This window comes from Erwinia sp. V71, from assembly GCF_965644245.1.
Classification (GTDB): Bacteria; Pseudomonadota; Gammaproteobacteria; order Enterobacterales; family Enterobacteriaceae; genus Erwinia.
Genome location: NZ_CBFFRK010000021.1, coordinates 1 through 53,090, shown reverse-complemented (window position 1 = coordinate 53,090; position 53,090 = coordinate 1). Strand labels below are relative to the sequence as shown.

55 protein-coding genes and 1 pseudogene are annotated in these 53,090 nt (G+C 56.1%); 11 read left to right on the top strand and 45 right to left on the bottom strand.

Going from position 1 to position 53,090, the window contains the following annotated elements:
* Positions 1 to 122: 122 nt before the first annotated feature.
* The 7 genes and pseudogenes from ACSZO1_RS07415 to ACSZO1_RS07385 form a co-directional block, all read right to left on the bottom strand.
* Entirely contained in the window at positions 123 to 671 is a 549-nt protein-coding gene (locus ACSZO1_RS07415) for a hypothetical protein (RefSeq protein ID WP_437611032.1), read from the bottom strand.
* A gap of 183 nt (positions 672 to 854) precedes the next feature.
* Positions 855 to 1,191: pseudogene (locus ACSZO1_RS07410) on the bottom strand (hypothetical protein); the annotation flags it as partial.
* Between the two features lie 445 nt (positions 1,192 to 1,636).
* On the bottom strand, positions 1,637 to 2,020 hold the full coding sequence (locus tag ACSZO1_RS07405; protein WP_437611030.1) for a 5-carboxymethyl-2-hydroxymuconate Delta-isomerase: 384 nt from the start codon (positions 2,018 to 2,020) through the stop codon (positions 1,637 to 1,639).
* A 61-nt stretch (positions 2,021 to 2,081) separates the two neighbouring features.
* Complete coding sequence (locus ACSZO1_RS07400; RefSeq protein ID WP_437611028.1) at positions 2,082 to 2,912, bottom strand: phytanoyl-CoA dioxygenase family protein; 831 nt, start codon at positions 2,910 to 2,912, stop codon at positions 2,082 to 2,084.
* Between the two features lie 39 nt (positions 2,913 to 2,951).
* Positions 2,952 to 4,331 carry an MFS transporter gene (locus tag ACSZO1_RS07395; protein WP_347480372.1) on the bottom strand — a complete coding sequence of 460 codons (1,380 nt, stop codon included), beginning with the start codon at positions 4,329 to 4,331 and terminating at the stop codon, positions 2,952 to 2,954.
* Positions 4,332 to 4,341: 10 nt separating this feature from the next.
* Positions 4,342 to 5,517 (bottom strand): hypothetical protein, encoded by a 1,176-nt coding sequence (locus ACSZO1_RS07390; RefSeq protein WP_437611026.1) that lies wholly within the window; start codon positions 5,515 to 5,517, stop codon positions 4,342 to 4,344.
* A gap of 20 nt (positions 5,518 to 5,537) precedes the next feature.
* On the bottom strand, positions 5,538 to 6,524 hold the full coding sequence (locus ACSZO1_RS07385; protein WP_437611024.1) for an aldo/keto reductase: 987 nt from the start codon (positions 6,522 to 6,524) through the stop codon (positions 5,538 to 5,540).
* 319 nt (positions 6,525 to 6,843) lie between these two features.
* Between ACSZO1_RS07385 and ACSZO1_RS07380 the strand changes: the two genes are divergently transcribed.
* From ACSZO1_RS07380 to ACSZO1_RS07345, 8 genes are all read left to right on the top strand, one after another.
* Positions 6,844 to 8,499 (top strand): GH3 family domain-containing protein, encoded by a 1,656-nt coding sequence (locus tag ACSZO1_RS07380; protein WP_437611022.1) that lies wholly within the window; start codon positions 6,844 to 6,846, stop codon positions 8,497 to 8,499.
* Positions 8,500 to 8,526: 27 nt separating this feature from the next.
* Positions 8,527 to 9,393 carry an alpha/beta hydrolase gene (locus ACSZO1_RS07375; RefSeq protein ID WP_437611019.1) on the top strand — a complete coding sequence of 289 codons (867 nt, stop codon included), beginning with the start codon at positions 8,527 to 8,529 and terminating at the stop codon, positions 9,391 to 9,393.
* On the top strand, positions 9,380 to 10,573 hold the full coding sequence (locus tag ACSZO1_RS07370) for a mandelate racemase/muconate lactonizing enzyme family protein (protein ID WP_437611017.1): 1,194 nt from the start codon (positions 9,380 to 9,382) through the stop codon (positions 10,571 to 10,573). Before ACSZO1_RS07375 ends, ACSZO1_RS07370 begins: the two co-directional genes overlap by 14 nt.
* On the top strand, positions 10,570 to 12,291 hold the full coding sequence (locus tag ACSZO1_RS07365; RefSeq protein ID WP_437611015.1) for a thiamine pyrophosphate-binding protein: 1,722 nt from the start codon (positions 10,570 to 10,572) through the stop codon (positions 12,289 to 12,291). Before ACSZO1_RS07370 ends, ACSZO1_RS07365 begins: the two co-directional genes overlap by 4 nt.
* Before the next feature lie 10 nt (positions 12,292 to 12,301).
* Entirely contained in the window at positions 12,302 to 13,174 is an 873-nt protein-coding gene (locus tag ACSZO1_RS07360; protein ID WP_437611013.1) for a sugar transporter, read from the top strand.
* Positions 13,167 to 13,487: a Dabb family protein gene (locus tag ACSZO1_RS07355; protein ID WP_042934118.1), complete on the top strand. Its 321-nt coding sequence runs from the start codon at positions 13,167 to 13,169 to the stop codon at positions 13,485 to 13,487. Before ACSZO1_RS07360 ends, ACSZO1_RS07355 begins: the two co-directional genes overlap by 8 nt.
* A complete protein-coding gene (locus tag ACSZO1_RS07350; RefSeq protein ID WP_347480378.1) occupies positions 13,474 to 14,184 on the top strand; it encodes an SDR family oxidoreductase in 711 nt (236 codons plus the stop codon). Before ACSZO1_RS07355 ends, ACSZO1_RS07350 begins: the two co-directional genes overlap by 14 nt.
* Before the next feature lie 194 nt (positions 14,185 to 14,378).
* Positions 14,379 to 14,951, top strand: a complete 573-nt coding sequence (locus ACSZO1_RS07345; protein ID WP_437611011.1) for a TetR/AcrR family transcriptional regulator — start codon at positions 14,379 to 14,381, stop codon at positions 14,949 to 14,951.
* A gap of 644 nt (positions 14,952 to 15,595) precedes the next feature.
* On the opposite strand, the gene ACSZO1_RS07340 is transcribed toward ACSZO1_RS07345, so the two are convergent.
* From ACSZO1_RS07340 to ACSZO1_RS07240, 21 genes are all read right to left on the bottom strand, one after another.
* Positions 15,596 to 17,116, bottom strand: a complete 1,521-nt coding sequence (locus ACSZO1_RS07340; RefSeq protein WP_437611009.1) for a conjugal transfer protein TraG N-terminal domain-containing protein — start codon at positions 17,114 to 17,116, stop codon at positions 15,596 to 15,598.
* A 2-nt stretch (positions 17,117 to 17,118) separates the two neighbouring features.
* On the bottom strand, positions 17,119 to 17,457 hold the full coding sequence (locus tag ACSZO1_RS07335) for a hypothetical protein (protein ID WP_437611007.1): 339 nt from the start codon (positions 17,455 to 17,457) through the stop codon (positions 17,119 to 17,121).
* Between the two features lie 10 nt (positions 17,458 to 17,467).
* Positions 17,468 to 18,943 (bottom strand): integrating conjugative element protein, encoded by a 1,476-nt coding sequence (locus ACSZO1_RS07330; RefSeq protein WP_437611005.1) that lies wholly within the window; start codon positions 18,941 to 18,943, stop codon positions 17,468 to 17,470.
* Entirely contained in the window at positions 18,943 to 19,935 is a 993-nt protein-coding gene (locus ACSZO1_RS07325; protein ID WP_437611003.1) for a TIGR03756 family integrating conjugative element protein, read from the bottom strand. Before ACSZO1_RS07325 ends, ACSZO1_RS07330 begins: the two co-directional genes overlap by 1 nt.
* Positions 19,932 to 20,330, bottom strand: a complete 399-nt coding sequence (locus ACSZO1_RS07320; protein WP_437611001.1) for a TIGR03757 family integrating conjugative element protein — start codon at positions 20,328 to 20,330, stop codon at positions 19,932 to 19,934. The genes ACSZO1_RS07325 and ACSZO1_RS07320 overlap by 4 nt, the downstream gene beginning before the upstream one ends.
* Before the next feature lie 962 nt (positions 20,331 to 21,292).
* Positions 21,293 to 22,597, bottom strand: a complete 1,305-nt coding sequence (locus ACSZO1_RS07315; RefSeq protein ID WP_437610999.1) for a 5-methylcytosine restriction system specificity protein McrC — start codon at positions 22,595 to 22,597, stop codon at positions 21,293 to 21,295.
* A 3-nt stretch (positions 22,598 to 22,600) separates the two neighbouring features.
* Complete coding sequence (locus ACSZO1_RS07310) at positions 22,601 to 23,740, bottom strand: AAA family ATPase (protein WP_437610997.1); 1,140 nt, start codon at positions 23,738 to 23,740, stop codon at positions 22,601 to 22,603.
* On the bottom strand, positions 23,730 to 24,302 hold the full coding sequence (locus ACSZO1_RS07305; RefSeq protein WP_016808250.1) for a hypothetical protein: 573 nt from the start codon (positions 24,300 to 24,302) through the stop codon (positions 23,730 to 23,732). Before ACSZO1_RS07305 ends, ACSZO1_RS07310 begins: the two co-directional genes overlap by 11 nt.
* Complete coding sequence (locus ACSZO1_RS07300) at positions 24,295 to 26,523, bottom strand: Eco57I restriction-modification methylase domain-containing protein (protein ID WP_437610994.1); 2,229 nt, start codon at positions 26,521 to 26,523, stop codon at positions 24,295 to 24,297. The genes ACSZO1_RS07305 and ACSZO1_RS07300 overlap by 8 nt, the downstream gene beginning before the upstream one ends.
* Positions 26,520 to 27,614: a DNA adenine methylase gene (locus ACSZO1_RS07295; RefSeq protein WP_437610992.1), complete on the bottom strand. Its 1,095-nt coding sequence runs from the start codon at positions 27,612 to 27,614 to the stop codon at positions 26,520 to 26,522. Before ACSZO1_RS07295 ends, ACSZO1_RS07300 begins: the two co-directional genes overlap by 4 nt.
* A 691-nt stretch (positions 27,615 to 28,305) precedes the next feature.
* Positions 28,306 to 28,683 (bottom strand): hypothetical protein, encoded by a 378-nt coding sequence (locus tag ACSZO1_RS07290; protein WP_016808254.1) that lies wholly within the window; start codon positions 28,681 to 28,683, stop codon positions 28,306 to 28,308.
* On the bottom strand, positions 28,680 to 31,538 hold the full coding sequence (locus ACSZO1_RS07285) for a conjugative transfer ATPase (RefSeq protein WP_437610990.1): 2,859 nt from the start codon (positions 31,536 to 31,538) through the stop codon (positions 28,680 to 28,682). The genes ACSZO1_RS07290 and ACSZO1_RS07285 overlap by 4 nt, the downstream gene beginning before the upstream one ends.
* On the bottom strand, positions 31,538 to 31,948 hold the full coding sequence (locus ACSZO1_RS07280; RefSeq protein ID WP_437610988.1) for a TIGR03751 family conjugal transfer lipoprotein: 411 nt from the start codon (positions 31,946 to 31,948) through the stop codon (positions 31,538 to 31,540). Before ACSZO1_RS07280 ends, ACSZO1_RS07285 begins: the two co-directional genes overlap by 1 nt.
* Positions 31,948 to 32,316, bottom strand: a complete 369-nt coding sequence (locus tag ACSZO1_RS07275) for a hypothetical protein (protein WP_016151320.1) — start codon at positions 32,314 to 32,316, stop codon at positions 31,948 to 31,950. The genes ACSZO1_RS07280 and ACSZO1_RS07275 overlap by 1 nt, the downstream gene beginning before the upstream one ends.
* A gap of 10 nt (positions 32,317 to 32,326) precedes the next feature.
* Positions 32,327 to 33,829 carry a TIGR03752 family integrating conjugative element protein gene (locus ACSZO1_RS07270; protein WP_437610986.1) on the bottom strand — a complete coding sequence of 501 codons (1,503 nt, stop codon included), beginning with the start codon at positions 33,827 to 33,829 and terminating at the stop codon, positions 32,327 to 32,329.
* On the bottom strand, positions 33,819 to 34,769 hold the full coding sequence (locus tag ACSZO1_RS07265) for a TIGR03749 family integrating conjugative element protein (protein ID WP_016151318.1): 951 nt from the start codon (positions 34,767 to 34,769) through the stop codon (positions 33,819 to 33,821). Before ACSZO1_RS07265 ends, ACSZO1_RS07270 begins: the two co-directional genes overlap by 11 nt.
* On the bottom strand, positions 34,769 to 35,428 hold the full coding sequence (locus tag ACSZO1_RS07260) for a PFL_4703 family integrating conjugative element protein (protein ID WP_437610984.1): 660 nt from the start codon (positions 35,426 to 35,428) through the stop codon (positions 34,769 to 34,771). Before ACSZO1_RS07260 ends, ACSZO1_RS07265 begins: the two co-directional genes overlap by 1 nt.
* Complete coding sequence (locus ACSZO1_RS07255) at positions 35,425 to 35,781, bottom strand: TIGR03750 family conjugal transfer protein (protein ID WP_437610982.1); 357 nt, start codon at positions 35,779 to 35,781, stop codon at positions 35,425 to 35,427. Before ACSZO1_RS07255 ends, ACSZO1_RS07260 begins: the two co-directional genes overlap by 4 nt.
* A 12-nt stretch (positions 35,782 to 35,793) precedes the next feature.
* Positions 35,794 to 36,180, bottom strand: a complete 387-nt coding sequence (locus ACSZO1_RS07250; protein ID WP_006785968.1) for a TIGR03745 family integrating conjugative element membrane protein — start codon at positions 36,178 to 36,180, stop codon at positions 35,794 to 35,796.
* A 35-nt stretch (positions 36,181 to 36,215) separates the two neighbouring features.
* The gene (locus ACSZO1_RS07245; RefSeq protein WP_003029734.1) at positions 36,216 to 36,458 is read right to left on the bottom strand and encodes a TIGR03758 family integrating conjugative element protein; all 243 of its coding nucleotides are present in this window, start codon (positions 36,456 to 36,458) and stop codon (positions 36,216 to 36,218) included.
* Positions 36,458 to 36,805, bottom strand: coding sequence for an RAQPRD family integrative conjugative element protein (locus ACSZO1_RS07240; protein WP_437610978.1), 348 nt, complete (start codon positions 36,803 to 36,805; stop codon positions 36,458 to 36,460). Before ACSZO1_RS07240 ends, ACSZO1_RS07245 begins: the two co-directional genes overlap by 1 nt.
* Positions 36,806 to 36,989: 184 nt before the next feature.
* Here ACSZO1_RS07240 and ACSZO1_RS07235 point away from each other — a divergent pair, with 184 nt between their 5' ends.
* Positions 36,990 to 37,337, top strand: a complete 348-nt coding sequence (locus tag ACSZO1_RS07235) for an FxLYD domain-containing protein (protein WP_437610976.1) — start codon at positions 36,990 to 36,992, stop codon at positions 37,335 to 37,337.
* A 170-nt stretch (positions 37,338 to 37,507) separates the two neighbouring features.
* Here ACSZO1_RS07235 and ACSZO1_RS07230 read toward each other — a convergent pair whose 3' ends face one another.
* On the bottom strand, positions 37,508 to 38,293 hold the full coding sequence (locus tag ACSZO1_RS07230) for an NAD(P)H-dependent oxidoreductase (RefSeq protein ID WP_437610974.1): 786 nt from the start codon (positions 38,291 to 38,293) through the stop codon (positions 37,508 to 37,510).
* Between the two features lie 83 nt (positions 38,294 to 38,376).
* On the opposite strand from ACSZO1_RS07230, the gene ACSZO1_RS07225 reads away from it, so the two are divergent.
* Positions 38,377 to 38,748, top strand: coding sequence for a winged helix-turn-helix transcriptional regulator (locus ACSZO1_RS07225; RefSeq protein ID WP_023102540.1), 372 nt, complete (start codon positions 38,377 to 38,379; stop codon positions 38,746 to 38,748).
* Between the two features lie 20 nt (positions 38,749 to 38,768).
* Complete coding sequence (locus ACSZO1_RS07220; RefSeq protein WP_023102539.1) at positions 38,769 to 39,779, top strand: IS110 family transposase; 1,011 nt, start codon at positions 38,769 to 38,771, stop codon at positions 39,777 to 39,779.
* 261 nt (positions 39,780 to 40,040) lie between these two features.
* Here ACSZO1_RS07220 and ACSZO1_RS07215 read toward each other — a convergent pair whose 3' ends face one another.
* The 16 genes from ACSZO1_RS07215 to ACSZO1_RS07140 all read right to left on the bottom strand — a co-directional run bounded on the left by ACSZO1_RS07215 (position 40,041) and on the right by ACSZO1_RS07140 (position 52,926).
* Entirely contained in the window at positions 40,041 to 40,799 is a 759-nt protein-coding gene (locus ACSZO1_RS07215) for a TIGR03747 family integrating conjugative element membrane protein (RefSeq protein ID WP_437610971.1), read from the bottom strand.
* Positions 40,792 to 42,891, bottom strand: coding sequence for a type IV conjugative transfer system coupling protein TraD (gene traD / locus ACSZO1_RS07210; protein ID WP_032608291.1), 2,100 nt, complete (start codon positions 42,889 to 42,891; stop codon positions 40,792 to 40,794). The genes ACSZO1_RS07215 and traD overlap by 8 nt, the downstream gene beginning before the upstream one ends.
* Positions 42,884 to 43,372 (bottom strand): hypothetical protein, encoded by a 489-nt coding sequence (locus tag ACSZO1_RS07205; RefSeq protein ID WP_437610969.1) that lies wholly within the window; start codon positions 43,370 to 43,372, stop codon positions 42,884 to 42,886. The genes traD and ACSZO1_RS07205 overlap by 8 nt, the downstream gene beginning before the upstream one ends.
* A gap of 10 nt (positions 43,373 to 43,382) precedes the next feature.
* Positions 43,383 to 43,955 carry a restriction endonuclease gene (locus ACSZO1_RS07200; RefSeq protein WP_437610967.1) on the bottom strand — a complete coding sequence of 191 codons (573 nt, stop codon included), beginning with the start codon at positions 43,953 to 43,955 and terminating at the stop codon, positions 43,383 to 43,385.
* The gene (locus ACSZO1_RS07195) at positions 43,955 to 44,476 is read right to left on the bottom strand and encodes an integrating conjugative element protein (protein ID WP_437610965.1); all 522 of its coding nucleotides are present in this window, start codon (positions 44,474 to 44,476) and stop codon (positions 43,955 to 43,957) included. Before ACSZO1_RS07195 ends, ACSZO1_RS07200 begins: the two co-directional genes overlap by 1 nt.
* Before the next feature lie 5 nt (positions 44,477 to 44,481).
* Positions 44,482 to 45,117: a lytic transglycosylase domain-containing protein gene (locus ACSZO1_RS07190; protein WP_437610963.1), complete on the bottom strand. Its 636-nt coding sequence runs from the start codon at positions 45,115 to 45,117 to the stop codon at positions 44,482 to 44,484.
* Positions 45,096 to 45,815, bottom strand: a complete 720-nt coding sequence (locus tag ACSZO1_RS07185; protein ID WP_437610961.1) for a TIGR03759 family integrating conjugative element protein — start codon at positions 45,813 to 45,815, stop codon at positions 45,096 to 45,098. Before ACSZO1_RS07185 ends, ACSZO1_RS07190 begins: the two co-directional genes overlap by 22 nt.
* 11 nt (positions 45,816 to 45,826) lie before the next feature.
* The gene (locus tag ACSZO1_RS07180) at positions 45,827 to 46,579 is read right to left on the bottom strand and encodes a hypothetical protein (protein ID WP_437610960.1); all 753 of its coding nucleotides are present in this window, start codon (positions 46,577 to 46,579) and stop codon (positions 45,827 to 45,829) included.
* Positions 46,576 to 47,241 (bottom strand): PilL N-terminal domain-containing protein, encoded by a 666-nt coding sequence (locus ACSZO1_RS07175; protein ID WP_437610958.1) that lies wholly within the window; start codon positions 47,239 to 47,241, stop codon positions 46,576 to 46,578. The genes ACSZO1_RS07180 and ACSZO1_RS07175 overlap by 4 nt, the downstream gene beginning before the upstream one ends.
* Positions 47,242 to 47,377: 136 nt before the next feature.
* Positions 47,378 to 47,626: a DUF2442 domain-containing protein gene (locus ACSZO1_RS07170; RefSeq protein ID WP_437610956.1), complete on the bottom strand. Its 249-nt coding sequence runs from the start codon at positions 47,624 to 47,626 to the stop codon at positions 47,378 to 47,380.
* Positions 47,610 to 47,852 carry a DUF4160 domain-containing protein gene (locus tag ACSZO1_RS07165; protein WP_437610954.1) on the bottom strand — a complete coding sequence of 81 codons (243 nt, stop codon included), beginning with the start codon at positions 47,850 to 47,852 and terminating at the stop codon, positions 47,610 to 47,612. Before ACSZO1_RS07165 ends, ACSZO1_RS07170 begins: the two co-directional genes overlap by 17 nt.
* Before the next feature lie 64 nt (positions 47,853 to 47,916).
* Complete coding sequence (locus ACSZO1_RS07160) at positions 47,917 to 48,453, bottom strand: single-stranded DNA-binding protein (RefSeq protein ID WP_437610952.1); 537 nt, start codon at positions 48,451 to 48,453, stop codon at positions 47,917 to 47,919.
* 60 nt (positions 48,454 to 48,513) lie between these two features.
* Positions 48,514 to 48,984, bottom strand: coding sequence for an STY4534 family ICE replication protein (locus ACSZO1_RS07155; protein ID WP_016807974.1), 471 nt, complete (start codon positions 48,982 to 48,984; stop codon positions 48,514 to 48,516).
* Positions 48,985 to 49,619: 635 nt separating this feature from the next.
* Positions 49,620 to 51,629, bottom strand: coding sequence for a DNA topoisomerase III (locus tag ACSZO1_RS07150; RefSeq protein WP_437610949.1), 2,010 nt, complete (start codon positions 51,627 to 51,629; stop codon positions 49,620 to 49,622).
* A gap of 15 nt (positions 51,630 to 51,644) precedes the next feature.
* Complete coding sequence (locus ACSZO1_RS07145; protein WP_114262941.1) at positions 51,645 to 52,199, bottom strand: hypothetical protein; 555 nt, start codon at positions 52,197 to 52,199, stop codon at positions 51,645 to 51,647.
* A 1-nt stretch (position 52,200) separates the two neighbouring features.
* The gene (locus ACSZO1_RS07140) at positions 52,201 to 52,926 is read right to left on the bottom strand and encodes a PFL_4669 family integrating conjugative element protein (protein ID WP_437610947.1); all 726 of its coding nucleotides are present in this window, start codon (positions 52,924 to 52,926) and stop codon (positions 52,201 to 52,203) included.
* Positions 52,927 to 53,090: the final 164 nt, after the last annotated feature.

The following is a 53,090-nucleotide window of genomic DNA, read 5'->3' as shown; positions in this document are numbered from 1 at the left end:
GGATTCAGGCAACCGTCTGTGGTGTTTGCAGAGCTAAGATTGGCGGCTTAGCGTTGCACTTCGGAGTTGAATCCGCCGTTATCATTAACACATAATGATAACTACCTTTTCCCGATAAAATATCACTCACCTATAGCCACGGAATGAACTTCCTTCATCAACTTCTGTACGCCAGATCCCGATAGCCTTTCTGCAGATGCCGATGAATATGTTATATAGAGTTTACTCCCACTCCCGTTTTTTTCAATTTCCACATCTAAATGATCGTTATCATTCCAGTCAGAGCCCATTTTATAATAGCTACCAGGTATTGCCTCCCAAACTGGATGTGCATCATCTTCAGCGGCCGCTTTCCATGCCCCGTCATTAGAGCTATTCCGTAAACTATCCAGCTCCTGACTTGACATAAACTTGTAATGTCTTTTTATTCTGGCAGCAGCAGTATTTACATCGACAGCTACAGTATGATTTTTAGACTTGGATTCTTTTTTTAATGACTGAGGTAAATGCATTGGTGTCGTAACATCAGTTGATGGGTTAGAGTTTCCCCTCAAAGAGTTCATTATACCTGAAGCACCATCACTGATTTTCTTATTTGTATCTGCTATTTCCTGCATGCTACAGGCTGTGACAAGAGCAGGAATTATTAAAATGGCGGTAAAACTCCTCACGTTTTATATCCTCTAAATATATTTACTCAAAAAGTGGACAATGAAAAAGTTCGCCTGACTTATTCTCCGTGTAACAGACTGTAAACCCTGCCGTATAGAGTTTGTAATGTCAATGGTGCGGTTTCGAGCAAATATTAAAAAAGAGATTATCCTAATCTAACAATAAGATCACAAAAAGCTTCGTCAATACTGTAAATTTCCACACGCGGTGTTAGTAGCTGCAAATTGTAAGTGTTTAAGCAGCCAAGATTGTGGGCCCGAACTAATAAGAGCCTGTTCAACCTTTTCAGCATCCTGCTCCAGTATGGCTTTCTCATCGGGGTGAGCGGGGCCTTTTCGAAGTAACACCGTATGGAGGCTTTGCTCTCCAGTATCAGCCCGCGCGCGCTGTCTTTCAGCAGATTAAAATCACAGCCAATACAGGACATGCGCTGCTCCAGAAAGGATTGGTGCAGTATGAATCCCCTAAATCATAGGGCGCCGCAGGTCCGGTGAGACCTGCAGCGTCAGGATCATGGTCATCCGTTCTCAGGTATTTCGATGCGCATACCACGCTGGGTGAGCTTCAGAGCTAGGCACCGCATTGCGGCCAGGCGAGCCATGCTATGCACCTCCACATTTCGCCCAACATTCCACTTTTTTCTAGTCCCTAGTCGTCGTAAAAATGATTGTGCTAGGTCATTCCCTATCGGATGTCGATGCCTCATACTTCCATACGGCTGCTAGCACAACCCAGTGTGGCCCAGGCTCAATGGACGATTGCTGTACTTGATCTGAATGAGTGGCCTGAGAAACACTTGTTGCAGGAGGCACTAGAGCTATCTCAAAACCACGCAAAGCCAATTTTCTGGCAAGATCTCTAACCCACTGATATGCATCAATAGCCTTGCAGTAACGGAAATTCCGGTGGTCTCGGTGTAGAGCCGCCGCCTACATCCCTTCAAGCCCTCAACCACACCAAAGCATCATGGAACCAAGGTCGTCGACCGCCTGCGCACGTACCCACTGGCCGGTACTTCAGTGATCTGTACAGAAATATCCACCTTTTGTTGCTGCAAAACAGGCTCGAAAATATCAGAAAGCACATCCAGCAGCGTACCGCTGATCGCCCGCCGCTGCTCATCATCTCCGGCCTTTCCGGACACGGTCGAAACATTCAGGTGGATGAATTCCTGAGGTTCATCGCAGTCACCAATGAAGTAGTCGTCGTACCGAATAAGTCGTGTCTTGACCAAGTCCAGCCGCAATCCGGAAACCTCGACGAGCGCCTGATGAAGCCGCTGGATCGCTTCCCTGGCGTTAATGTTGTCACCGACTCCTGCGGTGTATTCAAGATAAACATGTGGCATGTGCAGATCCTCTGACTCAAGCTAAAACCGACCGGCAATCGCCAGTCGGTGAATGAGCCTGTCAACGGGTTGGGATAATAGGGAACTTGGGATGCTCCATGGGCATGTCGAGTGTTAATCCGAGCGGGTCAGTACGGTGGTTGGACGCTCCCGTATAACGAGCTGAAACTGGCAGCCAGAGCGTCGAATACACCCAGCGCGGCGTGTTGGAACTATTGGCCGGTGCTGCGTGGATGACGTTCATGTCGTGTACGGTGGCATCACCTGCCTTGAGTGAAATGGGCGGCGACATTTCGTACTCATCCAGTACCCACGGGTGCTCGTCGATCAAGGTCACGTCATCACGACGGTTAAAATATCGCCCCAGCATACTCGCACGATGACTACGACTGAGAAACTGCATGGTACCCATCTCAGGCGTGAGATCCACCAACGCAATCCAGATGTTCAAGGCACCTTGCCGATCCAGAGGGTGATGGGGAAAGTCCTGGTGCCAGGGCGTGTCTCCACCCGCCTCGGATTCCGGGTTCTTGGCGAACACATGGTCGGAATAAAAGCGCACACCTTCCCCCACCAGTTGTGAAGCAATACTGGCCAGTCGGGGAGAGTGGCTGAGCGCCTTTATCTGCGGGCAAGTGCTGGAGACTTCATCCCAGCGCGCATACCAGCGGTAGGCATTCTCAATCTGTTTGCCCGGGTCGTTACGGTCTACTGTGCGTGCGACCTCACCCATCCTTGTCCTGGCCTCATTCAGCAACATCTGTACTGTTTCAGCCGAAATAACGTTTTCCAGCTTCATCCATCCGTTAGCCCTAAAATCCAGAATTTGCTGGGAGTTTAGTTGGAAAGGTGTGTAGCCTGGATTTGACTCAGTTTTCATGACGGTTTGCATGTTCAACCTCCATCGTTTTCAGGGTTTTTGAGCATTGCTTCACGTAGCCGATTTCACGGCCAATGGTTGCTTGCGCAGCAACACGAGCGTCAAAGCCCAGCCCACCGCCAACAGCAACGAGGACAGGACGATAACCTGGGCGAATCCGCGGCCAAACTGGGAGGCGTCGGCCACGCTGATAAACAAGCTGAAAATCGCCACCCCGATCAGGCCGCCGACCTGGCGCGAGGCATTAACGATTGCCGAGGCAACTCCGGACTTGTCACTGCTGACGTGGTTGACCGCTGTCGCAGTCAGCGTGGGAACGGTCAGCGATATACCGAAGCCGATAACAAACATCTGCACGGCAATGTCTGCGTAGGGTGCACCATCTACAAATGGCCACAGCGAAACCACGCCCAGCAATGCAATGGCCAGTCCCAACGCCAGCAGGCGTCGCTCGCGCAGTTTGGGTAACCACCTGGCCGCCAACTGATTGCCGAAGAACAGGACGCCCGTCATCGGTAGGAATGCCAGACCGGTGCTGATCACCGAGTAATGATTGACCTGCTGTAAAAAGATACTGAAGACGAATATCAGTCCGTAAAACACAAAATTCACGATGACCCCCAAGATCGAGGCCAGGCTGAACGCCGCATTGTTGAAGACCGAGAGAGGCACCATAGGACGCGCGGTGCGCGACTCGACCCAGATAAAACCAATCAGCCCGAGCACAAAACACAGTGAGTGGATAATCACTCGCAGGTCAACGCCCCCCTCCCGGCCCAATTCAATGACCGTGTAGGTCAGGTTGGCCAGGGTGAACAACGCCAGGATCTGCCCCCAGAGATCGAACCCTCCTTTGTGATTGGGTGCAATACGGGGTGTATTGACCATGCATAGCACGATCCCAATCAGGCCGATGGGCAGGTTGATGAAAAAAATACTGCGCCAGCCGAACACGCCGATCAGCAGTCCACCAACAACCGGCCCGGCAGCTAGCGCGATTCCGGCAACCCCAGCCCAGAGAGCAATAGCCTTGCTGCGTTCGGCGGGTACTTCATAGGCAATACGCACCAGGGCCAGAGACGTCGGTACCAACAGCGCAGCGCCAATGCCTTGCAGTGACCGAAAGCCGATCAGAATGGGTAATGTATGAGCCAGGCCACAGCCTAGCGAGGCCAGGGTGAACACTGCATATCCCCACAAAAACACCGTTTTGTGCCCAAAGCGATCGCCTAATGCCCCACCGGTGAGCAGGAGCGAGGCGAAAAACAAGGTATAAGCGTTAACTATCCATTGCAATTGCAGCACGTCCGTGGCGAACTCGGCTTTGAATCTCTCCAGAGCCACATTGACTACGCTCACATCGAGCAACACCACCACGAAGCCCAGACAGGTGGCAAGAAGCGTCAATGTCTTGTTGTCGGAAGTATTCATTTTCAATTCCTTATTGGATGTTGAGCGCAGTGGGCAATGCGTCAAGTGCCGCCTCAACTTGTGACTTGAAGGCAAGCGCCGTCACTCGATCGACTTTCAGTGAGCTGAAGGCTAGCGCGGCATGCCACGTGCCGTTGAACTTGCCCAAGTGCAGGACGAATTCGTAGTTGCCGCCGGAGCGGTTGACCAGCGTGGAGAACTCAAGAACGCGCCCCCCGGGATGCGTCAAAAAGCGATCCAGCAACCCCGTGTTAGTGAAAGCCAGTGTCGGTCGCACCGTATCTTCTGCTACCGGCCTTTGGTTCGCGGGCTTGCCGGGTTTTGTGCCAAGCAGTGCCTTGTCCTGGGATACCACTCGCCCGTAGCGCTTAATACATCCGGGCAGGTCTAGCGGCTCGTCGCCAAATGTAGCTTCACGCACATCAATCATGCAGGCCTTGCTTAGTGGCTGACCGTGGCTGCCTGGATCACGCAGCGAATAAGCAGTGAACAAATCCACTGCCGGTACACTGGCATGCCGCAGATAGCTGTAAACCAGAACCCCCCCCCAGATAGTGTTGGCGGTGAAACCCGATGTCGCGCGTAAGTGATCGATGCGGTACGCGACATGCGCACTGACCTGCAACCTCACAAAGTCGGCATGGCTGGCTTTTCCCGTCTCTATCGGATACTCACGCCAATACCGCAGACGCAGGTGAAAGGCGCCCGGCTTCTGCTTATCTGAGTTCGACGGGCTCACGCCGAGATAACCGGCCAGGCTGTTAACCAGCCGGGCAGTGCTGTAGCCGTCAGAGATCGCGTGGTTACGCGTCAGGACAATGTGCGTCTGGTTCAGCTCAGGATCAGGAACGACCAGTGCGCGCCAGCACTCTTGATCGCCCAGCACCCGATTCAATTCAAGCCTGAGCAATATGTCGGGCTGCAGCGGCGGTTGAGCCGCGCAGGGCGAAGAATGGACTTGCTCTTCAATCTGCACAAACCCGTATTGTTCCCCCCCCACAGGAACGATCTTCTGTCGAAGAAAAGGATAGTCAGCGACCAACTGGCTAAACGCCTTCCTCGCCCGAAGGGCACTGACACAGCCTGGCACAGTCAGCAACGAAGTAACCTGGGTGTTACCGTTGCGGTGCAAAAAGTTCTGATGAAAACGTTGTTCAGTTTCATCCAGCAAACGATACGATTGCATGTCCAGCCTCCTGGCAGTGTCTATCGGTCAATGAACTGCATCATTCGCTGCTCATACCGCGCGCCGGCAACGGTCCACTGACCAAGCAGCGCCTCGATCGCATGCAATTGCTCGGCGGTGAGCTCGCAGCCATCGGAGGCAACGTTTTCTTCCAGGTACGCTACCCGCTTGGTGCCGGGGATCACCGCTAAATGCGGGCTGCGCGTCAGCAGCCAGGCCAGCGCGAGTTGCGCGGGCGTCATCCCCCAGGAGGCTGCGAGCGCTATGATCGACTCGGTCAGAAACGTATTGGCGGCAAAATTTTCTTCGCGAAAACGTGGATCCTGCTGACGGAAATCGTTGGCATCGTAGTGGCTTGCGCTGGCGGCTTTGCCAGTCAGAAAGCCCCGACCCAAGGGACAGAACGCCACATAGCCAATGCCCAGCCTTTCCAGAAGCGGCAAGATCTCTTGCTCAACATTGCGCTCCCACAACGAGTATTCACCCTGGATCACTGAAATTGGATGAGTGGTATGGGCTCGCTCAATGGTGCGTGCTCCCACTTCGCAAAGTCCCAGGTATTTCACCTTGCCTTGCTCGACAAAACGCGCCATCGCGCCCACCACCTCCTCAATGGGTATAGAGGGGTCAAGCCGATGCTGGTAAAGCACATCAATGTAGTCCGTCCCCAGCCGCTTCAACGATTCATCGACGACTTTCTGAAGATTGCTGACGGAGCTATCCACGCCAACGATCTGGTCGTCAACGATGCGGAAACCGAACTTGGTAGCGATCACTACCTCCTCACGCCGCCCGGCAAAAGCACGCTGTAAAAGCCGTTCATTGGTGAACGGTCCATACGCCTCGGCCGAATCGAAGAAGTCCACTCCCAGTTCTATTGCCCGATGCAGGGTACGCACTGATTCGGTGTCATCCGTAGCGCCATACCACTGACTCATCCCCATACAGCCCAGGCCTATACGGCCAACTCGCAACCCCTGCGTGCCCAGCGTGATCTTGGAAACCATCGAATCGCCCTCTTGTGATACAGATCGTTCTGCATGTTTTTCAAACTATCGACGCCACGTCAATATCTTTCATAAAAAAATTTACGTTATTTATCGATTCTTCACATAACTCAATCGTAAAAATAATTTAATTTAACCATATAAATCAATATTTTAAGCATAAATGGAAAGTCATTTTCTGACGTTTGATAAAACATCACTCCTGGATTCAGTCACTTCAAATAAATATTGACGCTTAAATTTCGATCCTATATAAGCCATAAAAGAGACATACCAGTCTCTCTCACCATTCCCTTCCACGAGATCGAGGACGAAAAGTATGGGAAAGTTGGACTCTTGGGTCGGTCATTGGCAGCACCGGGCGCCGACCTTCAAAGCGGAATGCGCCCAGGCGCTGGCGAGTTATCTGGAGAGGCTGGACAAACCCCTCAGGACACAGGAGGACGTGCTGGAGGACATCATTCATGTATGCAATAAGTCACTGTTATGGAAAGAAAATGGCTATTATGTCCACCACTGCAACGGCAGAATCACCCGCACTAACATTCCGGTCATGACCTATGACAGCTTCAGGGAAACCCTGATACGGGAAAGCCAGCAAAAAGGGGGAATACTCAGCTGCAGCCCGGTAGTGCGCTGGCTCAAGACCAGCGGTACTACCGGGCAGTCAAAGCGGATCCCCTATACGCTGCACTGGATCCGTCAGTATCGGGTCCCCGCCATCCAGGCGATGTGGGGATTCTTTGCCCATGACTACCCCACCCTCCTCGCCAACCCGTGGGCCACGCTGGATACCCAGACGGTACGTGACCCGAGCACCGAGTACGTTGAAGGACTGCCGTACCAGGCGATCAGCAACCGGAACCCCTTGGTAGGCAGTGGCGACTGGAATCCGCCCTGGTATGAGGCTCCCTGGTTCACACCATTTCTGGATGCCAGCCATGAACAGAAGATGTATGCACGACTGTTATGGACACTGGGCGAGGATGTAAGGTTGATCACTGCCATCAACCCCAGCACTCTGCTCTCACTGCACCATTGCCTGCTGGAAAACCGTGAACAACTGCTACGCGACTTACATAACGGTACTCTTGCCAGCGGTAGCATACGCGCTGCTAACCCTGCTGCCGCTCGCCGACTTGAGCCCATACTGGCTGCGGACAACGTTGCGCTGACGAATGTGTGGCCCGGACTGGAGCGCTACAGTTGCTGGACAACTGCATCGGCTAAGCTCTACAAACCCCAGTTGCAGCGAATTATGGGGCAGGCGAAAGTGCTGCCGTTCATGTCCTGCGGTACCGAAGGGGTAGTGACCCTGCCGGTGGATGATGATCAAGACAGCCAACCATTGGCAGTGAACCAGGCATTCTTCGAGTTCATTCCCGTGTCCGTCGACATAGATGCTGTGGTCCGCGACCAGCTGCAGCCGGAAACCCTTGCACTGGACCAACTGAAGGAAGGGGACGAATACCATCTGGTTATGTGGCAGGGCAATGGCATGGTCCGGATGTACACCGGTGACATCTATCGCGTGCATGGTTACTACCGTGGCGTACCGCGTCTCAGCTTCAGTCGGCGTAACGGCGTGATGCACTCGTTCACCGGCGAAAAAATTACCGAGACCCAATTGCACGAAGCAATACAGATGTGCGGCATCCCTAATGCCGGGCTGTATCTATGCGCCCCGATCTGGAAAGAGACACCTTACTATGCTGTCGCCATCGAGGCCGGAGGACTGCCCTGCGGTGAATCGGAGATGCTCAGCCAGCTGCTGGATAGTCATCTCCAGGCACTCAATATCGAGTATGAATCCAAACGCACCAGCAAGCGGCTGGGGCAAATAAGAGTCATCACTATCCCTGGCAACGCTATCTCCCTTGCCATCGAGAAGGAGAAAGCCGCCAGGAAAACACTTCAGATCAAGTACAAGCCGTTCCAACCAGACCTGTCCCTGCTGGGCATCCAGCATTTCTGACTTTGAGAGGTACTCATGAATATGCATATGTTTCAGCACAACATTGCTCGCGAGGTCCACTATCTGGCTCAGGCAAACCGCCGTATGGCTTTGCATGCCTGGCGGCCCATGCGGGTACAAGGCGCCATTCTGTATTTCCATGGGCTGCAAAGCCACGCGGGTTGGCTATGGTCAGTAGGTAATGCATTCGCCAACCTGGGGATCGCCTTCTATGCGCTGGATCGTGAAGGTTGCGGCATCAGCAGCGGCGAGAAACACGGGTTCCCGGATGTTCGTACGCTTCACGAGGATGCACGGGCTGCCATCGACCATATTCGCCGCGAAGTGCCCGACGATGTTCCGCTCTGCCTGTTCGGGCATTGCCTCGGTGGATCGGTACTTGCCGCCATTGCCAGTTGCTCCTACGGTCAGTTGCCCTACGACAATCTCGTCATCTGCTCAACCTGGCTGGGCAAAATGCATGACCGGCTCAGCGAACATGAGCGCGCGAGCATTGACCTGGACGACAGGCAAAGTCTGTGGGACGCCGGACTGAAGGCCGAGGATTTCACAGCCAATCCGCACCTGGCTGAGTTCATACGCAATGATGCGCTGGCCACCACTCACCTTCAGAATCGCGAACGCAAAAAACTGCTGGCACTGGAGAAGGCGTACCTGGCGGCCGATGCCCAACCGATAGACGCCCCCAGCCTGTTCATCTGCGCCGACAAAGATCCGCTTGTGGACGTGAGTTCCACAGTGCGTCATTTTCAGCGCCTGTGCATCAACGGCTCAACCCTGCTGGTCAATCAGGACAAGCATTACCTGTTCTTCACTCCGGCGATGGGCCTGGTCGTGCAGTTCACCGCAGATTTTGTCAAAGCCAACGGACACTATGCTTATGACGCTGCCTGAGATCTACCTCGTCCGCCAACCTATGACCACCCCGTTCACCCATGGCGCCCACCGACGACAAACCTCGGAAAGTGTTGTGCTGCGCTGGACACGTGGCGCTTTCACCGGAATCGGTGAGTGCGCTCCGCGTCGCTATGTGACCGCAGAAGATTGTGAATCCGTGCTGGCAGAACTGCGCAGTATTGATTTCGCGCGACTGGCGCAAGCCCTGGCCAGCGTTGACCCGATCGATCGTGGTCGTGCGCTCTATGAACAAGGCCTGCCATTCTTTCCCGACAAAGCCGTGGGTAACAATACACGTTGCCTGGTGGAGATGGCAGTGCTGGATACTCTGGCCCAGCAAGCTGAACTGCCTCTGTCCTCTTACCTGCTGCATATCACAGCGCCAGCCACGGCAACACGCCGCGTTCTGCCTGCCCAGGCTAACATCACCCAAGTACTCGACCTGTCTCAATCGGTGCAGGTCTTCTTTCAGCAACGCAAACCCTTACGTTCGCTGAAGCTCAAGCTGGAGGCCGACCTCCATGCCAATCGCCAGCGTCTGGAAAGCCTCAGGGCATTGGCGCCAACCCTGGAGCTGTATGTCGACCCGAACATGAGCTGGTCAGCCGATCAACTTCACAACAGCGCCCGGCAGTTACGGGATTTGGACGTAGCGCTGTTCGAGGAACCTTTACCTCGGGGAAGCCTGGAGGATTACCGCCAGGCCCGCCGCAAACTAGGTATTGCGATCATGCTCGATGAATCGGTCATCTCACCTTCCAGCCTGGCGCTGGCCTGGAAACTCCAGGCACTGGATGCGGTGAACCTGCGCATCGCCAAATGTGGTGGGTTACTTGCTACGACAAAGATGATTGAGCAATGCCATCACTGGGGGCTGCCGGTTTATCTGGGCGTGCAGGTGGCCGAAGTGGGCCCGCTGATTGCCGCGCACCGCGCATTACTGACGGCCTACGACGGTTTTCTGGCGGTGGAAGCCGGTCAGCACGACCGTTTTTTTGATAGCGACCTGATGGAGCCAATGCCCGCTATTGATCGACAGCACAATGCCATTCCTCTGCCTGTTCCCGCGCGACCAGGCCTTGGCTGCCAGCTGACGCCACACATATTGCCCTTCCAACAGGCCACCGAGGCAGTCAAACACCTCAAAGAGCCACTCAATTCGGAGCGTGCACAATGAAGTATTTTTCCGATTTGCTTGTCGACCTGCTGATCAACCAAGGCATTGAGTATGTTTGCTTCAACCCGGGCGCCTCATTCCGCGGCATTCATGACTCGCTGGTACATCATCCGGCCCCCGAAGTTCCGGCTATCCTGATGTGCTGCCACGAAGAAATCTCCGTGGCCATAGCACACGGGTATTACAAGGCCAGCGGCAAGCATATGGCGGTGCTGGTGCACGCCAACATCGGCTTGCAGCACGCAAGCATGGCCATCTTCAACGCCTGGTGCGATCGGGTTCCGCTGCTGGTACTGGGTGGCAACGGCCCCATTGACGCTGCGCTGCGCCGCCCCTGGATCGACTGGATCCATACATCACAGGGCATCGACAAATTGCTCTCCGGCTATACCAAATGGACGGACATGCCCATTTCCCAGGCCGCCACGTTGGAGTCGGTACAACGCGCGCTTAAACTTTGCGCCGCCGAGCCCCACGCGCCCTGCTACGTCGCCATCGACAGCGCGGTTCAGGAGGAGTCGCTGGCTGACGGGCTTTTACTGCCAGCCGGCCCGGTGCGCCCAGAACGCCTGCCGGCCCTGGACGACCAGCAACTGTCCGAGCTGGTCGAGCACCTGATGGCAGCGCGACATCCGGTCATCGCCGTAGACTACGCTGCGCTGAATGACAAACAGGCAGACCTGTTACTGGAAGTGGCCACAACCGCAAGTGCTGCTGTTATCTCCCGTAACGGACGTTTCAACGTGCCCAACACCCATCCACTGGTGTTCCAGGACCATGACGCGCACCTCATGGGCGAGTGCGACTTTCTGTTAGCACTGGAAGTCCAGGACCTCTATGGTCTGCTTGCCCATTCCGGGCAGACGCCCCATGCCGGACTATATATTGCGACCCTGGATACCCATTCCCTGCTGATCAGCAGTTGGGTGGCTGATAGCCAGAAACTGGTGTGCGCCGACTTGTCGCTGCATGCCAACGTAGTGGCCTCCATCCCCCGCATCGCACAGGCCGTGCACGCAGTAGCGGCGCTGCGTACCGCTACAGCACAGGCACAAGCAAGGGAACGCATCGAACGCATCGCAGCGCATAAACAGAAGCAGCGTCAGGCGTTACTGGCGCACGTTACACAACACGCCGACGGCCTGACCATTGCCCAGGCACTGATCGCCATTCACGAAGCCATCGGGCACCTCCGCTGGATACTAACCAATACCGGTAGCGTGACAATCGACACCCTGGTTCGCCAACTCTGGCCGATTGACCGCAGTGAAGCCTACATCGGCATGAGCGGCGGTGCCGGGCTTGGTTATGGTCTGGGTGCAGCCATCGGCGGCGCCCTTGCACACAAGGGCACCGGCAAACTGTGCATTAACCTGCAATCGGATGGCGACTTGCTCTATACCCCGAGCGCGCTCTGGACGCTGTCGGCCTACGACATCCCTCTACTGGTACTGGTCATCAACAACCGGCTATATCTCAACTCCAAGCAGCATGCCGAACGCATTGCCGACCTGCGCCAGCGGCCAACCGATCTGTCCAGCCTGGCCACCGGCTTCCATGACAACGAAGTAGACTTTGTTGCGCTGGCGAAAACCTTTGACCTCTATAGCCCCGGCAGTGCCGACACGCCAGCAGCCATTCAGGAAAAAATCATGGACTGCCTGGCTTATATGGAAACCCACGGCAAGCCTGCCTTGCTTGAAATCAAGACGCTCTAGGAGCTTCTCCATGTCGATCATTTTCGAATGCGAACGGGACGGCCAGCACTACATCACCTGTCCTTGCACTAACGAGCAGTACGCCCTCTATCCAGTCAACAGCATGTACCAACTGCTTCGGGAAACACCGGCGGGCCAATACCCCGATGGCCCACTGGCATACCTGCGTGAACAAGGCGTGACACCGCAGAGGGTGGCGGACCTGTCCGGCTTTGACATGCTGCCCTGCCTGCAGCCCCCAGATCCAAGGCACGGGGTGGTGTGCGGCTTTGGCCTGACCCACCAAAGCAAAGTCGCGGCACCGCCGGAACACGACGAGCGGCCCGCGTTCTTTATCAAGGGCTTTGCCGACACCCTTAAACGCAGCGGTGACGTGCTATGCATGAGCCGCGGCGCGCTGTCGGCATGTGAAGAGGCTGAAGTGGTGGCTCTTTTTCTGGTGTCTGAGAACGGCCAGCCGGATTACCTCGGCTACACCTTCGGCAACGACCTGACCGATATCGCCCTGGCCAAATCCAAACGCAACTACCTGGCGTACGCCAAGCTACAGCCCAGTGCCATTTCCCACTTGCTTTATCGGCACCCCCTGCCCGAACTGGTGCAAGGCAGAACGTCCATTTATCGGGCGGGTAACTTGCACTGGGAACAGGAGTTTCGCACAGGACTTTCGTGTCTTTGCTATGACGTCGGCGACTTGTTCAACACCTTGTGGCAACACCCGGCGCTGCGCCTACCAGGCACGCTGATCTACCTCTACCTGGGGGCAGATCGCAACAGCGCCGACGCCGGCATCCAGCTGTCCCACGGTGACACTGTGGTATGCGATTTCGAGAGCGGCCCCCGGCTGAGCAACCTTATAGAATGGGAGAACGTCCATGTATAAACGTATCGTGTTGCTGAAAAGCCCAGACACCGCAGCCTTGTCGGTATTGCTTCAGGAACTGCACGGTTTCCCCGGGCATGTTCCCGGCCTCGTGTCGGTGGAAGTCATTGCCGACAGTGGCCACCGTTCCCTTGGTTTTGACCAGGGTTTCATTCTGACCTTTACCGATGAATCAGTACTCCCCGACTGGCGAGAACACCCCTTACACGCCGCGTTTCGCCCAAGGTTACGTGCGTTGTCTCAAATGCTGATTTTCGATTACCCGCACACCACGACATTGCTGCAGGAGGAAGGTCGCCATGCTAACGTTTGAGCATACCATCCAGGTGCTGGTAATCGGCGGCTCCGCTGGCATCGGTTTTGCCATCGCCAAACTGTTCCATCAACAGGGTGCCACTGTCACCCTGGCAGGCCGCAGTGCAGCACGCTTGCGCCAAGCCGCACAGGATATCGGCTCTGACATTACTATCGAGCCACTCGATGTCATGCAACCGGCAGAGCTGGAGCGCTTTTTCGCCCGGCCGACGCGCTGGCACCACATCATCGTCACGGCCGCCTCGCTGACGTTTGGACCACTGAAAACCGTCTCCCTGGAAGACGCCCGGCGCATCTTCGACAGCAAGTTCTGGGCGGCTTATCACATTGCCCGTCTCGCACAGTTTGACGAGCGCGGCTCTCTGACACTGGTCTCAGGGCGGTTTGCCCAGCGCGCTGGACCTCAAACCGCCTTAATCAGCGCGGTCAACTCAGGTATAGAGGGTTTAGCCCGCGGACTGGCCAGCGAGCTGTCGCCGGTACGGGTCAACGTACTGTCCCCAGGTTTTGTTGACACGGGCATGCATCCCGAACCACTGGTACAAAAAATGAGCCAGCGAAGCCTTTTACTCCCCGTCAAGCGTATCGCCCGGCCTGAGGACATTGCTTCGGCTGCGCTTTTGCTCGCCATCAACCCAATGATCAGCGGGACAGTATTGGCCGTAGACGGCGGAGATTCGGTTACTTTCACGTAGTCTTGTAAAGTTCGAATGTAACTCCGACCTCACACTGATATAGACTGATCTGTATCAGTGTGCTATTATTGATAGGCACTTTTGGCATAGTTTTTGTGTAAAGCGAAACACCTACCTTACACTGATATGTAAGATTTATATTAAAAGGTTACGGTTTTTAGCCCATCCCAACCTCTAACTTTGGAGTTCTTAAGTTGTCCGTATCGAAGAAACAACATGTTCTGGACACTGCGACTGCCTTATTTTCCCAATATGGTTTTCACCCCGTGGGTGTTGATTGGATCATCGAAGCGTCTGGTGTTGCCAGGATGACGATGTACCGTAATTTCCGTGGCAAGGAAGACTTAGTAAAAGCCGTACTGAGGCAGCGCTCTGACTACCTGACTGAGCAATTAAAGACACGACTTAAGGACAAGCCCAGCCTGGACGAGAAAATTATTGCGATCTTCGATTGGCGCGGCCAATGGTTTTGTTCGACTACCTTCGCTGGTTGCCTGTTCGGTCGAGCAGTGTCTGAGTTTCCGGACCACTCAGACATCCGTGAGATTGCCCTCGATTACAAGCGCAAGCTGCACGACCTGATACAGGACGAGATCGCCCAATACCACCTCCCCGAGACTGCTGCGACCCTCGCGAACTACATCATGATGCTGCTTGACGGGGCGACTGTGAATGCCCAGACATTTGGCGAAAGTCACTTTGTCGGCGACGCTTGTGATGCGGCGTTAATGCTGCTTCGATTTAATGCGGGCAAGCAGATTCGCTGAAAGAGGAATGTACTCCTGCAGCCTGCCATTCCGAATCCATAGTCGGCGTCTCTGAGCCAGAAAAGATACCAATTTAACGCACGTTCCTATATCCGAATGCTACCAGTACTCGGTGTGGGCCAGTCTACAAGATAAGTTTTATTGAATTAATTAGCGTTCTCAGTCAGGTATCATGGATGTTCGTAATTGCACAAAAATTCCGCTATAGTCCCTTTAGAATTCACGTAATTCGGAGGGGGAGATGTATCAGTCTCAAGAGAAACGCGCCTGGAATCGTGGCGTCCGTTTTGCGGGTATATGGAAACGAGCCAGAACTACTCTATTAAACTGGGATAAATGGTGTGTGTCGTGGGCGGCTACTCATCGTCTACCGTCTTGGTGTGGGCATATCCCAATGATACCCGTTGCATGTTTTGTAATCCTCACTTTTGGATCATTGTTTCTTATTAGTGCCGTGCTCTCACCTCATAGAAAACATCTCTCCGAAAGTGAAAATGCACCATGTGGGAACTTTATGGGAGAGCAGCCAGGTTATGGAAAATATCGTGATGGCCAGCATGGATGGGGATGGTACGACGCTGCAGGGCGTATGATTAACGAGGATGAGTAAGGGCTCCCCCTTACTCATTTGTGACAATTTACGCTTACTTCATAGCTTTATTTGCAACAGCATTAGCTCCTGCCTCTCCCAACTTACCTCCTGAGCTTTCTGCTTTTGCTGTTCCTTGCTGATATGCTGAGCTTAAAGCATTCCCGATGGTAACTCCTGCCCATGATAATGCCCCTAACCAAACAGCAGGAAGTACCAGAAACATAGTGCCCATAACCAGATTCATAATAAGGTCATCTGAGCTGTTCTGCAGTCCCGCCATATTAAAGCGGCTGTGTGTATCTGAACTGTACAAAGCGGTCAGCAGCCAGCTGTCGAGCCAGCGCGCCAGCTCCCACCAGAATGTCAGGAAGTTCAGGGCGAAAATGACAAACGTAATCGTGATTACCGTTTTGAATTCATAGGCCGCAAAGGCCAGAATCAGCGGCAACATCACATAAATTGCCATGAGCAGAATAGCCTGTACCATGGGTAAAGCCTGCCGCATTGCATCGAATGCCGGGAATGCCGCCAGACTGCCGAGAGATGTCCCGCCAATAGCCGCCACGCGTGCCGCTGCATTATCCAGGGTAAAATCGGCGTTGCCGCCATAGCCGGCATACACATGGCCACTCTGTGAGACCGTCAGGCTTTCCGGGCTGACCAGACGACGGATGACGGCTTCCTGATAGTCACTGTCGTTAAAGCCTGACATTTTCATTGCGGCCGAGATACGCAGCCACATATCGGGGTCGGCCTGGTCCTTCACCCGTGCTTTCAGTCCGGTGTCCGAACTGCTCCACCACTCGCTGCAGGTGGGATAGCCTCCTCTTCCGGTGTTGGGCCGGCCGCTGTCCCGGCTGTCGGTCCACGGGAACGCAGCCCGGGGCAGTTTGGACTGCAACGAAGGATAATACCGGCTCAGGAATGTACTGCTGCCAATCCATTCGATATCACGCAGCGTGGTTTTGTCCTTTGTCTGGCCCTGATCCTGTTGCTTCCACAGATACAACGCGACCGAATAGCAGTCGTTGGTGAAGTCCTGCAGCTCCTGCGCCAGCGCTTTGTTGTCGATACGCGTATGCTGCACTTCAAAGCGGATCTGACGCATGTCAGGGCGGCAGGGAATGGTCGCCACGGCCGCCTGGGTTACCCCTTTTGAGAGTTTATGAATCAGCACCCACCATACCGGTGCTGCAGCCGTCTGGTCGTTGAGACTGGTGACCACGCCGGCATAGCCGCTTTCATCCGGCGCTTTGGGCGTCCACACACCACAGCTCTTTGCCCGGGTTGTGTCGTACTGCATCGTACTGAGGCTGACATTAATCAGCGGTACGCAGCAGGCAATCATCACCAGGAAGCCGGCATACAGCGCGTTCTCGATACGGGGCAGCGACAGCATCCCCTTGTTGCCTTCATCCTCCCCCTCTTCACGGACCCTGAGCCAGATACCCACCACCTTAAACGCCAGCGGCAGGACAAAAAGGCCGGTGCTCAGCAGGACATTCCACAGACCGTTATTGATCACCCAGCCGAGCAGCGTGAGAAAATACTCAAGATAGCTGTTTGTCGTCATCTTCAGACTCCCGGACCGGTAAACATTGCGTACTCACACAACGCGATAAAAAGCATACTGACCACACTGATGCGCAGTAGCGGCCGCCGGTATGCCTCCCGGAAGCCAGGCGCATGCCGGATTTTCCAGAGGCCCCACGCAACCAGCGCATATAGCGCCAGTCGCCACATCAGCCAGCCGTAACGCGTCGACTGCATCCAGCTCCGGAATGCAGCAGCTTCAGTCGGATGTTTCATGGCGGTGTCAGCCATCATCAGTGAGACCACCATGAACAGCGCCATGCAGGCGAGGAAGATGCCGGCACGGGTCAGGACTTTCCTGACAGTCGTTTTATTACGCATCCTTATTCCCTCATTCAGCCGACTGCGGCGCTGCCATCTGGTTGAAGCGACTGTCGGTATTGTCATCTGACTGGGTCTGCGGGTTGGTTTCGACGCGCTGATTCTCCCTGTCGATAATGGTCAGCACCGAATTACGTGACAGTTCACGCTTCATCTCCATCTCGGTTTTGAGCGCCGCGATTTCACGGTCCAGTGCCTCGATGCGCTCACCGGCAGCACCTATTGCCTTTGGCTGGGCGGCGGCATTGGGCTCTGACATACCGGTGACCATCATACGTCGCATCAGGAGTGCCGTTTCCACCGTGTCGGACATGGCCAGCTCGCCGGCAAGGCGGGCGGTCAGGGCAGCATTATCCGGGTCACGCTGCAGGGCTTTAATCACGCCAGCCGTCACCGGCAGTCCGCCGGTTTTCAGCTTCGCCAGATTCGCGGCCGTGGGCTTTTCCGTACCGTTGACGAGCCTGACCAGCTGCTCAGCGTTGGCTTTAGTTGCCTCTTCCAGCAGTGGGGCAAAGCCGGTGCCGGCAACGGTCGTACCGGGCTGGTCATCCGCATCACCGCTGGTACATTCGCTCGCGTTGGCACAGGTGCGCATCGAGCGATCGCCCAGCACCTTCACGGTCATGGCCGCCGCCTCTTCCGCGCTGCCGAATTTAGAGCATGCGCCACCGTTACAGCTGCTTTCGCCGACAGTCGAATTAGCGGTGACAGGTAAACCGTTCATCATGTTGTAGCCGGCAGCAACAAGGTCATGGGTGACACGGATGGCGGGCTGCCCCGCCCCCCCACGTTTCTGACCACCAATCCAGTTGTTGCCCGACGTGCCGGTGACTTTCCGCCCCGCCTCATCTGCACGAACCGCATCAGTATCTCCGCTGTTCACAACAGACTTGTATTCATCCATCATGGCCTGCTGCGTCCAGTTACTGCTGTCGCTGAAGTCCATCATCTTTTTCGCCATGTTCTGGCAGTTGAGCTGCGCCTTGTCGAATGACACATTGGCCTGAAGAACGCCGTTGGTGAGCATGTCATACAGACCGGGGTTAGCCCGCTGAATGACCATCGCCGGCAGACTGGCCACCGCGCCGGTGGCACCCTGAATCACGTCGCCCATCAGGTTCTTAAAGCCTGATGTGACGCCGTTGAGCTGGTTGCCGACGGTGGTTTTCAGGTCAAAATTGCCGCACATCAGGTCACTGCTCCAGCCGGTATTCAGCCCCAGCTTCTGCATATTGCCGCGCGTGGCCGGCTGGGAAATGACCGAGCCGCCGCCGAGGGTGTAGAACAGTTTGTCCGACACCGCACCATCGACGGACTTGCCGTAACCGATGGCGCTGTTGTTCACCTGCGGCAGGGACATGCCGAGGATGGTATTGTCATCATCGGCCGCGTGCGCGGCCGGGAGGACAGTCAGCAGTGAGCCGGTCAGCAGCAGGCTTACGCGAACGGCTGAAAATGAAGGTGATTTTTTCACGGTTTTCCTCATCAGATATCAGTGCTGCCCAGAAATTTCTGCCCGCGCTTTTTGCAGCAGCTGTAGGGCTGCCAGAGCGCAAAGGCTTCATTGTTATCGCTCGCGGCGGTATAGCTCCCGTCCGGGAATACGGCACATGACTGAGTCATGTGGGGAGCCAGCCGCTGCCATTTGTGATTTTGCGTGCCGGTGTTTTCCGTGACCTCGCCCGGTGGCCAGTACCCGTCATGGCGGTTGCCCTTAAGCACCTGATACACATGCGGCTGGCCGGCGCGGGTGATAATGTCTGCCACACGCTGCGCCACCACGGCAGAGGCTTTGTCATCATCGGTCTGGCTGATAAACCCCGAACGGGGATAGATGTTGCCCCACATATTGGCTGCTGCCTGACTGCCGATTTCCCGCTGGCCGGGAACAAGCGCCTCCGGATACAGGGACTCCGGTACGCCCGTGCGCCAGGCCGCCGAATCCAGCGTACTCAGGAAGTAAGGCATTAACGGGGTGGCTGCGGTATCACAGGAATAGCCCGGAATACTGCCGCCAATCAGGGAGGTGGCCGGGTGGCCAATCGCATCGGCATACTTGAAACGCACCGCGGACTTGCGCTGGCCGGGATTTTTCATGTCGGCCGGATTGGCTCCTCCGGCAGAAACACCGGAAAGCCCGCTGGTCACGGCACTTTCCAGCCCGCCGGCGGCCTGGCTGACAAACGCCATTTCCTGCCACGGGTTGCCGCCCGGCGAGACATAGGTTGAAACGACTGTCTGGGGTATGAAGTGGGTGACCTTGACCGACGTGCGCACCTTGCAGCCAAAGGGGGTGCAGAACAGCCAGTAACAGATGCCACTGACACGCCAGCTGATACAGTTTTGCGACACGGCACTGGCAATAATCTGCGCCGTGTTAAGTGCTGCAACAGCAGCCGGCGCGGTTGCCGTACCCAGTACCGTGGCAACCGCCAGCGAGCACACCGTGGTTCTGATGCGGGAAGGTTTTGTATTCACTGACCACCTCCCCGGTTACGCAGGGAAGTGGCCACGGCCACATCCGTGGTGCCGTACACCACATCGCGGTCATCAAACACCACGGCCGGCACTTTTTTAATGCCCAGTTCCCAGGCCCGGACCACCTGGCGATAGGAATCATTCAGCTGCAGCTGTTTTTGTTGCCAGGCAGGCGATGCCATAACCTGCCTGACCTGTGCTTCGGCCTGCTGCGGGTCTGCAGGCAGTTCCCCGAACATGTCGGCCTGCAGCCGGTCAGGACCATCAAGAAGGACCACCGGCACGTCCGGCGGCAGATTTGTCGGCAGATGTTGACTGTCGGTGAAGACGACCGTGCCGGCCAGTACGGATGCCGGCAGCAGAGCCGGCAGGAAAACAAAAGAGGTCAGTTTCATGAATCGGGCTCCGTCAGACTGAATCGCCTGACAGCGTGCCCGTGGCCGCTCAGAAAAGCCGCAATAAACTCATTTTCAGAACTCAAAAATTAATCTGCGAGTTTAGAATTTTCCTTTCCCACTGCTTTACCTGTTCTGACTGACCGCTGCGTGCCCAAGCCGTGTGAAAACTGTTTTGGTCGCTTAATCTGAGAAAAACGGGGCTGAAAACTACGCTCATACGTAAAATTTGGCTCAGCTAAACAGTCGAGTAATTACAGATTTTGCGTAGGTGCGCGAACTTCAGTTTTGGGTCAGGGCCCATAGCGCAGTCGGACTGACGGCTCGGTCTGAGGAGGATCCGGGGGCGGACTAAACCGGGCAGTGGCTGAAGTTTTGATGATCAGCAGCAGGCACTTTGGAATGCCCCCGCTTCCGCAGACAGTATCTGTCCTCACGGTGAGACCTTTTAGAAGGCCTCCGGACTGACGCCTTCCAGGTGACTGTTAAACCCGTGGCGATTCATCCTTTTTGACTTACGCAGCATACACCAGATGGCTGATGCAGAGTTCATGGCAGGGATAATATGTTTAACCTGATAGAGGATCGTAATCCCGGTGAAGTAATACCCATCAAATCATTTATGAAATGTTCGCGCCTCGTGCGGGATGAAAATAAAGTTTAATACTAACTAAAGGCAAAAGCCGCCTGGAACGGTGTTTTTTTTGTTCGAAAAAAGGGGGGGTATCATCCTAAACCAGAGGCCGGGCGCACCTGCCGGTCGGATCCGTAGAAATAAAGTTTCATACTTAGCGATTAGAAAGCCTTAAAGGCATACTGGTACGCCAACACTTGGAACTACTTAACCTGCTGTTATGGCGCAGTCAAGCTCCTGACTGCCGACAATGTTAAACGTTTTCATACCGCCCCTAAATGTAAAATCAACCATCGCTAAATCTGTTAGGAAGAAGCCCTTGAATCAATCACACAAAGGCTGCTGTAACCCCAGCAGCCATGTTTGTGGCAAATAATCTGAGAGCTCCCGCCCTAGAAATCATGCGGCTCTCAATCTGAATGCCCACGATTTGCACGGCATCCACCACAGCCTTTTCAAAGACAGTGCACGTCCCTACGGGCTGCGGGGCATCGCTTGGTTGTGCAGGATAGGCTAGTGCCACTAGGTTGCATCCAGTAGCCTTGGAGAAGGCTAGGGCTTCGTAGATGTCAGCTTCACTGATGCGAAGCTGTCCCTTCTCCACGTGGCCCTTGTACTTGGCATCCAGCAGCATCCTGGGCCTTGTTCCATCGAGCTCAATTACACAGTCTGGGTACACTGAAAGCTTGCTCACAGCACCGGTAATCATCCTGATCTTAGTGCCTAAGGGATAGCCCTGTTGGGGCACTACGGCACTTCGACCAAAGCCCAATCGTGCGGCCACCGTTAACAGATCTTCCCACACGCGCCAGGTATTCACTAAGTAACCAGGTGCATGGGCCTGTCCCTGCTTGTAGTTAAGCCCCAGGCCTCCGAGCACATCGATAGACAGCTCATGCAGTGGTTTCCACGCTCGGTGCCGTGCAGGAATGGGGTTTCGACGGTTAGCAGCAACGTTCTGAGGCGAAAGGTCTTCAATCAAACGCACCAGCGAACTTGCGGCTGAAGGGTCACTTACTTCAGGGAGTAACTCCCTGGCCGCTGCCACGATATCCCCGTTCCAACCGTTCTTGCGATCAAAGCGAATGAGCTCTTGCTCAAAGCCATCAGGTGAAGGAAAGATGAGATCCACCGGATCAGGATCCCCATCGATGAAGAAGTCTGCTTCACGCACACTACGATAGCTGCGCAGTGGCCGACGTTTACGGGCCTCGTACATGCTCGTGATGGAACGAGCTACCAGCGTAGACAAATCCCTTGGGGTACCACCTGATGCCGATAAGCGTTCGGAAGCCAAGAGGCGCCCATGACGTGAAAGTGTGGAGAGGAAAAAGAAATCTTCGCGCCACGCTGCATCTGTGTCGTCGAGTCCCAAAAACTTGGGAGCAACTTCCAGTTCCAGTGAAGGTGCCAGGCGAATGAGGCCCGCAAAATCGATGGCACGTGTGCCCTTGGCATTCACACTGATAGGGTTGTAGCTAAGCCTCAAGCTCGACGCAGCCCGGTTCCCAGCCTCCAATAAAAGGCTGTTGGCCTTCGTGCGATCCACCCCAATCGCTTCAGCAATCGCACGGCTCAGGTCAACGGGTGTACCGTACTCAATTAGGGACAGCCGTGTTCGGGGGTTCACCACGTGCTACCCCCTCGGATTGGCAAATGCCCTGAGAGCCGCGTAGATATTGTTCTCAGCAAAATTCGTGGGCCCTTCAAAACGAAAGCGTAAATCATCCGCAAAAGTTGTCTCGGTGAGCTTGAACGGATTAAAGGCTGGCCCATCCAGCGCATTAAGAGCCGCTGCAATTCCTCGTGTGTCCCCGAAGAATACCTCTTCCACGTGTGCCCGCACCTTCGCCCACCCTACACACAGCGTGCCCAAAGCTTCATTAAGGCCCAATGTTTGCGGCTTCACATCCGACATCAGTACACCATGCCCGATCTGAAACTCGGGACCACGGCCCAGAGCAATTTGCGCGTTTACAGCAATCCAGGCACTCACCGAAGCCTCCAAGGCATCGTTCACGCTGGCAGGTACATCAGGCAATCCATTGACACCCTTGGCACCCAAACCGTAAAACGTCCGCAAAGCCGCCTCATCGGGCTCTAGGCGCATAGGTTCCCAACGACGCAAGAACGCGACATCCAAGGGCTCCACAGACGCATCGGCCTGATTCATCGCAGCCAAGATATAGAGGTCATGGGGCAGTGCGTATTCGATCACATCACCAGAGACGGGATCGAGCATTTCAAAGAACTGCGTTTCAGCAAGTTTGGCCCCATCAGAGGCCAAGCGTTTATCGGACTCAATGGCCACAATGGCACCACCGAACACCTGCACCGCAGGACCTCGGTTGATCTCATCAATGATCAACAGTGCAGCCCCATTGGCACCCTTCGCATGCTCACTGGCACGGTACAGAGTCCCCTTCACGATGGTGAAGTCTGGGTCTCCTGCTGTCTTGTTGACCGCAGGCGTGATGCCCGATAAGAAATCGCGGTACTTGGAGTTTTGGTGGAAGACCGTCCGAAAGACTTTGCGGTCCATCTTGGTGGGTGCAGGAATGTCTTTAACAACCCCAGCAGCAGGGGGAATAGGGATGCCGCCCATGGGATTGAGCTGCGGTGGGCCACCTGCAGGAGCAAGACCAAAGGCTGTTTCAAAGGCCAAAGCAACTTCGGCCAAGAGCTTGGACTTGCCCGTGCCAGGTGCACCAGACACCAGCACGTTGCGCGAACGTGCGAGTAGCTTTAACACCTGTTTGCAGTTTTCACTTACCATTACAGAACCTACGCATGTTCGTGAAGTCGATATAGCCAATTACGGCTCGATTAGCAGCCCGCTGTGCATCCAAACAACTCAATAGCTCTTGAGCAACTGAAGGATCCCAAACGCCTTTAACACGAAGAGTTGCTTCTTCCGCGAAGTGCGGCCAAACCGACTGGTCATGAAGCTGAATCAGAAGCAACAAAACGCGATTCCCAATTCCCCCTGATGGCATTCGGTCCGAATCAAAACATGAAAATTTCGGCACCTGAGAAATCCATCCCTCTCTCGGCCGAGACTTTGTGGGTGACATAAACTCAGCTGCTCTTGATACAACCTGTGTTGAGTCCGGCTCGTTCCAAAAGAAGGTACCTTGATGTACTGCCTTTCCACCCCGGAGAATTTTATTGGGAAATATCAACTCAACAGCTGGCAACACCGCCTCGTAGGGAAATCGAAAGTCTCTTGCCCCCCCTCCAGAATCAGAGTCATTAGACTCCGCATCAGCTTTCCGTCGATCTCCCTCAACAATCTCCTTGTACAGAATTCGAGCAACCTGTCCCGCTCCATTAGCCATGAATTTTGGATCCTTCTTCTATTTCTTCGCCCCCTAGGGCGAGCTCAGAGGGCACATAAGCAATCGCCCCCAGCGCGCGTGCCTGCATCGCACGGTGCGACCAAACTGTAGACAGACTTCCTGTGCGTTTTGCCATTGCAGCCAAAACATTATCTCGGGTAATTGTGGACTTGGCCTCACCTGGCAAGCCCACTTGGCCCCGATCCAAAAGCGGGAAGTCTTGGAGCACTAACTCCATGTCCTTTAAATCGAGCCCATAGGCCACGGCCACTTCCGCATCAATCTCCCCACGAAGCTGCGCCGTGCGCTCGTAGGTTTCACGAGTAGCCCCCGCACTGTCAAGTGTGCGCAATTCGCGTGCAGCACTCACCAGCCTCTTCCATGGCAAACCATCTTTGGCGAGTTTTGGCATGGGCACGCTTTGCAGCAGGAAGTAATTCACCGTCGTAGTGAGCACACGCCGAAGCATCCAGTCAAAGGCAAAACTGTTAGCGATGGACACCCACACCAGCAGCCGTTCTTCCGATGGGTCCTCAGGGAAAAGGATCGTGGGCACCTTATTGCCACAGATCACCCCAGCAGGAATTAACGAAGCCATGAGCGAACGCTCATTGGTCTGACCCGCAATGTCGCAAAAGCCCACACGCAGCACGTCCGCACGGTGCTGGTTAGCACTGGGCATGTCGGAGGGGCGAATCCAAAACTGGGGGGCAAGGCGTGAGTCTCCGATGGCATAAGCCTCCCACAACGCACGGCGACCAGTGCCTGACACGTGCCCTTTTACACCAAAGCGATGCGCCTGCACCATTCGACCTTCCACCAGTGGCAAAGCGCCAGGCGTGGCACGCCCCAGGAACTTAGGACGCTCCTTGGTCATATCAACTTCACGGCAAAACTTCGGGGTCCAGCCATAACCAGGCTCTTCCCACGAAACACCTGCTTCTCCCATCTTTGAGAAGAGCTTCCACTCAGACACGTTACGAACCTCGGGCAGGCTCAAATCGCCCCGAACACCCGCAAGTGCTGCACGCCCAATAGTGGCAGTTCCCGTAATCTCCAATCCCGTAGGGGTGCCCCGCTCATGCATGAGAGTGATGGGCTCACGCTTGCTCTTTTCAGAGCCAGCCTTAGTGAGAGCCACGGCTAGGAACTTAAAGCGTGTGTCGATCGTAAAGAACCGTGCACGGTTATCGATGATCGACATGGACACGCTTTGGCTCGCATCAAAGATTTTCTGCCGCATGGCGCGGGTACCTTGCGAGCGAATCAGCCCACCCGGAATTAGTGCAACCACCACACCCTGCTTTTTGCAGAGTTCAAAAAAGAGGTCCGTGAAAGCAATGTATAGGTCTGGCTCTCCATTACCCAAATCGGGATAGCGAGCCAACAGGCGACGAGAGTAGTTCGCTACCTCATCGCGCTGCTGGGCAAACAGATCCTCATCAAGCCCATGAATTTGGGCCCCGTAGTGGCGCTTGGTGCCTGAGGACTTCAAGAATTCGTGCCGTGAGATCTTGACCTTTTCCCATGGAGGGTTGCCGATCACCGCATCAAACCCCTCAGGGACCATGGCAGTCCAAACCTTGCGATCTGCCATCAAGCTATCGCCACAGTACCAACGGGCACGCATAGCCTTAAGAGTCGATACATCATCAGTGAACGAAGCAAGCGCAAGCAGTGCCGCACGCAAAGAGTTGCCAGAAAGATCCGCTGCACACACACCGTGAGCCAACCAATGCGCCGTCTTGGCTCTATCCATACCACACACTGCGTGAGTCAGCGCTGCTAGCAAAATTCCTGCGCCGCAGGCAGGATCAATCACCTTGCTCTTGTGTGTGAGCTTGGTGGCTGCGAGCTTCGCCAGTCGTGTAGCCAGGCGAAAATCCGTATGGTAGGCGCCCGTGCTTTTTCGATCCTGCTCATGCAAGACCTCACGCGCCAAGACACTCAGTGCCAAAGCAGGGTGAATAGGTGAACGCTCGATGGCACTTGCTACAGGTACCGCAAGCTCCAAAAGCTCTGATGCTGCGCGCTTGCTCTTGACTCCAAAAGCCTCATGAAACGCCGTTAGGTCAAACCCGCCAAAACGCGCTGACGCTGCCTCCAAAACTTGAAGCCGAAGCTCAAAGCTGGTTAGGCTATAGTCCCCTCCCACAGCCTGAGTGAGTGCCGCTTCTGCTGGGGCTAGGTACTCTGATTCAACAGGCCGAGGAGCACTCATGCATAGCTCCTCACGAGAACGGGTTTGATGGCTTTAACTGTTTTTGACTGGGCTTGGGGAAGCTGTGCCATGGACCGTTTCACGACCACCAAAAACTCATTCACATCGGACGCCGAGCTACTGGCTGCCTTGTTTGGCCGGTATCGACCAATGGCGCCCAAAGGGTACATTGTGGACGAGCCGATCTTAGAAAGCTCAGCCTTCATGTCCTGCATGCAGATGTGCCCTTCACTACTGTACGAGAGCAGTACCCTTTGAGCCTTCAAGCCATGCACCAGACGCGAGAGTGTTTTGAGAGCACGGCTCTTGTAGCAAAAGTCAGAAGCCAAGGCCTTCCATGGACGAAGTCCCGCAACCCCCTCTACCACAGGCTCATCGCCAAGAGCCACCGTTTCAAGGATGTGGTAATAGCTCGCGTATTGACGCTTGGTGTATGGAGGGTCCAAATACACGAGGTCGTGTGCAACATTCGGAACGTCGAACACATCACCCACGGTAGCCTCAACACACACGCCAGCTTCTTTGAGATCACGGCAACGCATGGCAATCTTGTTTTGAGATTGGCTTGTCCATTTGGAGAGGAAACAGCCAAAAGTGCCCGCAATGTTGGCAACGCGGTTCAGTGCACTAAAGAGATCGGCAATCAATAGCCTCTCCTCAATTTCGTCAATATATCCGGCACCTTTCCACTCAGCAATCAAGCAGCGCATAGCGTCTATCTGAGCTGCATTTTCTTCGGTGAAGTACCTACGCTCAATTCCACACGTATCGATCGAAGCGGGGCTATAAGTGCGCCACATAAAATCATGCAATGGCTTAACTGCGTTTAGCTTGCTAACAGCACCAGAGTACCCACCAAGTTTTTTGAAGGTCACCTGATCATGGCTGATAAGACGTGCTCCAGCAGAGATAACAGCTGAGTGCAAGCTATCATTAATCCGCACATTCCAACCATGCTCCGCAGCAGCCTCAGCTACAGCTCCAGTTCCACAAAAAGCATCCACAAAAAACGCGCCCTCTCTAGGCGGCCCAATGTGGGATGCTATCTTGTCGATGAGTCTAGATTTGGAGCCAATATAGCGAAAAGTCATATAGAAACCCCTACGTTTTTTTTACGGCCAGTTACTGCTCGACCCTGACCAAGTTCTTGGCTGGCTTCTGGGCTTTGCAACACAATGCCTTTGCGGTCGCAATAGTCACAAAGGAGTACCTCAAGCATATTCACCATGCTCCGCTGCTCATGCTCCGCTGCCTCCTTTAAGGCCTGTTTGAACTTTCTGGAAACTCTTAGATTTAAGGTCTCACTTTTGAGGTCAGTGAATCGCATGAAAACGCCCCGCATATGTCTGTGCAATTGCGTTATTGTATATATACACATACTGAATAGATACACTATGACAGCAATTCTTAACCTTACGTACAATGCAGCACTTTTTACTCGCGGACCAGACGGCATCCTTCATGGTTTCTCCTACTCCGAAGGCGAGCTATAGGGAAACCTGACTGCTTAGCAATACATTTATCCAATTTTCGACGTATCTCGAGTCTTAATGTGCCAGCCATAACAAAGCCAACGTCCTAGTTGATATCATCAACATAGCGCACGTTGGCTTAGGGTGAAACTCTATTTTCAAGGAGGAAACTTTATTTTCATCCCACACCTCGCGCGTTACCGTTTTACTAAAACTCGCCAGTCATAAAAAAACCGGCCCCAGCGGCCGGCATCAAAAAAGCATTCTGTTCTTTTTGTTATCATGCCCCTGGTGAAGACAAGTTTTCGTTTTAAACGTCCAGCCCGTTAATCCACAGCATCAGATACGCCAGGTCGGCCGAATCCGGCACCGTGATATACCAGCGCGGATGCGCATACTCCTCTTCCTGCGGCCAGCTCGTCTGTCCCGTCACGGTGATAAGGATGTTCACCGCCTGCTTCAGCTTTCCCTCAAGATAGATGGCCACGCTGCTGCTGAGTCCCACCCGGTGCGGGTGACAGGTCATTCTGACCGGACCGGTCAGGCGCTGCCTGAGCATTGCCCGCAGCCTCACCAGGTGCTGATGGGTCGCCGGGAGCACACCGGGCTCCCCCTGAGGCGACAGGGTGAACAGGGCTGAGCCACTGTGCTCATGAATAGTGGGTTCAGGGTACTTCAGTGTCATCATACCGTGGCAGGCTCCTGTTGTTTCTCCGTAAGACCGCGCAGACGGTCCAGATTCAGTGCGACGCGTTTTGCCGCCTCCAGTTCGCTGCAGTTAAACTGATTCATCAGCGCCCGGCGTTCGGCTTTCTCTTCTTTTTCCGTCATGCCCAGTGCCAGGAAGAGGCTGGGTGGCACGGCGCGAAACAGCGCTTCGATCCGTTTCGCCAGTACCACGCCCTCGGTGTAACAGCCCGATAGCTTACTGGCGGACATCAGCACCGACTCCTGCTCCGGCGTGAGCGCGCGAAAACGGCTGATATCTTTGACCTCTTCCGGAGGCATGGTCAGACAAATCCACCATTCCGCCATGTTAAGCATCTTTTCGGCAATGTCTGGGTAATCCTTAAGATTCTGGGTGGCCAGCCACAACCAGGCCCCGAGCTTACGCCACATCTTGACCACCTTGGTCATGTACGGCGACAGCAGCGGATTAACCGTCACGATATGCGCCTCATCCACCGTGAAGACAATATCCCGGCCCAGGAACTGGTCACGCTCCGCGATGTTGTTAATCATGTTGGTCATCGAGACCATGGTCAGGGCCATCTGCGCCTCGTAGCCCTCACGCGCCAGATGCCCCAGGTCGACCAGCGTCACGTCCGCTTCCGGCCACAGCTCCCCTTCGCGGTTGAACAGCTCCGCTTCAAAGCTCCCGGCCTGAGTGAACATGCCCAGGGATTCCGCCATTTCCGCCGCTTTCGCCTTGCGCTGGGCATTGCGGACATTGATGACGCCCTCATCGTTGTCAGAGGCAATGTCGTACAGCGCCTTCTGCAGGTCAGACGGCAGCATCTGCCGCCCTTCCTTATACGTGGCATGTGCCGCCATCAGCAGCGCCTCACGTATCATCGCCCTGTCGGCACGCTTAAGGTCAGCCTCTTCTTTCGGGTCACCGCCGGTGATCATCATGCGCGCGGAGATTTCCATTTCACCGAGAACGTCACGCTTGTCATCCTCGCCATCGTCGTCCGTGTCGATATCCGGCAGGTCGCTCTCATCAACGGCCTGGGCGGCCAGGCCTTCTTCCACCAGTTTGTGAGCATCAGCAAACGGCGGCAGACTGACGCCGCTCCCGGGTTTGACGCTGATTTTATTCACCGTCAGCCCGAGGCTGTCAAAGAAGTCGGCCAGCAGGCCGAACGAATTCCCGGCCTCCGCAATAAACAGCCGCGGACGATGGACGGCCATCAGCTGGGAGAGCGCGGCACACAGCGTGGCCGACTTGCCCGCCCCGGTCGGGCCGAACAACAGCAGATGCGCGTTCTGGGTGCGGTCGAGCTTGTTGAGCGGATCGAATGTCAGGGTATCCCCGCCGCGGTTGAAAAAGCTGAAGCCGGGGTGCCCCGTGCCGGTTTCCCGTCCGGTTACCGGCAAAAGTCCTGCCAGGTGCTGAACCCATGTCAGACGGGTATACCAGTGTTTTTTGTCGCTGTCCGGGTTAAAGCACATCGGCAGCGCCCGCAGCCAGCTGTTCAGCGGACCTTCTTCAAACTCCGGCCGTACCGGCTGCAAACCGGCCCCTAGCAATACGGTGGACAGTTCCAGCCGCTTGCGCTTCAGGCTGGTCATGTCATCGCCGCGCAGCAGGAAAGTGATCCCCGCCCGGTACAGCTTGTGCCGGTTGCCCAGATACTCTTTTACCGTCTTCACATCCTGGCGGACGCGGCCCGACTCGGTATTCTCACCGACCGCATTTTTCGACAGCCGGTTAAACTGCTCTTCAAGCCGGTCCTGGGGCTGCACCACCACGGTCATGCACACCATGGTCCCTTCCGGAAACATATCCATCAGGGCATTAATTTTCTTCTCACCCCGGCTTTTCTCGCCGGTCAGGGTGCCCGGCTCCGGCGGTGTACGCAGTTTTTCCACCGCCACCGCGCAGTGCGGCTTGTTGTCAATCCACCACACGCCGTTTTCCGGGTCTGAAACCGGCGGCGTGAACCACAGGGTTTCGGCAAAATCATTGCTGACCGGCACGGTGCCTTCAGGTGTCTCGCGCGGGTCTGCGTAAGCAGCCTGCCGATAGAGCGTGGTTTTCTCCACCCAGTCCGGTGACGGATTGAACAGCCGCAGCAGCCAGCCATGCACCTGCAGGCCGTTCTGCCGGGTGCAGCGGATCCCCGCCCCGCCCAGGGCATTAACGACCCGGTCGCACACCTGATTGAGCATCGCCACCGGCGGCATCGGATCCCGGCTTTTCCCAAGCCAGCGATAAAGAACCATCCGGGTGCGGCGCTGCTGCCCGCGCCACGGCTGGCCGGTAATCAGCGAGTCAGTAAAAAGTCCCTCAGGCCGGGAGATACTGCGAATATGGCGCTCCATTTCACCCAGCCAGGCGTCGGTAAACGCCGTGCGCTGTGCATGTGGTTTGACATACCCGCGCAGCCTGTCAAGATACGCGTCAGTGTCGTCCTCGTCCTGGCAGAAGAACTGCACGACCCAGGGATTCACGTCATGTTCATCAAAGCTGTCCTGAAGTGCATCCTCAACCGAGTCCCGGATCTGCTCCAGGCGCTCTTCGGTTCGCCCTTCGGTCGCCACCGGTGTCACATCATAAACGGCTCCCACCGACACGCCGTCATCAAGCAGGAGACACTGCTCTTCATCGAGAAATTCTGCCCAGGGCAAAAAGTCAATGATGGACGGATTGGCGTGATAAACCTTCTCCTCATCCTGGCGCGTCATTTTCCCGGGGCGCTTCAGGGGTTGCCGGCCCTTCACGGCCGCGGTCAGGGTTTCATCTGCCTGAATGGACTGGCCGTCATCAACCGGCGTCTGCCGGTCGGTGGATTTATTACGCGTAAACAGTGAAAGCATTACAGGGCCTCCGTGCGCTCGCCAGGCATGGCATACTGCGTCTGGCTGTAGAACGGGAACACGGTGCTGTAACCCGGCACCGGCGTGTTACCGTCTGCCAGGTGGGGATACAGGTACATCACCATGTCGGGGTTGGGCAGCCGGGGAAACTGCTGGGTGATTTCGCTTTCCTGAGTACGGCTGTAGCTGCGGTCGGCCTGCGCGTCCGCCTGCGTTTCGCTGCCCGTAAGCGGCCGTCGCAGCGTGTCGCGGGCCGCCGCAGACTGGCGGGAAGTACTTCCGCCACTGTCCGCCCCGTTCCACAGTTCAAGCATGGTGTTATCGCCCGCCGGCAGCATTTCCTCTTTGGAGGTTGAGCAGCCGCTGAGCATTACACAGCTCAGGGCCAGAATGAAAACCGTTCTGTACATTACCGGTATCTCCTTTGTGAGGCGGCCGGATCGTAACCGCCGCAGATAAAAACGAACGCACTGACATTCAGCAGGTGCCCCAGCTCCCGTAATGTCATACGCGGGCAGTAAAGCCGGCGCGGGATTTTCGGGCTGCGCCACGAAACGGCACACTCCCGGGCACTGAGCGGCAGGGAGAACCTGCCGATATCCAGTAAAAGCTGGCCATCGCGCCAGCGCAGTAAAGGTGCGCCGGCAGGCAACAGCGCTACGGGTCGCAGCAACAGAACCGCAGAAGACGCAGGGATCACGTCAATATGCCAGCCTGCCCCGTCGCTAAACGTCCAGCACACGGATGAAAGAGGGAAAAACGTTATCTGTCCCGCCATGGCCGTGTACTCAGTCCAGTCCGCCGTTGTCACTGACGCCACCCGGCAGGGTAAAGTCGTAGCGCACCTTACGGCCCTTATCTTCATAATCAATGGCCAGCTGACGGGTGATATGCACGGCGAGACGGGCACCGGGCGGCACATAAATGGCATCAAACGTCATCCCGTAACGCTGTTTGATCCAGTCCGTGGTCTCCGACATGCCGCCGGAAATGGCTTTCCCCAGCGCCGCCTGTCCGGCGTCGCCGGTCATGGTGGCGGAAATGCCATTCACATTGTTCTGCGTGGTGTACTGTCCCTGGCTCATCGCTTCACCCGCCGCACCGGCAGCCGACAGGCCAAAGATGGTGGGCAGGTAGGTGGAGGCGTTGGACTTACGTTCGCCGCCAATGCACGGGATCCCGTTTTCATCCGAGATCCAGCCGATACCGCCACTGGTGCCGGTATCCTGTTTAGCCTGAGCGTTATTATTTTGCCCGCCGGCGTTGTTACTGGTGTCGGGTCTGGGGAGGGTGCGCACCGTACCGTCGGAAAAGACAAAGGTGACGCTGTTAACCTGCCCGCGCACGCAGGACAGCGTCCAGTCACCGCTGGCCGTCCCCGAAACAATCGCCCCTTCGACGTCCGGCAGTTCGATGCCGTTTGCCGTCAGGTTATCCTTACCGATAAGCACCTTGAACGGATAAGGATCGGTCACGGTGCCGTTAATGGGCACCCGGCCAAGGAGTGCCGTCATGGCGCGGCTGCCGACCAGCGTGGAATTTTCCGGCAGCGTGTAAACCGGCTCTGCGCTCTCTTCCGCCCCTTTTTCATTGGTACGTCCCTTCACTTTCTCCTCATAGGCCGCTTTCTGTCGGGTCAGCTCATTTTCACCCAGAAAAGAAGTCGGGAACTGAGGTGATGCCTTGCCGCTGGCCGCGTCCCGCGGATCCGTCTCTTTCTGGTCCGTCGGCGCGACCCACATCATGCCGTCGCTGCCCTGAGACGCCGCCCCGCCGGTGCTGCTGCCCATGCCGTCCAGGCCCAGCCCCAGCGGGATATCGCTGTCCGCCGTTTTTTTCTCGGTGTCAGGCTTTTTGAGTTTGTCGGTCAGCTCCTGGATTTTCGCCGTCAGGCTCAGTTGTTCGTTCTGAAGCTGCGCCTGCCGCTTGTCGTACTGCTCGCGCAGACCATTAACGGCCTCATTCACCTGTCCTGAAACGTCCTGATTGCGCCGGCGCAACCGCTCGTTTTCTTTCACCAAATCCGCGTTCTGCTTATCCAGCGTTTTCTGGCGGTCACGCACATCGTTCAGCCGGCCGATGAGCGTGCGCAGGGTGTCCTCCGGCGTGTCGCCTTCCACACCCAGCGCCCTCAGTTCATCTGGCGAGAGATTATGCAGGGGGCCGCCGCTTTGTTTTGCCTGGGACGGCTCTGCCGGTTCGTTTTTGCAGCTTTTAAGCCCCACGGCCAGCCCGGCAATCACCACGGCCGGCACGATAAACTTCACCAGGGCATTAGATTTAATCTGCATGGCGGGCCTCCTGTTTTACCGTGCGGGTCGCTTTACGCAGTGCAGACGGCTCAGCAATGAATGCGCTCTCCGGACGACCGGCGGTCACCACATACACCGTGGTGGTGTCTTCCGGCGTGCCGGCCGGACCGACCCAGCGGTGCTGGAAGGTGGCGGACACAAACTGTCCCTGCAGCGCGCGCGGATCCAGAACGACCTTACGGCTGCCGGTGTTCGTGAGCCTGAGTGCCACCACGCTGCGGTTTGCCACGCCCCAGCCAGCCAGCGGCGTGACCGTTAATGGTTCAGAGGGATACAGCGTGCTGACACGTCGGGGCAGATGAGGATTGACCGGATGAATACCCGGGACCGCCTCGACCGTACGTGCCGGAGCATAAAGGCTCTGCGCGGCATAGCGGGTCAGCAGCACCGGGATGGGGGCGCTGTAGCGGATTTTTTTACGCTTTGCCTGAGTACCGTCATCGCTGCCGGTGGGAGCCGATGAGCCTGATCCGGAAGCAGCCCGGTCTGCACCACCTGGCTGACCGGCCGCATCGCCGGCATGACTCAGCGTGCTGACATCACCGCTGTAGACCAGCCGCACCGGCTCAGTCGGCCCTTTTTCACCGGCGGCGATATCAAACAGCAGAACCTCGCCGCTTTCCACATCCTGCAGCTGCACCCGCGTCTGCGGAAAGGCGCTGTCGGCTTTCAGGTAGACGGCTCCCCCGGTGCTCTGCACCCGGAGTTTGCCGTTAAGCGCCGGCGGAAAACCGACGCGGACGTTTTTGTCCACAAAGACCACCCGCTCCTGCCCCACCTTCAGGGGGATCTGCAGCGGAATACGCTCCCATTTCATCAGCTCATCTGCGCCGGCAGGACGTGATACCAGCGTCGCCAGGGGCAGCAGGGCGAAGGACAGCGCCATCAGCCCGGCGCGGTAGTGGGGGTTTTTACTCATCACTGAAACACTCCTGACTTCTCCGGTTTAGGTGCAGGCGGTGCCGCCTCCAGACGCTGGGGCACACCGGCATAACAGTCCAGCGCCAGCCCGAACGGGTTGCGCTCCGCATCACCTTCCCAGCGCACCACTTTAAGCGGGTAACGCACCAGGGCGCGTTTGACCGGCTCGGCATGGAAATATTCATCGGCGACCACGTCCAGGCGGGCAATCCAGTGATCGCGATCCTGTACGGTCACGCTCTGTGACTGGTAACCGCGACCGGGCACTTCATACACCACGCGCACGCGGTCGGTGAGCTCCCCGGCGTCACCGCGTTTCTTTGCATCCGCTTTCAGGAAATCCTGACAGGACGGCGTCAGATACGGCGACAGCGCATTAATTTTGGCGGAATAGTCCACCTCGCCGTTTTTCGGCCAGGCATTGAGCTGCTGAAAAATGTAGAACGCAAAGGAGTAGACCGTCGGGGGCGGCACTTCCCACCAGGGCCGCGTGCTGCCGGTACGTAAATCCGGCGGGTTATGCACGGTCAGCTTGCTGGGTGCCAGCATCCAGCCGGCACAGGTGAATAAAAGGAAAAAGGCGAGTACGGCGCAGGCGATGCGCAGCGTCTGAATATGCTGGTCACGGTCTTTTACCGCATGGATAAAACGGCTCATGAGGCTCTCCTGTTACGTTTCACTGACCAGCCCCGGGCATCCACAATCAGTTTCGGATTGCCCATCCCCAGCCGGCGTTTTTTCGTCTCCAGTCGCTGCCAGAGCCAGTTCTCGGGCTTACCGCGCTTGAGCCTGGCCATCCAGCGGCCGCCGAACCAGACGAGCAGCAGCGGCATGACCAGCAGGCCGGTGGGAACGACAACCCAGCCGGCAAGCGGGATAAACGGCAGTGACAGGAGCAGACCCGCACCCGCGCCGGCAAGGACTGCCAGCCCCATCTCATGGGTGGTAAACCCGCGAAACACCACGGGCTCACTGTTGAGACGGTCAGGTAAAAAACGAATGGTCTGCATCGTCGCAGGCTCCTACAACAGAATGTCGGCAGACTTGCCGAGCAGCCAGATAACGGCAACCAGCAGCACCACACCCACCACCACAATGGCCCCGAATTTGGTCCAGGTGGCTTTCTCATTGCGGACTTCGGTGAAGGTGTGCAGGGCGGCAATGGCAACGTTGATAAAGGCAACGGCCGCCACGACCAGCCCCCCGATAACAATGCCGTCCTGCAGGTAGCCCTTGATTTGTCCGGACAGCCCGCTTCCGCCTCCGGATTCAGGCGCTTCAACGCTTGGCAAGTCCGCAAAGGCCGGTTTGCAGGTGAGCCAGCCCAGGAGGGCAAGCGTACCGGCGCGGGTCAGCGTACGACTGGCGAGACGGCGCAGGCGGGCAACAACAGACTCAGAATGGTGCATGGAATTCATCTCCTGACTTAACGTTCATAATCGGGTTAACTGGCAAACATCCAGATACACACAAGCAACAGCAGCACGGTGCGGACGGCAAAACGCCCCAGGGCCGCGTCCCGCACTTTGGTGTTACTCCAGCCGGTCCAGACATCCGACAGCGCCCACGCGGCCCATAAAAAAAGAAATGCCAGCAGTGCCCCGATGCAGAGCAGATGAAGGATGTTCACATCAAGACTGCCGGAGCCGGCTTTAAACGCGTTCGTTTGTTCGGATGTCATGGGCATCAGGGCCGCTCCCGCCGGTAATTACCGGCCACATAAGACGGGTCACGCGGTTGCGCGCGGGAGGGCTCCAGATAGCGGTCAATGCCGCTGCGGATGGTGTTGAGATCGGATGTGGCCTGACGGTAATCAAAGAAAAAGCGGCCACGGTCAGCCGGGTCGGCCTGTGCAGCCGCCACGCGGGCCCGTTCAAGCGACGCCTGAACCTGGTCCAGCTGACGCTGAACAGACGCAAGCTCGTCTTTCTCGGATGCCTGTGCAGCAGCTGATGCCAGAAAGGTCAGCAATACCAGGCCAGTGATGCCCGGGACACGACGGTTGCGCCGCATGGCCGGACGAGTTGAGTTCATACGCACCTCCAGAAGGATTAAGGGGTGCGGACAGGATGCGGAAGAGGGAGCGTCGGGTCAGCGATAAACCCTAAACAGGAATTTCAAAATTAATTGCAGGTCTGTGCCGGTGGCAGGTTTAGCTGTAAATAAAGGTTCATTGTGATATTAAGAAAACTCAACGGTAAACAGAGGGAAAATGAAAATGATGAAGACTGTTCTGAAGGCCACGTTAATCACTGCACTGATTACCGGCCCTGTTCTTGCGGCCGACGGTAATGGCAAAGTCCAGCTTTCAGACCTGCATTTCGCCACAGCAGCAAATGGTTTGCAGCAAATTGAAGGCACGGGAACAAACGTGTCAGGTGGGCCTGTGAAGACTGTAATTGTCAAATTCAACTTGCTTCAGAATGGGGCAGCAATAGGAAATACGGCAGCGATGGCTGAAAATCTGGAGCCGGGTCAGCAATGGAAGCTACAGGCCCCCTACGACAGCATAACCAACAAGCCAGACAGCTTCAAAGTGACAGAACTGACGGTATTTAATAACTGACACTGACGCGCCAGTAACGGTCGTTTCATGGCTTGTCTGCTGACGGCAGGCGCGCAAAACAAGTTTTGCACGCCTCCGTCCAGCCCTGATTTAAAGATAATGAAATGAGCGCCTCCTTCTCTTAAGGTGAGGCGGTAGTGTGGAGCTGACAGGCCGAAGTCAGTTACCTTTCAAAATGAATCAGCGTTCCATTTATCCGGATGGTGTCGAACGAACGGGCTGAATTCAGGTGCCTGAGGTTTTAATGTCTTATCATCATTGAAATCCTCTTCTCTGTTGAAGGGGATAATGGGCCATTCATTGAGATTCATAAGCCTGCTTTCGAAGTCTTTTACTTTTTCATTGAGAAACTGCTGCTGCTTTTCTTTCGCTAATCCATCAAGGCCACCGCGAACACCATGGATCAGGTAAGGTTCGAGCATCGTGTAACCTATATAGTGAAGGGCATGTATAGGTGGCCATAACATTAAACGCATGTCGCCATCACGTCCGTTATACGCGCAGGCATTTGCAGAAGCACCGGCGGATACTGTCAGTAAAGCCCGTTTACCCTTCATCACACCATTTTCATGACGGTGGCTGCTGTCATAAATCCCGCCGTAAACAAATACCCGGTCCATCCAGCCTTTCAGGATTGCAGGCATACCGAACCACCAGAAGGGAAAATGCAGCAGTAACAGGTCCGAATTTTTCAGTAATTCAATATGTCTCGTAACATCTTCGGGCAGCTTATGCGCGTTCCAGTGGTGCCTTTGCTCCCGCAGGGCGTCAAACCTTTCAACGTCCTGCCTGTCAGGGTAAAAAATTTGCCCCTCACACGGTTCGAAATTTTCACTGTATAAATTGACTGAATGAACGAGTGAGCCCTGTTTTTCAAATATTCTGGCGGCTTTAGATGCGAGATATGAGTTAAATGAGTCTGCTTCAGGATGAGCAGTGATAATCAGTACATTCATAATGATCCTCCGTAACGACTGTTCATCGTTATAGTGTTTTCTTTTATTTTTTCCTTCAATTACGCACCTTGAGGTAACCACCCATGGCATATCCAGGAAACGTTTACTCATCCAAGTGTTCAGCCCGGGATGCGCTGGCGCTTATCTCGGGCAAATGGGTAATGCTCATACTCCCTGCCCTGGAAGAGGGCCCGATTCGCAACGGAGAATTGATGAGAAAAATAGAGGGCATCTCACAAAAAGTTCTTACCCAGACGCTGCGACAGCTCGAACGACATGGACTGGTGTCCAGAGTCGACTACGGTGAAAAACCCGCCTGCGTGGAATACAGCCTGACTGGGGTGGCTGAGTCACTTGTCAGCACACTCAAAGCTCTTGACCGCTGGGCAGAGCTAAATTTCCCTGAACTTGACGCAGCGAGGAGCAAATACGATCTGGAAAACGACCGTTTTTAACCATGCAGGAGGAGACAAAAATGAAACTCATGCCAGTCGGTGTCGACATTGCCAAGAACGTGATGCAGGTTCACTACGTGGATATGAATACTGGAGAAATTTTTAGTAAGGCGATCAAGCGCGCGAAATTTATTGAGTTTTTCACCAATCGTTCACCCTGCCTTATTGGCATGGAAGCCTGTGGCGGCGCACATCACTGGGCCCGGCAGTTGAGCAGACTCGGCCATCAGGTGAAACTGATGCCGGGCGAATTCGTCAAGGCCTTCAATATCCGTAACAAGAATGATACGGCAGATGCTCAGGCAATCTGGCGAGCCGTGCAGCAACCGGGCAAAGCCGTTGCGGTGAAGACGGAGGATCAACAGGCCATGCTTGCCCTGCACCGGATACGTTCGCAGTTACTGAAATTCCGGCTGATGCAGACCAACGCTTTACACGGTTTACTTGCAGAATATGGCGAGGTGATGCGTACAGGGCGTGCCAGCCTCATTAAAAATGTCCCCGATATTCTTGCCCGCCTGTCCGGACGCTTACCGGCAGTGCTCATAGAAAGCCTGCGTGAACAACTGGGTGAAGTTGAAAGAACGGATGGTCGGATTGCTGACATTGAACGGCGGATACGCGAGCTGAGCAGAGATGACCCCAGCGTAAAAGCGGTCAGTGCCATTCCCGGCGTGGGCTTCCTGACCGCCACTGCTGCGGTCGCGTCAATGGGTAGCGCGGACGCATTCCGTTCAGGTCGGGAGTTTGCCGCCTGGGTGGGCCTCGTCCCGAGGCAAACCGGAACCGGCGGGAAGATTCAGTTGCTGGGGATCAGCAAGCGAGGCGATAAATACCTGCGCAAGCTGCTGATCAACGGTGCGCACAGCGTCATACAGAATGCCCGCGAGCCGGGGGCCTGGGTCACCGACCTGCTGAAGCGGCGCCCGGTGAACGTCGCCTCCGTGGCGCTGGCCAACAAAATGGCACGAATCATATGGGCTGTGCTGGCACATGGCAGACCCTACCAGAAGGAAACGGCTCTGTACTGAGCACTTACTTGCGAAATCACAGTGTATAAGCAGAACATCAACAGGTTGCGCAGGCAGTGTATGTAATGGCAAAACAGGTCAGACCGGGACTCACCAGGCCTGAAAAAAGTATCGAACTTCGGGTTCGCAGAGGTAATTGAGGCGTGAGTCAGCGGATTTCATTAGGGTCAGCAGCCGCTTTCGCAGCTGCATAAAGACCGGATATATAGCCGCAATCGTCCTGTCCGTCATCAAGTACAAAGCCTGGCAAACAGGAGGCGCTCATATATACTTCTTGAACGACGCAGTGGTCACCGTTACGGCGATCCCCAGCAGAACAGCCGCCGGCAACAACAGCAGATTGGGGTAGACTGCCGTGGGCCAGGAAAGGTACAGCATGGCGGGCACCACAGCGGCCGGTTTGACCAGCTTCTTGGCATGATGATAGACAAACGAACTTTCATACCCCGCGCCGTACCGCCGCAGATCACGCCGCCCCAGCCCCTCAACCAGCGCCACCACCACGACCAGCACAAACAACGGCACGGACAGCACCAGGATGGTGACGCGTACCAGGGTGATAATGCTGATCCACACCGTGGCCAGCAGGTATTCACGCAGGTAGCCGGCAAGCCAGCCGCTCCAGCTGTTGATTTCCCGGGTGACGGCATTGTCACTGTGCATCTGGTGTGCATACTGCTGCCGGACCCAGTCCAGGAAGCCACTGTCCACAAAGGCCCACTGATAGGCGGTGCTCACCCAGCGCACAACCGTCACCGATGGTTCAGACAGCAGCAGGCTGCGGGTGAACTCTGTGGACAGCCACCCCAGCTCGGTGTTCATGACCGCTTCACTGTGCGCCGCCCCGGCTTCCGGCCAGAAGAAGGCGATGCCGATATATTCAATCAGCAGGCTCAGCAGCAGCGAGGACAGCACCACGCCCACCAGGGCCCATGGCCAGCCCCAGAGCAGATTATACAGAATGCCGTGCTTGCGTTCCGGCAGCGTCTGCTGCTGTGGGGGACGTTTTACCTCAGCCATTCGCCCCTCCTGTGACCGGCACGTTCAGGGCCGGACCGTCCCGCCACCAGGATTCGCCGCTGTGATAGCTGCGCCGCATCTCCTCCGCGATTTTCTCAATACTTTCCGGCATCAGCACATCATCAGCATCCCCGGCAGGCAGCGGCATGCGGATTTTCCACAGTTGCCCGCCTTCCAGCAGGGCAAACGCCTGCCCTTTTGGCAGCGTCACGATATCGGCCGGCTCCAGTAGCGGGACTTTTACCGTCCCGACGCGGTCCTGGGTGCTTGAGGTGAAGTCCTGGTCTGCATTGACATCGGCCGTGTCCTGGTGCCCGGAGACCAGCGTTTTGGTGTAAATCTCCACCTGCGGCAGCTGCGTGGTCAGCAGTTCGGCGGTGCGGTTCTCCCTGACGCGCAGCATAATCAGGTTGTTAAAGTTACCCTGTACCTGGGCCGTCTTGGCCGCATTCCCGATGCGTGCCTCGATATCAGAAGACGTCTGGGTATAGGCCGTCACCTGCATGCCGGCACCGCCCCCTTTGTTGATGAGAGGAATAAACTCATCCCCCATCAGCTCGTTAAACTCATCGCAGTGCAGGTTAATCAGGGACTTCCCTTCTTTCCCGCCCGGCAGGCCCGCATTGATACCGTGTTTATAAATGTGCCCGGCCACACTCACCAGATCGGCGAACATGGAGTTACCGACCGCGCTCGCCACTTCACTGTCACTGAGCGCATCGAGCCCCACATACACCACGGCCTTTTTACGGATGATTTGCTCCCAGTCAAAAATCGGCCGCGTGTCGTCAATATCCTGATAATCCGGCGACAGCAGCTCGGCGGTCTTGCCGGTGGTCAGTTTTTCCAGCAGCGGCAGCAGCGATGCCACGATTTTGTCAAAATAAGTACGGTCATAACGTACCGCTGAACGTAGCCCGTCGAGAATGGGATCATAGAGCTTCTTACCTTCCTCTGAACTCAGCGCAACCTCAATGGCCCAGATGCGTAACGCATCCGGCTGCCCCTGCATGTTGCGGGGCACGTCGTCCTCTCCCAGCACCTGCTGATTATTCTCAATCTGCGTCTGCAGGGCCGGCAGCTGCGCCTGGATGATTTTTTCCGCATAGCGGATATAGAGATCGGCGATATTGTTCACGTAGCGCATAATCAGCGTGTAGTCAGGGCGTTCACCCAGGGCGACCAGCGCACGGGCGATGATGTTGACGAACCGCCAGGCAAATTCACGGAATGCCGCGCTGTTCCCCTCACCCGACAGCTGACCGGCCACGCGGGACGCCACCTCTGACACGCGACCAAAACGCCCGACGGCATTATAACGGGCTGAAATTTCAGGCCAGCCGAGATGAAAGATATACAGCTCATCCCCGCGCCCGGCCCGGTGGGCCTCTGCCCAGACGCGTTTCATCAGGTCTGCGTCGCCTTTCGGATCAAACACGATGGTGACTTCACCCCGCCGGATATCCTGGGTGACCAGCAGCTCTGCCAGCCGGGTCTTACCGACGCGCGTGGTGCCGTACACCACCGTATGGCCAACGCGCTCCCCCAGGGCCAGGGTGACGTCTTTTTCATCGGGCTCGATGCCGTGCAGCGCCGGATTCCCGCCCACCGGTGGTAATGGCCGCACCGGGTTCAGCGGCGTATCGGCGCTCAGCAGCTTGCCCAGCCAGGGCAGACGGTGCTCTGTCATCATTTCGAGCTGACGCGCCCCCAGGTAAAAGCGGTTTGGCTGCAGGTAACGGGCCACTTCAGGGCGCAGCGTATCCTGCAGGCGCTGGGTGTGTTTCTGCGTCCAGCGGAACCCCCGGCCGAGAAACAGGCGACGATGACTGACGGGGATCTGTTTAGTGCTCATGACATAGCGCGGCAGACGGCGGAGATTCCGGCGGTAACGAATAATCTTCATCCCCTGATGCGTGCGGGTGACGGCCAGCGCCGCAAACCCGGCTGCGGTGACATAGCTGACAGACGGAGCCAGGGCGACAGCCCAGGGTGCCTGCACACAGACATACGCCGCCATGCCCGATACCACGGCGGTATTCAGCTCAACGGCCGGACGCAGCAGGGCCTCAATGACGTAACGGTTACTCATCGTCTGCCTCCTTTATAATTTTACCGTCGGCCATACGGATATACGTTCCCCTCCCGGCACCGGCTTCCCTGCAGGAAAGGGAGTGGTAACGCAGGGCATCCGCCAGTAAGCGCCAGAGCACATACAGAACATTCGACAGGATGAAAAAAATGATCCATACGGCCCGCAATGACAGCAGGTAATTGTTCGCCGCGGTTTCTGTGGAGACGGCAGTGACGGTACAGGCTGCCGGCTTTGCCTCAGGCGGAGCCGCATTATCAGGCACCGGGCATTCCTCCCACATGTAATGTCCGGGCGGCGCGGTGCGCCATGCCGTTGCCTCCTTCTGCAACTGGTCGTTCAGATCACTGACCGGATGGCCGAAAACAAGCCAGGCGAGCAGGCAGACACCGCCGAAAGCCGCAGGCACGAAAACGGCATGACGGAATAAACAGAACATAAGCCACAAAGCGCAGCGCAGGCTGTTCAGGATGATGTGCATAAATGATTCCTCAGAGATACTGCCGGACGTCCTGCCCGGCAAGAATGGTCAGCAGGCGTTGCCCGCTGATGATGCGCAGGCGCGGTGATGTCGTGCGAATGGCGCGGCTCATCTTCCCGGTACGGCCCGTGTGGACAAACAGACCGCGGCGGCCGGTCTGCAGGAGAAGCCGGTCAAAGTCCTCAACATGTGCGGGGGAAACAGCACGGCTGTACCGTTTGGCCTGGATAAGCCAGTGCTCGCCGTCGATGATGACCTGGCCATCAAGGCCGCCGTCACCGCTGTAAGAGGCATTACGCACCACGGTCAGCCCCTGACGTTCAAAGGCAGACAGCAACAGCTCTTCAAAGACATAGGGGCTGATTTTGCGCAGATAAGTCAGGCGCTGCCCGTCTCCCGGCAGGCTGTTAAGCTTATTCAGTATCCGCCCCGCCGTTGCCCGGTATCGCCGGTGACGGCGTGTGCTGGCTTTCTCACGCCAGCGCAGGTTCAGAAAGGCCATCACCACCAGGAAAAGGACGATCAGCATGACCGCCCCATAAGGGTGTGCCATCAGCAGACCGTTGATATCTGGCGCGCTCATTACGGCTTAACCTGCTGCGTCAGGCCGGTATCGGTGATGAGTACCGGATAATGCTCAATCTGCAGGCGACGGGCCAGCTCGCTCCCGGAAGCCGGGGCCAGGCTGACACCGGGTGCCAGTTCGCGCAGCTCACGCACGGCAGCCATGTCCGTTACGTTGACTATCATCCCGGCCGCATGCTGTTCATCCAGCTCACCGGCATTAGCCTTCAGCCAGTCACGGGACAGGGCATCATCCCCGACCAGAAACAACGCCCCGATGCCGGGCAGCTGCAGCGGCCGGTCGGCAATGCTGCCCGGGCGCAACTCCGGCGTGAATACCGGCAGCATGGCGGCCTCGCCCTGCAGCACGGGTGACGGGGGTGAAGATGTGGTGTCGTTTCCCGTGCTCATACCGGGCTGTTTATTAACGGCCTCAAAATACGGCGCAGCATCTTCACCGCCCAGATCAGCAATCACGTTCAGTTCAGCATGGCCGGTCAGGGGAAGGAGGGTAAACAGCAGTAAGGACAGCGTTTTCATCAGGGTTATCTCCCGGGTTCAGTCCAGACGAAGCCTGGATCGGGGGTGAGCGCAGCAACCGAACGGGGCGCTTCAGCTGCCGGCGCAGAAATGCGGGGTGCAGGGCTGATTTTTGCCAGATGCCCTCTCACAATGGCGCGGTAACGTGCAGCAGGCTGACCACCTGCGGGATGGTGGTAGCAGCCGGCCGCATCCAGCCAGCTGCCGGGCTTACGCGCCCAGCACTCACGCAGAATGGTGGCGGCGGCGTTCAGGTTGGTGTAAGGGTCAAACGCATCCCACGTCGAGGCAAAATGATGACCGTTCCAGCCCAGATTGACCTGGGCAATACCGACATCGATGCGCTTAAGCGAGTGACGCTTCATAAAGACCTGCAGCGCCTGCCAGGCCTGCAGACGCGTCTCATAGCGATACCCTTTGCCTGCCACATTGATGGTCCAGGGCCATGGACGCACGCCGCGGGGAAGTTTGCGCGAAGACTCGCTCAGTGAGACCGAGTAAAGCGCTTCCGGGGGCACGCCGTGCGCCATGGCCACGCGGACGTAACCCTCCGGCACCGTCTGGTCAGCATGGCCGTCAGGGACGGCCGCCATCAGTAAGCCCAGCGCCAGCGCGCCGGTCAGAATGCTGCGATTGCCCATTTACCGTCTCCCGCCTGCTGCAGTAAAACCGGCATCAGACCGTTACCAAAGCGCATCCACCGGCCGCCGTCATGGTTAAGCGTGATCTGGCGTTTGCGGACCTTTTCCACGGGAATGTGATGGTCAAGCGCCCAGCTGCGCAGCGCATCATCACTGCCCTGGCTGTCGACCAGATAGATGTCCACCGGCCGGTTGTCAGCCAGCACGGCAGATAGTTTTGCGTCGCAGGTGGCGCAGTCCTCTGACCTGACGAACAGCGCCAGCCGGCCGCCGCTGTCGTGCGCCACGCCGGAGGCGTTCCCCATATTGACCGGCAGTGCGCCCGGATACAGGCGCTGCCAGGCCGCATCGACTGCACGCTGGAACTTCAGCTCTTTTTCGGTGCGGGCAAACTCCTGACGCACCCACTGCTCCGCATACTTCTTGCGTTCGGCATCGCTTTTGGCCTCGATACCGAGCGCCGTCAGCGGATCGAGCCCCGGGGACTGCGTCCCGCGCGGCCCGTCCATGAGTTGCTCGTAACGCTGGTACTCTTCCCCACTGAGGCCCCATTGTTTCCCTTGCTCGGTCATCTTGTTGGCCTGAATCTGTAGCAACTGGCTAGAGATAGACTGACTGTTCTCGATGGTTGTCTGCTGCGCCGCCTGTGATAACGGACTTAGCAGCATGGCGGCTAAAAAGGTATGTTTCAGTTTCATCATTCGCTCCGTTATTCTGCCCTGAGCACGGTCAGGCGGCCGTTAACCCGAAACGTCGCCTCACCATAACCGGCACTGACCAGCGTCCAGCCGGCAACGGTTTCGCCCTCTCCGACCAGGGCCACCTGCGACAGGCTGCTGTAGCCCCGGGGCGCGATGGCAGCCCAGGACTCTGCCCCCCGCTTCTCCACACCCGTCAGCACAAAAGGCGCATTGCGGGCCATGCGAAGGGACGGAGCAGCACGACGTGTGTCAGCGGGACGGGGCTTTTTTGCAGCAGGCACGTTTTTTTTGACCGGTGCGGCGACAGGTGCGGCGGGTGCGGGGTGTGTTTTCAGCGCTGTCAACTGCTCAGTCAGCGCACTCAGGCGGGTTTCCAGCCCCTGCTGTGCCTCCTGAAGAGTTCGCAATGACTGACGCACGGCTTCGTCGCTACCGGCCTGTTTCGCTGCTGCGCTCAGCTCCTGCTGCATCTCACCCAGTGTTTTCCGGGTTTCCTGCAGACCCGCTCTGAGTGTGGTCACATCTGACTGCAGGGCCGCGACTGTCTCAACAGTGGCCGCTGTACTGCCCTGAGATTCAAGGCGTGTAAGGCGTTCATCAAGGTTCGATATGCCCAGACTGAAGGCGGTGTAGCCCAGCGCCAGAATGCCGGCGAGCGCCACACCGCCGGCAGCGCCCCAGATGAGGCGGCGGCGTGGATGCCAGCTGAATCTTTTACGGGCCGGCGCGGGGTCAGTATGGAATGGTTGCTGTTCGCTCATTTTCTCAGAAACCCTCCGCTGACAGGTTTAACCGGTACTGACTGAGGGGCGCTGATGGCCGGTTGTGACACGGCTGACGGCGCAGGCGTGGACCAGCTGCTGACCGGCGGCGGAAGCTGGGAGACCGGCAGCTGGTAGCCGTCGCGCAGGCTGTGGCAGACCACACGCTGTACATCATCCACCTCAAGCTGCCAGGCCGGACCGGCAAGGACCTGCAGGGCAGTACGCAGGCGCATCGGACCCAGCTGGTACTGGACTGCCGGCAATGCCTGGCGGTAAAGCACGCCGTTGCCAGAGCCGGTCGCGCACAGGGAATAACCGGACTGGCGCAGGGAGTAACGCAGCGCATCCGCCACAGTAGGATGCAGGGATGACGGGATGCGAATATCAATAATCTGCGAGAGAGGGTCACGCTGGGCCGCCTGCGGATCGGTACTGACCAGCAGATAACGATCGTAGCGCACCACTTCCGGCGTCCGCGCATACTCGTCCGGAGAGACCGGCTGAACGTTGCGGGTGACGGTGGTGCCGGGTGCCGGGTCCGCAGGAGCACGTTGCTGCAACTTTTGCGGCTGGGAAACACAGCCCGCAAGGAGCAGCAGGGGAAGAACAGTGGCAAGCCTGCCTGGTGAAAATATGTTGTGAGAGGTGTTACGTTTCATCCGGAATTTTCCTGTACAGTGATAAAACAGCCCTCACTGTGCGGAATCGGTCCGGTTTCACTCAATTAACAACTGATTTTCCGTTGATGAAAAAAAACGCCGGCAAAAGCCAGCGTTTTTCACTAATAGCGCGCTGTCAGGCTACTTTATGGGGACGAGGGGTCACATCGCCGCGGCCTTCAAGCAAACCCGCAATAGAAATGTCTTCGTCCAGCGCGTCCCAGTGGATACCACGGGGACTCAGTTCATAGCTGTTAAGCTGTTCAGTTGAAGCATGCAACAGGCGTGGAAACCATGCCAGCGGCACACCGATGGTACGGGCGTCGTTGAGTTCAACCCACATCGTGGCCTCATCGAAGCTGACCCGTTTAGCTGAAATAGTCATTCCAGGCCTCCAGAAACAATGCTTGGTTATCTTCAACGATCCCCGTCAGTTCTTTTAATACCCGTGAATTAAACCCATCGTTACTGGCCAGTGCCACTGATGGCGTTAACCAGAATTTGGCTTCACTACCTGCTTTCATTACGTGAATGTGTGCAGGTTCGAGCGGGTGACCTTCATTAGAATAAAAAAAGAACCGGAAACCGTTGATCCTCAGTATAACAGGCATGTCAGTTATCCTTAAATGCTGACCGGATTATGTGTAAGTTCAGAGCAACTGTCATAAAGGCTGCTCAGAGTGCATGGATTGCCGATTTTGGTACTCCATACCCGAATCCAATGAACGGTATATCGTCATCGAAGTCCATCGGCGGCGCACCGGCACTGCTGCCGGAAGCCTGGCCACTGTGAGTCGGTCCGGAAGGTTGCTGAGGCTGGCCCCAGTCATTACGGGAAGACGTATTCTGACCGCTGCCGGACTGCCGACCGCCAAGCATCTGCATGGTGCCACCAATATTGACCACCACCTCTGTGGTGTATTTATCCTGGCTAGCCTGATCGGTCCATTTGCGAGTGCGCAGCTGGCCCTCGATGTAAACCTGGGAGCCTTTACGCAGATATTCACCCGCAATTTCTGCCAGCTTGCCGAAAATAACCACCCGGTGCCATTCGGTCACTTCTTTCTGTTCGCCGGACTGCTTATCGCGCCAGCTCTCAGACGTGGCCAGAGAAAGGGTGGCAACTGCACTGCCGTTGGGAATATATCGAACTTCAGGATCCTGGCCGAGGTTTCCGACAAGAATAACCTTGTTAACGCCGCGTGAGGACATAATCATTTCTCCTGTAAAGAATAAAGAAACACCCCGCGAACGGGGTGTGTCAGGTGCGCATCAGAATGAGTTTTCTGCGTAGTTTTGTTGTGCGGCAGAGCCATTCTGCGGCGGCACGGAGTCAGATTTTTCAGTCTTGTAGACCATGTCCTGGCCTATTTTGATCCAGTCCACCTTTATCAGGCGGGCTTTCAGACTGACACGCTGTTCGCCGGCATGCTCGCCCTTGTTCAGCGTAAATATGTCCGTGGACGGATTACTCAGGTTAAAGCCCAGCAGGACTTTTTTGTCTTCATCGACGGCTTTCTGGCAGCGGGCGATAAGGCTGGTAGCCTCTTTACCTGCGACAGAAATGTCAAAACGGACGTAGGCCGGATTGTCAGTCGGACCGCTCAGTGCATTGATTACGCAGCTGAGGAACGAGCCATTCTGATGGTTAACCTGGCGGATGTTGCTGAGATACCCGATGCCTTTGATAGTCAGGTTGAAGTACTCAGATTTTGCAGATGCAGAAGTATTGTTTGCAGACATGATGTTTTCTCCATGGAGGTAAAAATAGGTACGACGGAGAAACCATCTGCCCTGACGGGAGTGGTTTCCCGTCGGGGGTCAGGATCGGTTGAATCCTGAGAGTCTGGTATGTTGAAGGAACCTTCATCGCCGCGTCGTAATGCGCTTGTACAGGCGATATCTGCTTTCAAAGGTGCGCAGATGTACCAAAGTTTGCTCCCTTTCAGGTTACAGGAGCTTTCGCTGTAGCCACCCGAAGGCGATTCTCACAGGCTACTGAATCATTGGTGGTCGTATGAACGACGGTTTAGCACTTTTATAATTAAACCGTCCTCCCGGAATGTCAACGGTCAAAATGGAAAACGTGATCCGTAAAAATAAAAGGGCACCGTTTCCGGTGCCCTGGGGTCAGTGCCTTAACCTGCGGTCGTCTCATCTGTCTCCGGGGAATAATCCCGACGCGGTTTTCACGGAGTGCATGCGTCTTACAGGTCAGTTAGTGTGCAATAACTTCCTGCCAGGCCTGCTGCGGGTAAATCCCGTTAAAGTTTACCTTACAGCACCGTGGCCAGCGGGGCACCTATGCATCAAAGCCTGGCAACAATAGCAGAACCCGCCCCGGGGTTGTACAGTGAAATAGTTCAATACTGCGCGGATTATTCTGTTTTAGCCTTAACCGATGTTTTTTTACGCTTCGCTGCTTTCTTCTTACCTGTACTGATAATTCCCTCACAGTCCGGATAGCGTATGCACCCCCAGAAATCACCATTTTTACCTTTACGTTTACGTGTGGGCCCTTTGCATAACGGGCAGGGAGGCGTGACGGGAGCGGTGATTTTCACACTGTCCTGGCGGCCTTTTTCGACAAGGTGACGGGTCCACTGCAGCTGCTTTTGCATAAAGACCGCAAGCGACATTTTCCCCTGCGAAATATCATCCAGTGCCTGCTCCCATAATGCGGTCATGCCCGGGCTCGTCAGCGTTTCCGGCAGGGCCGCAATCAGCTCCCGGGCCATCTGCGTTGAGTGGATGTGCTTCCCTTTTTTCTCCAGATAGTGTCGTTTGAAGAGGGTTTCGAGTACGCCCGCACGCGTCGCCTCTGTGCCCAGACCGGCGTTATCACGCAGCACTTTCTTCAGCTTCGGGTCACTGACGAAACTGGCCGCGTTCTTCATGGCAGCAATCAGCGTCCCCTCCGTGAACGGTTTAGGCGGACTGGTTTTCATATCCTTAACCTCAGCACCGGTGACAGCGCAAATATCCCCTTTTGCCAGCGCCGGCAGCGCCATACTGTCACCATCGGCGTCCTCTTCATCGTCATCTTTTTCAGCCTGGAACAATGACTTCCAGCCCGTCACCACACCGACTTTCCCGCGTGTACGGAACAGCTGGCCACCGATATTGAAAGACGCCTCCGTCACGTCAGATTCCTGCAGCGGAAGGAACTGGGCGAAATAATGCTGGCGAATCAGCTGGTAGACCTTCAGCTCATCGGCGCTGAGGCGCGACAAATCAAATGCCTGTCGGGTGGGAATGATGGCATGGTGCGCGGTGATTTTCTTGTCATTCCAGACACGCGAGACAAACTGCCTGTCCAGCTGATTCAGTACCGGGGCCACAGCGGGATCGGATTTTGCCACTGCCGCCAGAACGTCGGGTATTTCCTGCTGCATCGAATTTGGAAGGAAACCGCAGTCTGTCCGGGGATAGGTGGTCGCTTTATGGGTTTCGTAAAGTGACTGAGCAATGGCGAGCACATCATTTGCGCCCATGCCGAATTTTCGGGAACAAACCTGCTGAAGGGTGCCCAGGTCAAAACAGAGCGGCGCAGCCGTTTTCTCCCGCTTCTGTGTCACCTCCAGTACCGTAGCCCTGCCCTGCTGCTGACAAAGCTGTCCCACCGCCCGGGCTGCCTGAGGATTGATACAACGCTTTTCCTCGTCACAGTACTGCTCAACGGGCACCCAGCCAGCCCGGAACCGGACGCCCTCTTTTTCAATAAGCGCATGTACCTGCCACCAGGGCTTTGGCACGAAGGACGTGATTTCATTATCCCGGTTAACCACCATGGCAAGCGTCGGCGTCTGTACCCGCCCGACGGACAGCACTTCTGACACTCCTGAGTCACGGGCTTTGAGGGTATAAAGTCGGGTCAGGTTCATACCGATGAGCCAGTCAGCCTGGCTCCGGCCCTTGCCGGCATCATACAGCAGGGCTGTTTTTTCCCCGGGAAGAATATTGCCCAGTGCTTCCTTCACACTGGCCTCATCCAGGGCTGACAACCAGAGCCGGCGTACCGCGCCACTGTAGCGGCAGTATTCCAGCAGCTCACGCGCTATCACCTCGCCCTCGCGGTCGGCATCGGTTGCGATGACCACCTCAGACGCCTTTTTGAGCAGCTTACTGATAACGGTGAACTGCGATTTTGTCTGCTCTTTGACGACCATTTTCCAGGCCTCAGGCAGCACAGGCAGAACATCGGCACGCCATGGCCTGCCATACTGCTCACCATAGGCTTCAGGGCTGGCAGTTTCGAGTAAATGGCCGACCGCCCAGGTCACAACGATGTTACCGCCGCTGATAAATCCCTGCTCACGCTTGCTGATACCCAGCACGCGGGCAATATCCTTTGCCTGGGAGGGTTTTTCACACAGAAAGAGTTGCATGTGTTGCCTCCCGCATCAGCGTTTTTCACCCGCCGCAACAGCACGGACATCATTCATCAGCTTAGTGACGCCGGACCCGGCCAGACGCTGTGATGATGATGAGCGATAGACAACATAGAGCCTGCTGCCGGACCCGTTTTTCTCGATTTCGATATCCAGGTGATCACGTCCGTTCCAGTCGGAGCCCATTTTGTAGTAGCTGCCCGGCATGGCGTCCCAGACGGGATGCGCATCATCTTCAGCCGCCGCTTTCCAGTCCCCGTCATTTGTGGCCTGCCGCAGTGCCTCAAGCTCCTGTGTGGAGATAAATTTGTAATGGCGCTTCAGGCGGGCCGCCGCGGTATCCACATCGACCGGCACGGAGAACGTTTTATCGACGGACTGCATGGCCTGTTGCCCCGCCGGGCTCATCAGCGGCATCCCACCACTTTCTCCGCTATCGTTGCCGCCTAACGTTTTTGTCAGGTTCGCAGCGGTATCGCTGACCTGTTTATTAATCGCAGCCCAGTCCGTTGTTGCGCATCCGCTCAGTAAAAAGAAGGAGGTGAGGAGGAACACAGGGCGAATCATATCATTCCTCCTCTGCTATGATGTTTTTAAGCGGAGGTGAGAACGAAGAACGTTTTTTACCGCTTAACACATCCGGATCAGGTTCGCCATTTCGCTCAATGGCAACAAGCCCTTGCGTGGTTTTTTCTGCAATATCACGGCGAGTCACTGCAAGTGTTCGGTAAGGCTGAATCACGCCATAGACCTGACGAACAGCATGGCCACCATTGTCCAGGATAGCGTCACGTTGCGAACGCGAAATCAGTCCGTAATGAAAAGCCTGGAAAGCTTTCATTGCTAACTGATCATATCCAACCAGAAGCCATACGCACCGGTATCCTAACGGTGAACGGCTGAAAACGCTGACATTTAACGGATCGGCTGATTCAACTTCCGAGAGCGTTACCCCTTTGGGTACGGCTGACAATATGGCATCCAGTGAACTGACGTTTTCATTAATTTTAAGTGTTGCTCGTTGCAGGGCTTCTTCGAGCCGTACCAGAACCATATCGGCATAGGGATTATCTGCCGCTGAGTCTCGGGAAGCATTACCAGCTCGCGCAATGGCTTGCGGCATGCTGATTATTTCAGGCCTCTTTTTTTTCACCCCTGTCTCGTCCGGAGCATCACGTTTCCTGCCCTCCCAAAGCCGGATTGCATAATGTGTATGGAGCAGGATATTAACAGAGGACTGTAGGGCCCCCGCTCGTGAAGCGGTTGTTCCGCCCTTTGTTTTACCATCAGACATGTCTAACGCCTCTCTTTAGTGGGTAATGAGTTTTGACACGCTTGAGATAGTCCGGGCGAGAGGGGTATATGAACAACTTAAAACCAGTGCGTATTCCGCTCTGAACGATCACGGATTGGCATCGAAGTTCGATCACAGTTTCGCATCTCTTCGATCAGCCGGGA

Excerpts from the sequence above, each read along its gene's own strand:
- ACSZO1_RS07180 (WP_437610960.1), bottom strand. The coding sequence starts at position 46,579 with ATGAGCGAACAGCAACCATTCCATACTGACCCCGCGCCGGCCCGTAAA.
- traD (WP_032608291.1), bottom strand. The coding sequence starts at position 42,891 with ATGAGTAACCGTTACGTCATTGAGGCCCTGCTGCGTCCGGCCGTTGAG.
- ACSZO1_RS07250 (WP_006785968.1), bottom strand. The coding sequence starts at position 36,180 with ATGCACCATTCTGAGTCTGTTGTTGCCCGCCTGCGCCGTCTCGCCAGT.
- ACSZO1_RS07305 (WP_016808250.1), bottom strand. The coding sequence starts at position 24,302 with ATGGCTAATGGAGCGGGACAGGTTGCTCGAATTCTGTACAAGGAGATT.
- ACSZO1_RS07355 (WP_042934118.1), top strand. The coding sequence starts at position 13,167 with ATGTATAAACGTATCGTGTTGCTGAAAAGCCCAGACACCGCAGCCTTG.
- ACSZO1_RS07265 (WP_016151318.1), bottom strand. The coding sequence starts at position 34,769 with ATGAGTAAAAACCCCCACTACCGCGCCGGGCTGATGGCGCTGTCCTTC.
- ACSZO1_RS07330 (WP_437611005.1), bottom strand. The coding sequence starts at position 18,943 with ATGAGGAAAACCGTGAAAAAATCACCTTCATTTTCAGCCGTTCGCGTA.
- ACSZO1_RS07150 (WP_437610949.1), bottom strand. The coding sequence starts at position 51,629 with ATGCAACTCTTTCTGTGTGAAAAACCCTCCCAGGCAAAGGATATTGCC.
- ACSZO1_RS07240 (WP_437610978.1), bottom strand. The coding sequence starts at position 36,805 with ATGAACTCAACTCGTCCGGCCATGCGGCGCAACCGTCGTGTCCCGGGC.
- ACSZO1_RS07370 (WP_437611017.1), top strand. The coding sequence starts at position 9,380 with ATGACGCTGCCTGAGATCTACCTCGTCCGCCAACCTATGACCACCCCG.
- ACSZO1_RS07165 (WP_437610954.1), bottom strand. The coding sequence starts at position 47,852 with ATGCCTGTTATACTGAGGATCAACGGTTTCCGGTTCTTTTTTTATTCT.
- ACSZO1_RS07335 (WP_437611007.1), bottom strand. The coding sequence starts at position 17,457 with ATGCGTAATAAAACGACTGTCAGGAAAGTCCTGACCCGTGCCGGCATC.
- ACSZO1_RS07270 (WP_437610986.1), bottom strand. The coding sequence starts at position 33,829 with ATGCAGATTAAATCTAATGCCCTGGTGAAGTTTATCGTGCCGGCCGTG.
- ACSZO1_RS07155 (WP_016807974.1), bottom strand. The coding sequence starts at position 48,984 with ATGTCTGCAAACAATACTTCTGCATCTGCAAAATCTGAGTACTTCAAC.
- ACSZO1_RS07320 (WP_437611001.1), bottom strand. The coding sequence starts at position 20,330 with ATGAAACTGACCTCTTTTGTTTTCCTGCCGGCTCTGCTGCCGGCATCC.
- ACSZO1_RS07175 (WP_437610958.1), bottom strand. The coding sequence starts at position 47,241 with ATGAAACGTAACACCTCTCACAACATATTTTCACCAGGCAGGCTTGCC.
- ACSZO1_RS07385 (WP_437611024.1), bottom strand. The coding sequence starts at position 6,524 with ATGGTTTCCAAGATCACGCTGGGCACGCAGGGGTTGCGAGTTGGCCGT.
- ACSZO1_RS07390 (WP_437611026.1), bottom strand. The coding sequence starts at position 5,517 with ATGCAATCGTATCGTTTGCTGGATGAAACTGAACAACGTTTTCATCAG.
- ACSZO1_RS07220 (WP_023102539.1), top strand. The coding sequence starts at position 38,769 with ATGAAACTCATGCCAGTCGGTGTCGACATTGCCAAGAACGTGATGCAG.
- ACSZO1_RS07225 (WP_023102540.1), top strand. The coding sequence starts at position 38,377 with ATGGCATATCCAGGAAACGTTTACTCATCCAAGTGTTCAGCCCGGGAT.
- ACSZO1_RS07310 (WP_437610997.1), bottom strand. The coding sequence starts at position 23,740 with ATGGTAAGTGAAAACTGCAAACAGGTGTTAAAGCTACTCGCACGTTCG.
- ACSZO1_RS07360 (WP_437611013.1), top strand. The coding sequence starts at position 12,302 with ATGTCGATCATTTTCGAATGCGAACGGGACGGCCAGCACTACATCACC.
- ACSZO1_RS07365 (WP_437611015.1), top strand. The coding sequence starts at position 10,570 with ATGAAGTATTTTTCCGATTTGCTTGTCGACCTGCTGATCAACCAAGGC.
- ACSZO1_RS07195 (WP_437610965.1), bottom strand. The coding sequence starts at position 44,476 with ATGAAAACGCTGTCCTTACTGCTGTTTACCCTCCTTCCCCTGACCGGC.
- ACSZO1_RS07140 (WP_437610947.1), bottom strand. The coding sequence starts at position 52,926 with ATGTCTGATGGTAAAACAAAGGGCGGAACAACCGCTTCACGAGCGGGG.
- ACSZO1_RS07350 (WP_347480378.1), top strand. The coding sequence starts at position 13,474 with ATGCTAACGTTTGAGCATACCATCCAGGTGCTGGTAATCGGCGGCTCC.
- ACSZO1_RS07340 (WP_437611009.1), bottom strand. The coding sequence starts at position 17,116 with ATGACGACAAACAGCTATCTTGAGTATTTTCTCACGCTGCTCGGCTGG.
- ACSZO1_RS07290 (WP_016808254.1), bottom strand. The coding sequence starts at position 28,683 with ATGATGACACTGAAGTACCCTGAACCCACTATTCATGAGCACAGTGGC.
- ACSZO1_RS07400 (WP_437611028.1), bottom strand. The coding sequence starts at position 2,912 with ATGCAAACCGTCATGAAAACTGAGTCAAATCCAGGCTACACACCTTTC.
- ACSZO1_RS07245 (WP_003029734.1), bottom strand. The coding sequence starts at position 36,458 with ATGCCCATGACATCCGAACAAACGAACGCGTTTAAAGCCGGCTCCGGC.
- ACSZO1_RS07280 (WP_437610988.1), bottom strand. The coding sequence starts at position 31,948 with ATGTACAGAACGGTTTTCATTCTGGCCCTGAGCTGTGTAATGCTCAGC.
- ACSZO1_RS07395 (WP_347480372.1), bottom strand. The coding sequence starts at position 4,331 with ATGAATACTTCCGACAACAAGACATTGACGCTTCTTGCCACCTGTCTG.
- ACSZO1_RS07235 (WP_437610976.1), top strand. The coding sequence starts at position 36,990 with ATGATGAAGACTGTTCTGAAGGCCACGTTAATCACTGCACTGATTACC.
- ACSZO1_RS07295 (WP_437610992.1), bottom strand. The coding sequence starts at position 27,614 with ATGACTTTTCGCTATATTGGCTCCAAATCTAGACTCATCGACAAGATA.
- ACSZO1_RS07230 (WP_437610974.1), bottom strand. The coding sequence starts at position 38,293 with ATGAATGTACTGATTATCACTGCTCATCCTGAAGCAGACTCATTTAAC.
- ACSZO1_RS07405 (WP_437611030.1), bottom strand. The coding sequence starts at position 2,020 with ATGCCACATGTTTATCTTGAATACACCGCAGGAGTCGGTGACAACATT.
- ACSZO1_RS07160 (WP_437610952.1), bottom strand. The coding sequence starts at position 48,453 with ATGTCCTCACGCGGCGTTAACAAGGTTATTCTTGTCGGAAACCTCGGC.
- ACSZO1_RS07285 (WP_437610990.1), bottom strand. The coding sequence starts at position 31,538 with ATGCTTTCACTGTTTACGCGTAATAAATCCACCGACCGGCAGACGCCG.
- ACSZO1_RS07300 (WP_437610994.1), bottom strand. The coding sequence starts at position 26,523 with ATGAGTGCTCCTCGGCCTGTTGAATCAGAGTACCTAGCCCCAGCAGAA.
- ACSZO1_RS07215 (WP_437610971.1), bottom strand. The coding sequence starts at position 40,799 with ATGGCTGAGGTAAAACGTCCCCCACAGCAGCAGACGCTGCCGGAACGC.
- ACSZO1_RS07260 (WP_437610984.1), bottom strand. The coding sequence starts at position 35,428 with ATGAGCCGTTTTATCCATGCGGTAAAAGACCGTGACCAGCATATTCAG.
- ACSZO1_RS07375 (WP_437611019.1), top strand. The coding sequence starts at position 8,527 with ATGTTTCAGCACAACATTGCTCGCGAGGTCCACTATCTGGCTCAGGCA.
- ACSZO1_RS07185 (WP_437610961.1), bottom strand. The coding sequence starts at position 45,815 with ATGAAACTGAAACATACCTTTTTAGCCGCCATGCTGCTAAGTCCGTTA.
- ACSZO1_RS07275 (WP_016151320.1), bottom strand. The coding sequence starts at position 32,316 with ATGGCGGGACAGATAACGTTTTTCCCTCTTTCATCCGTGTGCTGGACG.
- ACSZO1_RS07255 (WP_437610982.1), bottom strand. The coding sequence starts at position 35,781 with ATGCAGACCATTCGTTTTTTACCTGACCGTCTCAACAGTGAGCCCGTG.
- ACSZO1_RS07205 (WP_437610969.1), bottom strand. The coding sequence starts at position 43,372 with ATGCACATCATCCTGAACAGCCTGCGCTGCGCTTTGTGGCTTATGTTC.
- ACSZO1_RS07200 (WP_437610967.1), bottom strand. The coding sequence starts at position 43,955 with ATGAGCGCGCCAGATATCAACGGTCTGCTGATGGCACACCCTTATGGG.
- ACSZO1_RS07190 (WP_437610963.1), bottom strand. The coding sequence starts at position 45,117 with ATGGGCAATCGCAGCATTCTGACCGGCGCGCTGGCGCTGGGCTTACTG.
- ACSZO1_RS07145 (WP_114262941.1), bottom strand. The coding sequence starts at position 52,199 with ATGATTCGCCCTGTGTTCCTCCTCACCTCCTTCTTTTTACTGAGCGGA.
- ACSZO1_RS07380 (WP_437611022.1), top strand. The coding sequence starts at position 6,844 with ATGGGAAAGTTGGACTCTTGGGTCGGTCATTGGCAGCACCGGGCGCCG.
- ACSZO1_RS07170 (WP_437610956.1), bottom strand. The coding sequence starts at position 47,626 with ATGACTATTTCAGCTAAACGGGTCAGCTTCGATGAGGCCACGATGTGG.